Origin of the sequence: Cupriavidus sp. YAF13, assembly GCF_052113425.1 — a bacterium.
GTDB lineage: Bacteria > Pseudomonadota > Gammaproteobacteria > Burkholderiales > Burkholderiaceae > Cupriavidus.
Map to the genome: position 1 here is coordinate 1 of NZ_JBFRDD010000021.1, position 57,671 is coordinate 57,671.

Sequence of the window (57,671 nt, forward strand, 5' to 3'; positions counted from 1 at the left end):
CGCTTCTGGCGCTCGCCGTTGACCATATGCCCGAGGGTCAACTGGCTTTTGCCGGAATGCTCAGTGGAAAGCTGTACGTGTTCCTCGTCCTCCCAGTCTTCCAGTTCGACTTTGTTGCCGCTCTGCGTATGGATGACATTGCGCGACTGCAGGCGGTCCTGRTTGGTGATCAGGTCGACATGCTGACTGTTGTGATGGAAATGCGCGATATACGGCTTGTTCGGGTTGCCGTCGTGGAACGCGATCGCCGCCTCGGTCCCATCCAGCGCCGGGAAGTGAAAGCCCGTCCGGCGCGCCCCGGCATGTGGCTTGGCCGAACGCAGCGGTACGCTCTCGCCGCCTTTTGGCCATTCATCGAAGTCCAGGTCGAAGCGGACCGTGTAGTGGCCCACCTGCGTCAGGTAGGCGTACTTGTACTGCCCCGGCGAGGTCACGCGGGCGCTCAGCGTGCCGTGGATCCTGGGCCATTTGTCTTCATTCAGCGGCAGCCGGAAGCGCCGGTCCGAGGGAATGGCCTTGAAGGTGTTGCGGTACGCCTGGTCGCGCCCGCCACTGTGCCTGACCTCGATGATCACCAGCCCGTTGGGCGCGTCGGGCAGTACCCGGTCCATGCGCACGATGCGCGACGAGTGCAGTTCCAGCACATTGCTTGCGCCCTCGTAGATGAGTTGCCAGGCGATCGCGGCCTCGTGGCGCAGTTGCGCCTCCCACTTGGCGCCGGCCTTGTCCAGGTGATGGCTCCCGTAAACATAGGACTGGCCGTAGGTCGTYTTGTCCTTGCGGGCGATGTTCGCCTCGGCCTGGATACGCTCCCAGGACTGCTCGGGGTTGTAGTCCGCGACGAGGATCGATTCCGGCACCGTCCGCGCATGGGACTTGAGATCGGTCACGGCCTCGACGCCGGATTCCAGCCCCGCCGTTTCGCGGTACGGCACCCGCAGCTCCGGCAGGTAGATGTAGTGGTCGATGTCGTCGCCGAACACCGCCATCTCGCCGAACTTGCCCAGCAGGAAATAGCAGTAGAGGCCTTCCTGCTCCATCAGCAGCCGGATGTAGTCCCAGTCGGACATCTGGTACTGGAGGCGGAAYTTGTGCTGCGGATACTCGCGGCGCGTCTTGAAGCGAAACTGATGGCCCTCCAGGCCATGCCGGCGCAGGATCGCCTCGATGATCTGCGGGCCGGTCAGGTGCTGATAGACGCGGCTCGCGCGCGTGAGCCGCAGCCGCGCGACGAGCGGCTCGACCACGATCTCGTAGGCGCAGGAATCATGGGTCTGCCTGGTCTCGGAGAAGCCCGTGATACAGCCGCCGAACTTGCGCGGCGCCGTGCCGTCGCCAGGATCGATCAGGAACGTGGCGTCCTTGCCGAGATAGCCGGCCTGATCGAGCGGCAACGGGTGCGTCAGCTGGATCGTCACGGTGTACGTGTCGCCCAGGCGCTCCACCGCTTCGAACGACACCACCGACAGCTCGGCGGCGCTGGCCGCGCTGGGCACCTCGAGGAAATACGCCTGGTGCGCGCCACCGTCGGCGTGCCGTTGTTCAACCGGATCCGTCATGGTCTTCGCTCCATTGTCAGCTTGATCGAACCTGACGCAGGACTCTAAACGGATTTTTTTATGTCATAAATAGCATTATTACAATTGTTGAAAAAAATATCACTTTTATAGAAAATTCGTACTTGTCCTATTTATCTCAAGGGACATCCATGCTAACAATCACGGCGGCACGTCCTGCGGGGCGTTGTCGCGAGCATTGGAAATCGCTTGAATCGGCTCTGTGACGTCACGCGGCGCCAAGGGATCGGGCGCGGGACTGCTGTGTCTTTTCGCCTGCCATGGGTTCCGCCTTCCGTTGCAGCTCGCTTCCGATGACCGGGATCTGCCGCTGGTCACTGTGGCTGTACGCGCAGCGATCCGAGGGCAGGGTGCCAACCGATGAATTAGACCATCTGCACCTGATGAGGCCGCGTCGACGGTCTTCTGAACAAGTCAGGCGCTCCCATCAAACTCCCATCAAACTGACTTCATGAAAACGCTGGGCATCATCAAGTACACCTTCCTCGCCATCGGTATCGCGTTGCTGCTTGGCGCGAGCGCCATCGGTCTGCATACGCGTTCGTTCCTGTCGAACGCGGTGGGCACGGACGGCATCGTCGTGGCCCTCGATGCACAGGGCGACCGTGGTTCGACGACCTACAGACCCATCATTCGCTTCCAGACGCCGGGTGGGACCGTCGAATTTCGTGCGTCGAGCGGCAGCAACCCGCCGAGTTACGCAGTCGGCGATACGGTCCCGGTACTGTATTCACCGGAAAAGCCGAATGACGCGACACCCGACGCATTCTTCTCCCTTTGGGGGGCGGCAACGATAGCCGCTGGCATCGGCCTCGTGTTCTTCACCATCGGCGCCGCGATGATCGGACTGGCACAGCGCGCATCGCGCCGGGAAGCCTATTTGCGCACCCAGGGCATACCGGTCCAGGCGCGCGTTCAGGGCATCGAAGAGAACGAAAGCGTACAAGTCAACGGACGCTCACCTTACCGCATCACGGCGCAATGGCTGGACCCGGCGACATCGCAAGTTCATGTCTTCTACAGCGGCAACATCTGGTTCGATCCGACCGAATACGTGACGCGCGAGCACATCACCGTCCTCTTGGATCGGAAGAATCCGAAGCGCTACCACGTTGACGTGTCGTTCCTGCCGCAACTGGCGACCTGACACCCAACTCACAGGCAACGAGATCTGAGTGGCCGGCGTCCTCAGCGGCGCCATTCGCCCCCGGGATCCCCAAGTACAGCACCAGCACTCGTTCGACACGATCCATGTGCGATCTGGCAGGGACGCAGCCAGTCTAACGGCGTGACCCAGCTCCATCCTTGGATGCCGATACTTCATCGCTTCCCGACGCAGGCGAATCGTCCCAGTTTCCCGAAGCGCCGCCTCCGTCGAACGTGCCTCCGCCTCCAGCGGTTTCCGAGGAACGACTTGAAGCGCGTTTTGCGGTGTCGCGGTTCTCTGGTGCTGCCCCGTTCGATGATGCAAGGGCCTCGATGAGGACACCGGCGAGTAAGTAGGCCATGTCCAGCGCACGCTCCTTCAATCCGGCCACCCTCGTAGAAGAGTCGGCCTTCGACGGCAAGCGTCGTCCGGTGCGATGCGGCTTGCGGCGTCGCGGACCCGGGGACACTTTCCGATCCGGCTTCGGCTTCCTGCAAAGAAAGCAGTACAACAGCGCCAGAACCAGGATTTTGAAAGCACGCATTGGGGTAAGCGCGAGGCAGGGTCGTTGGCGGGAATTGAAGCACGCGATAGCCCACGGCGGCGGCTCACCCACCTGATCGATCAGGTGCCTGGGGCACGATCACGGTGGATCAGTCCAACGTCATCAACGAGTTCGGCGGCGCTGGCCGCGCCGAGCACCCGCAGGAAGTACGCCTGGGGTGCGCCACCGTCGGCGTGCCGTTGTTCAACCGGATCCGTCGTGGTCTTCGCTCCGTTGTCAACTGGATCGAACCTGATGCAGGACTCTAAACTGGTTCAATCATGACATAAATGCTGTTTTTACAAAATTTAAACGAAATAGTAATTTTTTAGAAAATTCATACTCGTCCTATTTATCTCGCATAGGCCTCCATGTTACTAATTCCGACTGGTTGCCTTACTGATCGTTACCGCAAGAACTAAAGAGCGTTTAAATCAGAGATAAGAAAGGAACAAACGATGGCTGAGAGTTTCCAGAACGAAGTGCCCAAGGCACGGGTCAATATCAAGCTCGACCTGCACACCGGTGGCGCGCAGAAGAAGGTCGAACTGCCGCTCAAGCTGCTGGTAATGGGCGACTACAGCAACGGTCAGGACACGCGGGCGCTCGCCGATCGTGAGAAGGTGTCCATCAACAAGAACAACTTCAATTCGGTCCTCGCCGACTTCAACCCGAAGGCCAGGATCGCCGTCGAGAACACCTTGGTCGGCGACAGCACCGAGCTGCCGGTTGACCTGGACTTCCGCTCGATGGACGACTTCAAGCCGGAAGTCGTCGCCGGGAAGGTGCCCGAGCTGCGTGCGCTGATGGCGGCCCGCAATCTGCTGCGCGACCTGAAGTCGAACCTGCTCGACAACGCGATGTTCCGCCGCGAACTGGAGAAGATCCTCAAGGACCCGGCCTTGTCCGAGCGGCTGCGCGCCGATCTGCAGAAAATCGGCGAAGCCGCGCCGGCCTCACCGTCCGCCCAATAAACGTCTTCCTTGAGGAGTGAATCCCATGGCAAAACATGAAATCGCCGCGCGCGCCAATAGCGAAGCAGACACCGCTGTCCTGGATGCGCCCGGTAAGAGCGTCTACGAGTCCCTGTGCGAGAAGATCAACCTGACACCGGTCAAGGCCACGCGCCCGGTGGAGTCTTTCCAGAGCGCCGATGCGCTCGCCGAATCGTCGCTGGATGAACGCGTCGCCCAGGCGATGAATGTGTTCCTGAAGATGATCCAGGACTCGTCGCAGCAGGTGGACCGTCTTGACAAGAGCTTGCTTGATTTCCATATCGAGCACCTTGACCAGCAGATCAGCCGCCAGCTGGATGCGATCATGCACAACGAGACGTTCCAGCAGATCGAATCGGCCTGGCGCGGCCTCAAGTTCCTTGTCGATCGCACCGACTTCCGCAAGAACGTCAGGATCGAAGTGCTGGACGCCTCGAAAGACGCGCTGCGCCAGGATTTCGAGGACACCCCCGAGATCATCCAGAGCGGCCTGTACCTGCACACCTACATCCAGGAATACGACACGCCGGGTGGCGAGCCGATCGGCTCGATCATCTCGAACTACGCATTCGGCCGCAGCCCGCAGGATATCGCCCTGCTGCGCAATATCTCCAAGGTTTCCGCCGCGGCGCATATGCCGTTCATCGGCTCCGTCTCGCCGGCCTTCTTCGGCAAGGAATCGATGGAGGAAGTGGCCAGCATCCGCGACATCGGCAACTACTTCGATCGCGCCGAGTACTTGAAGTGGAAGAGCTTCCGCGAGTCGGACGATGCCCGCTATATCGGCCTGACGCTGCCGAATTTCCTGGCGCGGCTGCCCTATGGGCCGGAAACCGTGCCGGTACGCGCCTTCAATTACACCGAGGCGGTCAAGGGCCCGGATCACACCCGCTATTTGTGGGCCAATGCTTCGTTCGCGTTCGCCGCGAACATGGTGCAGAGCTTCATCAAGAACGGCTGGTGCGTACAGATTCGCGGCCCGCAGGCCGGCGGCCTGGTCGAGGACCTGCCGATCCACCTGTATGACCTGGGCACGGGCAACCAGGCCAAGATCCCGACCGAGGTGCTGATCCCGGAGACGCGCGAGTTCGAGTTCGCCAATCTGGGCTTCATCCCGCTGTCCTACTACAAGAACCATGACTTCGCGTGCTTCTTCTCCGCCCATTCGGCCCAGAAGCCGGCGCTCTACGACACCAAGGAAGCCACCGCCAACAGCCGCGTCAACGCGCGCCTGCCGTACATCTTCCTGCTCTCGCGGATTGCCCACTACCTGAAGCTGATTCAGCGCGAGAACATCGGCACGACCAAGGACCGCCGCCTGCTGGAGTTGGAGCTGAACACCTGGGTCAAGACGCTTGTGACCGAGATGACCGATCCGGGCGACGAGTTGCAGGCTTCCCATCCGCTGCGGGAGGCCAAGGTGATCGTCGAGGATATCGAGGACAACCCGGGCTTCTTCCGCATCAAGCTGTTCATCGTGCCGCACTTCCAGATTGAAGGCATGGACATCAATCTGTCGCTCGTATCGCAGATGCCGAAAGCGAAGAACTGATCGGCCACGATCAGTCTCGATTAGCGCTGACATGACGTAGCGCCGCTGCACGCTGGCTCGACAGCCAGCGTGCAGCGCTCCCATGCGGAAAGGGCCTTTCCGCGTAACGGCCGATCACAATGAAGATAACTAGACCGCTGTGGGCGCAGGGCATTTTCATGACCCCGCAGCATTTCCAGCAACAGGCACTGTGGGACCGGTATGCCGACGAGGGCGTCGCGCGCCTTGCCAGCCCCGATCCGTGGGGCACTGTTCGCGTCGCCCTTGACCAGCAGGCTTTGTCCATTCATCGCCTGGTGGTAAGTTCCCTGGCCCTGCGCCTGCCGGACGGCACGGTGATCGACACCGACACCGCGGACCGCACGCCCGCCGCACGCGATCTGGGCGACGTGCCGGCGCACATCGACACCGTGGTCGTGCAGATCGGGCTGCCGCTGATGGATGCGCAAGGCGGCAACTGCATCGAGGCCGGGGAACGGCCCGCCCGGCCGCGCCGCTTCGTGCGCGAGTATCTGGAAGTCGCCGACCTGCATGGCGAAGGCAAGGAAGAGATCAGCGTTGAGCGGCATGCAGTGGCACTGCTGTTCGATTTCGAATCGCACGTGGATTACGTGACCTGCCCGGTCGCTCGGCTGGTGCGCACGCCCCAGGGGCGCTTCGAGCCCGATCCGGCCTTTGTGCCGCCCTGCCTCTTCCTGTCGGCAAGCGACCGGCTCACCCAGCGCATGAAGCGGCTCTCCGAAATACTGAGCGCCAAGAGCGCGAGCCTGTCCGTGCGCCGTCGCGAGCGATCCGACCAGATTGCCGATTTCGCGGTTGCCGATGTGGCGTTGTTCTGGCTGCTGCACAGCGTCAACAGTACCTGGCCGGAGCTGGCTCGCCTGTGCGCCGTGCCACAGCAGCATCCAGAGCGGCTCTATGGCATCCTCGCGCGTCTGGCCGGGTCGCTGCTGACGTTTTCCACCAAGGAGACCTTGCAGGCCATCCCGCCTTACGACCACCTCGCACCGGAGCCCGTGTTCGCGGAACTGGAGTCGCTGATTCGCACCCTCCTCGACACAGTGATCCCGTCACGGGTGGTACCGGTGGCGCTGGAACGCTTGCGGCCCACCGTCTGGGTCGGCAAGATCCTCGACGAGCGCCTGGTCGAAGGCGCCGAGTACTACCTGTCCGTCCAGGCGGGCGTCCCCGCCCACGCGCTGCTCGAACAGTTGCCGCGCCTGTGTAAAGCTGGTGCGCCGGACGAAGTCGAGCAGATCGTCAATTCCGCGCTGCCCGGCATCCCGCTGCGGACGATGTCGCGCCTTCCCGCGGCGATCCCCGTGCGCATCGAGAACCAGTATTTCGCGCTCGACAGCGCGCACCCCGCATTCAAGCGCATGCTGGCTGCGCGGGCCTGCCAGTTCTACGTTCCCGCTTCGCTGCCGGACGTATCACTTGAACTCTTCGCGGTATTGCCGGCATGACAACCCTCTCCACCTCGATGCTGCCGCTCGCCTTGCGCGATACGGCCCTGACCGTCACTGGACTCGCTGACGATACGAAACCCATGGGGTTCAAAGCCTTCCAGGCAATGTGCCTGGAGCAGGTGTCTCGCCTGCGTGAGGAGCTCTCGGCGGCCGGCCAGCCGGCCGACGTCGTGGAGGACGCCGTCTATGCCCAATGCGCGTTGCTCGACGAAGTCGCGTTGGGCAGGCTGCCCGACGACGATCGCGTCGCATGGGAACGCGAGCCCCTGCAGGTGCGGGAGTTCCAGAGCCACGATGCCGGGCAAGCGCTGATCGCTCGCATCGAGCGGCGTCTGGGCGAGGCAAAGCCCGTGCTGCCGCTGCTCACCGTTTTCTACGCGACATTGGGGCTGGGGTTCCAGGGCAAGTTCGCGCTGGATGGCGCCAGCGAACGTATCGCGCTGATGCAGGCCATCGATGAACGCCTGGATCGTGCCGGATGGCGCAAGTCGGACGGCCCGGTGCTGGTCACAGACGGCAAGGCGCGTCGATGGTGCGCTCATCTGTCGCCGCTCGCCTGGATCACGATCTCTTGCGCCGGCGCGGGCCTCGTCTACCTCGCGCTGGACCGGTGGCTAGCCGCAGCGATCACGCCGCTCGCGGGCTGAAAGGGCATTTGTGACCGGCTACCCCTACCGCACACTCTTCGGCTGGATCGCAGCGCTCACGCTGGCCTGGCTGGCGCTCAGCTCGCCATGGCCGGCGACGTGGAACCTGCTGCTCGCTGCCTTCACGATCGGGCTGGCGCTTCTGGCGATCCTTGTTGCCACGCGGCGGGTGCGCGCACGGCAGAGCGCTTCGCAGCCGGTGCTGCAAGCCATCGATGCGTCGCTGGATGGGCTGCCCCGTGGTATCCGGCGCAATACACCGCTGGTATTGGCCATCGGGGACGCATCGGGCGCCCCGCCGCTGGCATTCGGCAAGGATCTGGTCCGGATCACGGACGCTGCGATCTGGGTGCGCGTCGACGACCCGGCCCGGCTGGCACACGTGGCTGACGCGCTCAAGCGCTGGCGCGCGGGGCAGGGCCCGGATGCCGTCGCCTACCTGATTGGCGCCGACCAGGCCCGTGATGCGGCCGCGCTGAACGCCGGGCTTCGGCGTTGGCGCTCGGCCATTGGCGAGGCCAGCCGTGGGGTTGGCTACGGCCTGCCGGTCTGCGTCGCCGTGTACGTGGAAGAAGCCACCCGAAGCCACGGCGCCCCGGAGGATAGTCCGTGGTTCGGCGTCTGCGGCACCAAGGTGCTGCARGGCGCTACGCTGCCTGCCCAGATTGCCGCGCTCGTCCTGCAGTATGGGCAGGCCGCGCTGCCCGCCGATCGCGAGGCCCGCATGCACCGCGCCGCACGGCTCGATGCCCTGGCGCGCTGGGCCTGCGGCGCCTTGCTCCCTGCGCTGCTCGATAACCAACGCGGCAGCCGTCAGGTGCACGTCGCAGCGTTCGGCGTGACCGCCACCGAGGGCATCCCCGCCACGGATTCGTTGTATGCCCGCTTCATCGAGCAAGCGACCGCGCTTACCCGCATCGCCAAGGACGGCCGCCGTGCACGCTACCCGCTGCCGGATCCCCTGATCCGGGGCATCGCCCTGCAGCCCGTGCGGCGAGCGCTACCGCGCGCCCTTGCCCACGCCTTTGCCTGGCTCGCGCTGGCTTTCTGCGCCGCCGCGGCGGCTTCCGCCTGGCAGAACCGTGCGCTGGTTGCGCGCGTCGTGGGGGATATGGCGCGCTATCGCGCCATTGGACCAGAGCATGACGCCGCCCGTGTCGATGCGCTGCAGGCCATCAAGCGCGATCGCGACGAACTCGCTCAATACGCACGCTTCGGCGTACCGGTGCGCCTTGGCCTGGGCTTCTATCGTGGCGCCGGCTTGCTGACGCCGCTCGATGCCCTGATCGCCGCGTATCAACCGCCGCCACCGCCGCCGTCAACCATCGAACTGGACAGCCTGTCGCTCTTCAAGAGCGGCAGCGCGGCGCTCAACCCCGGCTCGAATCGCGTGCTGATCGGCGCGCTGGAGATGATCAAGGCCCACCCGTACAAGCGCGTGCTGGTGGCCGGGCACACCGATACCGCCGGCAACCCTCGCAGCAACCTCAAGCTCTCCGAGGCCCGCGCGGCGTCAGTGCGCGACTGGCTGGCCGACGCGGCAGGCTTGCCGCCGACCCGGTTTGCGATTCAAGGCTATGGCGATACCCGTCCCAAAGCCGCCAACGACACCGAAGCGGGGCGCGCCGCCAACCGACGTGTCGAGATCACGCTCGTCCCCGATTGTCGCGACGGTGATCGCGGCAACCGGACAACTTTGGGCCATCCGGCCTGTTCATTCCAGTAGAAGGAGAAAGAAGCAATGGCAATTCCCGCATACATGTGGATCAAGGACGATGGCGGCGCCGATATCAAGGGCTCGGTCACGGTCAATAGCCGCGAGGGCAGCGTCGAGGTGGTCGCCTTCGATCACGGCGTCAGTATTCCGACGGATTCCAATACCGGCAAGCTGACCGGCACGCGCGTGCACAGGCCGGTGGTGTTCACCAAGGAAACCGATGCCTCGACGCCGTACCTGTACAAGGCGGTCACCAGTGGCCAGACCCTGAAGTCGGTCGAGATCAAGTGGTACAAGATCGACGACGCCGGCAAGGAAAAGGAATACTTCAACACCAAGCTCGAGAACGTGAAGGTGGTTGGCGTCACGCCGAAGATGCTGGACATCAAGAACCCGGCCTTCGAGAAGCACAACCACCTCGAAGACATCGAGCTGCGCTACGAAAAGATCACCTGGTCGTACAAGGACGGCAACATCATCCACACCGACAGCTGGAACGAGCGCTCGTAATACGTGCCCGGCCGGCGTCCGCCGCCGGCCTGCCATCTCGCGCGGACCCGGTGTAGGGGCCGCGCACTCCCTCCTTCACCCCGCGTCCCTCTTCTCCTCCATGACCGCCCGCGACCTCTCTGCGTTTCTGCGTCGTCTCAACGACCATTGCGCCCGTGCCCTGGCCGACGCCGCCAGCCTCTGCGAAACACGCGCCCACCGGGACATCGAGGTCGAACACTGGCTGATCAAGCTGCTGGAGCTGGGCGACGGCGATCTGCTGGCGATCCTGCGACGCTATGAACTCGATGTGGACGGCATCTGGAACGGGCTGCTCGCCGCCATCGAGCGCCTGCCGCATGACCTGCGGGGCAAGCCTGGGCTGTCGCAACGCCTCGGCCAGTGGCTGGAGGCCGCATGGATGCGCGCATCACTGGAAGCCGCGACGCCCGGACAATCCACGTCAATCCGCTCCGCACACCTGCTGGCCGCACTGGCCGAAACACCGCACTTGCTGCGGGCGCCCGGCGCCTGGCCGCTGTTGAGCGTATCCGCCGTCCAGATCGAGCGGCTGATGCACGAACTCGACAAGATCTCGACCGAGGCAGCCGCTCGCGGCGCTGGCGAGCCGGCCGGACCGGCTCCCGCCCCGTTGTCGTCAGCGCCCGCCACTCCCGCCACGCCCGCCCCAACCCGGCCAATGCCCGGTCAGGCCGATACATCGGCGCTGGCCCGCTTCACGACTGACGTCACCCAGAAGGCCCGCGACGGCAAGATCGATCCCGTTTTTGGCCGCGACGTCGAGATTCGCCAGATGGTCGACATCCTGGCGCGGCGGCGCAAGAACAACCCGATCCTGGTTGGCGAGCCTGGCGTGGGCAAGACGGCGCTGGTCGAAGGCCTTGCGCTCAAGATCGCGCAAGGCAATGTCCCGGCGGTCATACAGAACGTCAGCGTGCTGACGCTGGACCTGGGCCTTCTGCAGGCAGGCGCCGGCGTCAAGGGCGAATTCGAGCAACGCCTCAAGAACGTGATCGAGGCCGTGCAGCAATCGCCAACACCGGTGCTGCTTTTCATTGATGAAGCCCACACGCTGATCGGTGCGGGCAACACCGCAGGCGGCGCCGATGCCGCCAACCTGCTCAAGCCCGCCCTGGCGCGCGGCGAACTGCGCACGATCGCGGCGACGACGTGGTCCGAGTACAAGCAGTACTTCGAGCGCGACGCCGCGCTGGAGCGGCGCTTCCAGATGGTGAAGGTCGACGAGCCCGATGACGACGGCGCCTGCCTGATGCTGCGCGGCCTGAAGGCGCGGTATGCGCAGCACCATGGCGTACACATCACCGACGCCGCCATCGCCGCCGCCGTGCGGCTGTCGCGCCGCTATCTGACCGGACGCCAACTGCCGGACAAGGCCGTCGATCTGCTCGACACCGCCGCTGCCCGCGTGCGCATGAGCCTGGAGGCCACACCGGTCGCCATCTCCTCCTGCGAGGCGGAACGCGCGGCGCTGGAGGTCGAGCGGGCTGCCCTGCTGCAGGACCAAGGGGCCATCGGCGCGGATGTCGGCAAGCGACTGGCGGCCATCGATGCCCGGCTGGCAGCACTCGCCATCGAGCTCGAACAGTTTGAGTGCACCTTTGCCGAACAGAAGGGGGCTGCCGAGACACTGATCGCGTTGCGTGCGCAATGGCAAGCCGCCGCCGACGAGTCGGCACGGCGGGAGCTGACACCGTCGATCCAGGCCGCGCACGAGATGCTGGCCAGGCACGGCCAAGCCGCGCTGATCCACGCGGAAGTGGACGAGACTGCCATTGCACAGGTGATTGCCGACTGGACGGGGGTTCCGGTCGACAGCCTGCTGTCCAGCGAGCTGGCCACGTTGCTGGCGCTGGAGCGGCGTTTGGGGCACGTCGTGGTCGGCCAGGACGAGGCGCTAGCCGCGCTCGGCAAGAGCTTGCGAGCCGCCAAGGCGGGACTCAAATCCGAGGATGCGCCGCTGGGCGTGTTCCTGCTGGTGGGGCCTTCGGGCGTGGGCAAGACCGAAACGGCGCGCGCGTTGGCCGACCTGATGTTTGGCGGCGAGCGTTCATTTGTCACCATCAACCTGTCCGAATACCAGGAAGCCCACACCGTCTCGCAGTTGAAAGGTTCGCCGCCGGGGTATGTCGGCTACGGGGAAGGTGGCGTCCTGACCGAAGCGGTCCGCCAGCGGCCCTACAGCGTCATCCTGCTCGACGAGGTCGAGAAGGCGCACCGCGACGTACTGAACTTGTTCTACCAGGTCTTCGATCGCGGCTTCATGCGCGACGGCGAAGGCCGGGTGATCGACTTCCGCAATACCGTCATCCTGATGACCTCGAATCTCGGCAGCGAGCAGATTCTGGCGGCCGCCGACGCCGCCGTCACGGCCGGCACCGAACTTGCCACCGGCACGCTGATGGAAGCGATCCGCCCGACGCTGGTCGATCACTTCCAGCCGGCGCTGCTGGCACGCTTCCAGACCATTGTCTACCGCCCGCTGTCAGCCGACGCCATGGCACTGATCGTGCGGATGAAGCTCGGCAAGGTGGCTGAGCGCATCGCGCGCCGCTTTGGCGTGCCGCTGCGGTGCGGAGACACGCTGGTGGCCGAGCTGGTGCGGGCCTGCCTGCTGCCCGATTCCGGCGCCCGCAATATCGACACGCTGCTCGATCAGCAGATCCTGCCGGTACTGTCGCGTGAGCTGCTGGTGCGCATGTCTGACCAGCAAGCGCCGGCATCGATTCACCTGTCATTCACCGAGGACGATGGTATCGGCCTGGACTTTGAAGAGACGGCAACGACAAGCGGGGCCGGCGCGTGACACGGAGCGGGCCGGGCCTCTTTGAAGCGGTGACGGGATACTTTGCGAATGGCGTGGCCGTGGATGATTTCGATGCGGCGACGCAGACGTTCCTGTCCGTGCGGGACAACATCCAGCGCATCCTCAATAGCCGTCGCGGCAGCCTGGCGCATCTGCCGGATTATGGGCTTGGCGACCTGTCCAGGATCTACCGGCATCTACCCGCGTCGGCGCACACGCTTAAGCGCGAAATCGAAACGACGCTGCTGCGCTATGAGCCGAGACTGAAATCCATCGACATTGCGATCGAAGAAACCGAACCGGGCATGTTGCTCAGCTTTACCATGAGTTGTCAGCTGCATCAGGCCGGGCTGGTGCGATTCGGCACCCATTTCACGCCCGATGGACAGACGCGCCTCAAGCTGCTGAAAGCCGAACGTGACCGTGAGTGAGTGACCAAGCGAGTGGCCGAGCCATCGCGGCCTGTCATGGAATCGTGGCCACGAACATGACGGCCGTCAAAGGCAATCGCACCAGGACCGATGGCATCGTGCGGTTCCGGCCCAGTCCAGTTTCAATTCCAGTTCCAGTTCCGCCCCCCTCAACCCTGTCAGCAACTCACCTCCCCCTACCCGCGGTTGCCGACGGCAACTCGCCAAAAAACGCCCGATACTGCGCCGCGAACCGCGGCAGATGATTGAACCCCCACCGTGCCGCCACCACGCCCACCGGCTCCTGCGCCTGCCGTCCACCCAACGCTTGCCTCACCCCATTCATCCGCAAAGCCCGAACAAATTCCAACGGCGCCAACCCGGTAACTTCATTGAAACTGTATTGCAGCGTCCGCCTTGAAACCCCAAGCCGTTCACACAGAGCCAGAACACTCCAGGGCGCCTCGGGCGCAGCGCGCACCATCTCATATGCCTGTGCGACCAGCCGCCGCCGCGCAGGCGGTGTAGGCAGCAGGACATCCCCAATGTCATGCGTCAGCGTGGACACCACCGCCATCAGCAACGCATCGCGCATGGCGCGCTCGACAAAGCGCTGGTTGAATACTTCGCCCTGCATGGCTGAGGCAGCCAGCACCGCCAGCATCGCCGCCCGGAAATCATCGGACGCGGCGCGCCGCACCTCCGTGGCCGGCTGCAAGCGCGCGATCAACTCCGGAACCCCCTCGCGCTCCATCACGCGTTGCAGCGCGGGCAGCGGCAACGTCACGCCGAGCAGGTCCAGCGACGGCGGGGTGCGCATGGCCAGCGGCTGGCCGTTGCCGGCGCGCAGCACGGTGTCGCCGCTCATCCGGTAGCCGGAGAACCAGCCATCGGCGCACTCGCGGTGGGGCAATGCGATGGAAAGATAGCCGTGCCGTGCCTCGCCTTCCTCCAGCAACGCCTGGTTGGTGCGTTCGCGGAAGACGTGGACGTCGCCATAGGTAGCCTGCTGCACTTGCGCAAGAAAATGCCCGGGCGTGAGCTGCTGGTAGCGTTGCTGCCAGCCGTCCAGGCCCGCCGCCGCCATGGCGGCCTCGGTGGCGACCAAGTGACGTAACGGGCGCCCGCTGGCGCCTGTGTCGAGGGGCTCGATGTTGCTGTGCATCGGTGGCAGCGTGTTGGGGCGTTTGACACCATCGGCGGCGGGTGGGCGTGACCCGGCGCGCAAGGGCTCTGGTGCAGGCACTGCGCGGTGATTGTATCGCCGGGCCTGGCCAGCGTCGATGCGCGGCGCAGCACGCCCGGCGGCCCCTGGGTGAGCGTCCTTGCATTTGTTGACAGTAGCCGACGCGGTCTCGCCCTAGAATGCTGCGCTATTCATAGCTGGCTTAAATATGGGATCGCGATCCGAACGGTACAGACTGCTGGGCTACATCGCGCTTTGCATGGTGGCGTTCGCGCTCATCACCGTGCTGTGCGTGACGCTGCAGGATGACAACGAGCAGCGCGCGGCGCGCAAGGTCCGCCAGATGGACAGCCGCGCCACGGCCACCGTCACTACCGCGGGCCAGGCTGGACAGCCAGCGGCCACGCGCGCATCGCGCTAAGCGCCAGCGAGCGGATCAGCAGGGCAGGAAGATCGTGAAGGTGGCGCCGGCACCCGCGGCGCTGGTCAGCTTGATTTCTCCGCCATGACGCTCCACCACGGTCTTGACGAACACCAGCCCCAACCCGCTGCCGGCGGGCGCATCCTGCTCAGTGTCGCGCAGGCGCGAGAAGGGCTGGAACAGGCGGCCCTGGTCTTCCTCGGCGATGCCCCGGCCCTGGTCCGCCACATCGATCGCCAGCCCTTGCGGCACGCGATACAGGCGCACGCTCACGGTCGTTTGCGGCGGACTGAACTTGATGGCATTGCTCACCAGGTTGGCAATCGCCCGCACCAGCAGCACCGGCTCGGCCAGGAACTGCGACTGCTCCTCGTCCACGTCGACGTCCACCTTCAGTTCGATCCGTGCGGCGCTGGCCAGCGCCCATAACTCGTCGGTGGCGTCCAGCACCACGCCGGCCAGGTCGACCTCGATGAAGTTAAGGTGCGTCGCTTCCGCACGGGCCAGCCGGATAAAGTCGTCCGCGAGTTCCAGCGTGCGGTTGGCGTGCTCGCCGATGCGGGCCAGCAGGGCTGCCTCCGGCAGCGCCCGGCCGGGCTCGTTCTGCAGGTCGATCAGGGCAAGGATGGAGGACTGCGGGGACCGCATGTCGTGCGAGATAAAGCGCAGGGACTCCTCGCGGCGCCGCTCGGCCATGCGCACCTGGGTGATATCGATGACGCTGACGATGAGGCCGGCGACACCGCCGGTGTCGCTGCGCAGCGGCGCGCCGCGCAGCAGCATCGGGTGTTCGTCGCGCGCTTCGAGCTCCACCCCGGGCGGTGCCTGCACCGGGTGCGCGGCGTCGGCCTCGCCCTTGGCATAGACGCTGCGCAACTGGTCCCAATAGTCCAGCCCGGCCTTGGGCTGGACGAATACTTCGTTGATCAGTTCACGAATGCCGGGGGGCGGTGCGTTCATGTCGCCCAGCGACCCGAGCGTGCGTGGCGCCAGCAGCAGGCCGCGCCGATTGGCAAGCAGCACGCGGCCGCCGGGATCGCAGATCACGGTGGCTTCGGGCAGGCCTTCGAGGCCGTCCGCCAGGAATTGCCGCAAGTCCCGCAGTCGCGTGGTCATGCGGTAGACCGCGCGCATGCGGGTATCGAGGTTGCGGCCCGATTCGCCCTCGCCGGCGGGCATGGCCAGCAGGCCGGGCTCTTGCTCGAGCTGTGCGAGCTCGTCGGTGAGAAACTGCAGCGCGGCTTCCTGGCGCCGCCAGCTCCACAGCGGGTAGAGCAGGCTGCAACCCAGCACCGCGCTGGCCGGCGCGAACCAGAAGTGGCCAGACGCCACCAGCAGCAGGCTGGCCGCCAGCGTGCCCGCCAGCAGCACCATGGTGACCAGCAGCGCATTGCGCGGCGTCAGCATCAGCGAGGCCAGGCTCGCCAGCAACACCGGCAGCAACGTGCACAGCCAGAACCAGGGCGCCGGCAGGGTGACGATGCCCGTGTCGCGCTGCAGCGTCTGCATGGCGTTGGCGATGATTTCCACGCCGCTCATGCCGTGGCCGTTGCGCGATACCGGCGTGGGGAACACGTCGCCCAGCCCGCTCGCCGTGGCGCCTACCAGCACGGACTTGCCGCGGAAGAAGTCGCGCGGCAACGTGCCACCCAGCACATCGAGTACCGAGACCTGCCGGAACGTCCCCGGCGGCCCGGCAAAGGGAATGCGCAACCGGTAGTCCCGGGTCCAGCCGTCGACGCCGCTGTCATCCGCGGGACCGTCGTGACGGTAGGCGGACACCGGCCGCGGCGGCTTGCCGAAGCCGACCATCGCAGCCGAGAAATGGTTGAGCTGGCGGCCCGGCAGCCCTTCCTGCAGGAACACCTGGCGGGCAATGCCGTCGAGGTCCACCGCGATATTGATGTGCCCCACCTCGCTGCCCAGGCCCGTCAGCGGATAGCGCACCAGCAAGCCGCCCCGCCCCGCTTCGGCCAGCGCGGGCAGCACGACGTTGCCGGCGCGCGCCATGCTGGCTGCCAGCGCGCGGTCGTCCTCGGGATGCAAGGCGTCCGGCTCGGAGAGAATCACGTCGACCCCGATCACGCGAGGCGCGTCGGCGGCAATGCGATCGATCAGGTCGGCCAGCACCCGGCGGCGCCAGGGCCAGCGGCCAATGGCGGAGATGCTGGGGTCGTCGATGGCGACGATCACGATCTCGTCGCCGGGCGCGTGATGCTGGGCCGCGACCGCCAGGTCGTAGACCGCCTTGTCGGCGCGCTCGCTCCAACCCAGCACGGCGCACGCTGCCACCAGCGCCAGCACGGCGGCCGTCAACAGGCCCCATTCGACCAGCGTACGGCGCTGGTAGCCGGCCATCATGCGTCCGGGCACCCGGCCCAGCGAGCGAGCGCGCGCGGCGAGCTGCGCCAGGCTAGTTGGCACGATTGAGCCAGCGTGAGCCGGCGCTCACGGGCTGGCCCTGCGAATCGCGGACGTACTGCACCACCTCGATGCGCTGGGGCGCTGAAAAATGCGGCTCGCGGGCTGGGTCCTGACGGGCCACCCGCACAAAATACGTGCCGCTGCCGGGCCGCGGCAGGCGGGCCGCATTGGTCTCGGTGCCGACGTCGGCCACGATCTGCGTAAAGGCGGCGTCGGATGCCATCTGCACGCGGTAGGCTTGCGCCGCGCCATTGGCGCTGGCTCCACCGGCAGCCGGCCATGCGATCCGCAAGGCGTCGCCGCCATCGTCCTCCAGGCGCGGCTGCGGTGGCGACGGCTCCAGCGCGAACGCCGCCGGCTCGCTCCAGGGGCCCGGCTGGCCGCCGGCGTCAACCGAGCGCACACGCCACCACCAGCGGCCGGGCGCAAGCGCCTGGCTGGCCAAGGGCGCCGTGCCGCGCACTTGCATGACGCCTTGCGTGAAGTCCGCGTTGGCCGCCACTTCGCATTCATATTGCGCCGCGGTTGCGACTTCGGCCCAGGTGAACAGCGCCGTCTCGCCGTAGGCGGTGCCATCGCGCTCGGGCGCCAGCGTAAAGGGCGCGGGCGGATTCAGGCACACCACGAACGGCATTACCGCGCCCGCGCCGCCAAGGTGCCGGGCATCGAGCGCGCTCACGCCCACGTAGAGCTGGCCCTCGGGCAGGTCTTGCAGCGCGGCCTGCGTGCCATCCACGGCCTGGGAGGACAGCAACTCCGTCTGGGCGGCATCGCGCGAGACCACCACGCGGTAGCTGGCGGCCCGTGCAACCGCCCCCCAGCTCACGGTGGCATGGCTTGCCAGCAACGGCTGGGGCAGCGGCACCAGCGCCGGCGCCGGCAGCAGCGCGGCGGGCCGCGCCAGGGCGCCCGCAGCCGATACGCTGACGCCGTAGCCGGCATGCACTAGCGCTTGCTGGCCGCGGCGCGAGCGGGCCTGCACCTGGCCTTCGAGCACGGCGCTCTGGCTGGCGCCGTCCTCGGTGCCCACGCGAAAGCGCGTGCCGCGCACACCGGTCACCAGCGATGGGGTACGGATCTCGAACCGCCCCACGCCGGTGCCGCGCGGTGCCACGCGCGACTCCACCTCGCCCTGGCCGATGCCGATCACGGCATCGGTCAGGCCCGTGCGGGCGAACGCGCGCAGCCGCTTGACTTCCATGGCTGTCGCCGGCGGCAACGTCACGCGTGAGCCATCACCCAGTTCCATGGTGACGGTGCCGCCGGCGCCGGTTTCGATGCGGGCGCCTTCGCGCAGCTCCATGCCAGCCTGCAACGCGCGGCCATCGGCGCTCGCCGGCCCCGTCACGAAGACCACGCGAGCGGTGCCTTCGGTCACCGGGATGCGCGCCAGCGGGATGCGCAGGCGCATGCCGGGCGGCAGCCGGTAGGGATCGGCCACCTTGTTCAGTGCCTGCAGTTCGCGCCAGCCGGTGGGATTGGCCATGAAGCGGTCCGCCACGCCAATCAGCGTGTCGCCCGGGCGCACCTGGTAGATAAAGTTGGCGCCCTCGGCGCCTGCAGCCTGCGCCGCGGCACTTGGTGACCATGCGGCACCCAGCACGCCAACCAATCCGGCCATGCCGATCGTGCCGGCCACACCGATCGCACCCCTCGCGCCCCTCGTGCATGCCGCGCGCGAGTGCGCTCCAGCGCCTGCCTTCCTGCCTGCCGCCATGTCGAACCGCTTCATAAACTCAGTCTTCCTTCTTGTCCTGCAAACCCGGCTGATCCTGCAGATCCTGTGAATCTTGCGAATCCTGCTGGCCCTGCATATCCCCGTCACCCGCGGCTTCGAAGCGGTAACCGTGCGCATACACGGAAGTCAGGCGCACACCGTTCTCGGGCCGCAGTGCCAGCTTGATCCGCAGCCGCGAGATATGGGTATCGAGCGTGCGCGAGCCAACGCCGATGGTGCGGCCCCACACGGCTTGCTCGACCACCTCGCGCGACACCAGGCGCCCCAGGTTGCGGAACAGGAACAACGCCAGGTCGAACTCGCGCGGCGACACGTCCACCCGGGTCTCTGCGCAGGTCACGGTGCGGGCCTGCGGATCGACAGCGTAGTTGCCCACACGGATCAGCGCGCTGTCCTGCTGCGCCTGCGGATACGTGCGGCGCAGCAGCGCGGATACGCGCGCCACCAGTTCGGCGCGGCGGATCGGCTTGATCATGTAGTCGTCGGCGCCCGCGCCCAGCCCGGCGACAATGTCTTCTTCCTGCGAGCGGCTGGTCAGGAACAGGATGGGGGGATTGCGACCGGAGTTCTGGCGCACCCAGGTCACCACCTCAAAGCCGCTGGTATCGGGCAGTTGCCAGTCCACCACCAGCAGGTCGAACGCTTGCTCGCGCAGGGCCCGCAGGAACGTGCTGCCACTGGCGAAGCACTCGCACTCATGGCCCGYCGAGACCAGGATCTGCTGGATCAGCTCGGACTGGCTCTTGTCGTCTTCCACCGAAGCGATTCTCATACTTACCTCTTGCTTGCCACGTCTTCTCTTCCAGATGCCACCGCGCGCTTCCTGCGCCGCCGCAAAGGCAACGCGAAATAACCCGGACAGGCCGGGCGCCAGGTGCGCAAAGCGGAATGGTACAGAATCCGGCGTCGCCACGCCAAGGACGGCGCGGGAGGGTATTGCAGCGCGCCGGCGCAAAAGCCGGCGCGCACGCCTTTACTGCAGCATATAGGTTTCGTACTCGAGGCGGTCCAGCTTGCGGTCCAGCAGGTAGATCGCCAGGGCCACCACGATCAGCAACGATACCGCGAAGCCGTAGCCATACCAGGCCGGCCCCAGTTGCAGCGTCACGGCGGTGAACGCCAGGTTGAGGATCACGAACAAGCCGCTGAGCAGCAGCACTTCACGCCGGCGGTCGAGGTAGAAGTAGATATTGAGCACCCCCAGCAGCACCACCTGCAGGCTGGCGCCGATCACGTCCACATACAGCAGCGGCAGGTAGAGCTCCGAAATGCCGAGCGCCGCCAGCACAAACCTGCCCATGACAAACAGCACCAGCGCCGCAATGGCCTGCACCTTGACGATCTCGTACAGTCCCAGGCGGATCGTCTGCACCATGGTGTTGCGCATATCCTCGATATGCTCGAGCGAGCTGCCGCCGCGCACCGCGTTGTAGAAGGCGTCGTAGTACTCGACGAAGTCGGTCTCGATGCGCACCAGGAACACCGCCATGCCCGGGATGATTGCCAGGTAGGCCAGGAACACCGGGATGTCGTAGATGATCGACGCGTGCAGCGGCCCGATGACCTGCTGCCCCGTGGACGGCGAGTACCAGAACATGAACTTGTCGAGCCAGATGCCGAGGTTGTACAGCAGCCCGATCAGCATCAGGCTCGGATAGGCATAGCGCCGCTGGAAGACCTCGAACGACATGAACCGCTGGCTGGTGTAGTTGCGGTAGATCAGCACCACCATGGCGCTCAGCAAGCACAGCTGGCCGGCGACAAACCCCAGCAGCAGGCCCTCCAGGCCATGGTTGCGCAACGCCAGCGCCGCCACCACCGTCAGCGTATAACCCAGCAGGAAAGTCCAGACGATGGCCTTGTACTGCTTCATGCCCGTGAGGAAAATCACCGCGATCCAGATATTGCTCATGACCGCGAAGCCCGCTGTCATCAGCAACCGGTACAGCACCGACTGCTCCGGGAACGCAAAGAGCGCGCAGCCGATGCCGATGGCGCCCGACAGCACCGTGACCAGCAGGGCCACCGCGTGGTAGTTGGACAGCACCAGGCCATCACGCTTCTCGAACAGGCGGTCCGAAGTAAAGCGGGTAAAGGCCAGCTGCATCGGCCCGGTCAGGATCAGGCTGACGGCAATCAGGTAGGTCACCGAAACCTGGAACTGCGTCACCAGACTGCCCGGTACCACGAACGGCAGGCTGAGCACACCGATCAGCAAGATGCCGACGATCGACAGGATCCACGGCCCGGAGCTGATGATGCCGGCATAGGCGTACGCGCCGAGCATGCCCGACAGGTTGTCCCGCCGCAGCATCTTGCGAAGTTCGAATCCAATCCCCGCCATCTCAGCGACCTCCCTTCATAGGGCAGCCCGCGGCCTGCGCCGCCCTGGCGGGAGATCCGCCTGGGGACGATTCCACCCGAGGCTGCGCCATCAGGCGCGTGTAGAGATCACGGTAGCTACCCACCATCATCTCCTGCGTGTAATACCGCTCCACGCGCCGGATGCCCGCCTGCTGCGCGGCATGCCATGCATCGGGCGAACCTAGCAGGCCGATCGCCTTCTCGGCCAGCGCGGCCGGGTCGGCAATGCGCACCACGTCGCCCGCCGCGCCCAGCGCCGCATCCTCGCCGGGCAGGCCGAAGATCAGTTGCCGGCACGAGCCGACATCGGTGGTCACGCACGGCACGCCGGCGGCAAAGCCTTCCAGCACCACCAGCGGCAATGCCTCGCTGATGGAGCTGAGCACCAGCACGCCCACCTTGGGCAGCAGTTCATCGATGCGCTGGAAGCCCAGGAACTTCACCTTGTCGGCGAGGCCCAGGCTTTCGGCCAGGCTGCGGCATTCCCGCGCGTATTCCGGATCTTCGTCCTCCGGGCCGGCGATCCAGCCTTGGGCATCGGGGTATTGCCGCACCACGGTCAGCATGGCGCGGATAAAGGTCTTGATATCCTTGATCGGCACCACGCGGCCGATCAGGCACAGCACCGGCGGCACGCCGGGTGCGCGCAGCGCGCGCAGCGCGGCCAGCCGCGGCAGGTTGATGCCGTTGGGAATATTGCGGGTCCGCTCGGCGCGGGCACCGTCCGTGACCTGGCGCAGGCGGTTGCCTTCGTAGAGCGCGACGATGGTGTCGCCGGCGTCATAGCAGACGCGGCCCAGCGTTTCAAAGAAGCGCACCCACAGCTCGCGGAAATAGCTGATCTGCGAGATGTCGCGCTCGAACACGTTGCGGTTGTCGCGGATCCACTGGCTCTGGAACAGGTCGATCTTGCGTTCCTTGGTATAGATGCCATGCTCGGACACCAGCAAGGGGCGTCCCGTGCGGTAGTGCAGCATGGCGCCGAGGAAGCCGGCATAGCCGGTGGACACCGTGTGGTAGACCTGGGCCGGGATCAGCCCCTCGGCAATGCGCGCGAGCTGCCACAGGGGCTTGTGCATGATGCGCACGGTCCAGAAGTAATCGGTGAAGGACGGGTCCGTGCAGTACTGGCGGTACTGCTCGGTGATGGTCCGCCACGCGTTGCGGCTGTAGAGGAACGCGTCTTCCGACAAGCTGCCGCCATCGGTCAGCTCGGGCATCAGCTCGCGGATCAGCTCGCCGGCTTCCTGCTCGCGGCCAGGCTGGCGCAGCACCTCGTGCAACTGCGCCGAGGCGGCGAAGGTGACGGGGTCGCCGTCGCTGCCATGCACCAACGGCGGCGGCGGGAAATCGTAGAGAAAATGCGTTTCCAGGTGCACGACGTTGTCGGGCAGCGCGTAGACCATGTTGCCGTAATCTTCGCGGCGGCTGCCGATGAAGACGATGGCGAAGCGGACCTCCGGAAATGCCCGGATCATCTGGTTGACCCAGCTCGACACCCCGCCGCTCACATACGGAAAGGTGCCCTCCAGCAGCAGGGCCACATCGGCCGAGTCGGCGCGGGGCAAAGGGGTATCGCTCATGATTGCCAGTAACGCAGCAGGGGCCGTACCAGTGGCAGCGGCGATGGGCTGTCGAATGACAGCAAGATGGTGCGCACGGCGGCGTAGTCGCGCTCCAGATAGGCGGCTTCGGCCAGCAGCGGCAGCGTGCGCTCGCGCGCGAAGCCAAGCGCCTCGGCCTGCTCCAGCCACCCGCGCGCTTGCGCGGGCTCGTCGCGGGTCAGGGCCAGGCGGCCACGCATGTACCACAAGCCGGCCTGGTCGGCGTCGACCTCCAGCGCGGCGCGCGCGTGGCGCTCCACCTGGTCCGCGGTGTAGCGATAGACGTCGCCTTGCACCAGGTTCTGGTAGATCAGTTCCCAGTACAGGTCGGCCAGGCGCTTGTGGATCTCGCCACGCTCGCGATCGTCCTGCGCGGCTTCCAGGCGCGGCAGCTCGACAAGGATTTTCTGCGTCAGTTGCTTCTCCGCGCCGTCCAGCATGCCGTAGGCCAGCAGGCGCACGTCGTCGGCGCTGTCGGCCAGCAGGTCGCGCAGCACCGGGCTGGAGGTGCGCGCCGGCATCGACTGCATGGCCACCAGCGCGGTCATGCGCTCGGGCAACGGCGCGCGCGTGTTGCCCAGCTGGGCGCGCAGGCGCGCGCCGCCGCCGTGGGTCACGCGCGAGATCAGGTGGGTGACGAACACCGGCAGCCCGACCAGGCCAATGCCGGCCGTGGGACGGCGCCCCGGGAAGAGGCGCGCGATCAGCAGGCTGCCGACGCAGACCATGCCGCCGGCCAGCGGCACCAGGAAGCAGAATGCGAACAGGTAGCCATAGCTCCACGCGAACGGCACGCGAAAGCGCCGGGGCAGCAGGCGCCACAGCACCATCGCGATCATCGCCGCGGCGAGCCCCTGCATCATCAGGAAGGTCAGCAGCAACGCGGTGCTGTTACCGGCCCGAGCCAGCAGCGCCAGGGCGGCGATTTGCGCGGCGATGCCGCCGATGCCTAGCTTACCCACGGCCAGCCTCGCCAAGTGCCACCGGCACCGGTACCGGCGCCGGCTGGACATCCACATGGCAGCGATGCAGCAGGCGGATCAACGGCTCCACCGGCGCGTTGGCAGGCACGGCCAGCGTATGCACGCCAATGCGCGCCGCTTCGAAATCGGTGCCGAACTGGGCTCGCAGCATGTCTTCGATACGCACCAGGTAGGCCGAGGCCGCCTCGTTGCCCGACAGCGGCATCAAGGTAAGCAGGGCACGCTGGTGCGCGCTGGTCAGCGGCCAGGCCACGTCGAGCGCGCGGCGGCTACGGATGACCTGGTCGAACAGCGCATCGCGCGATTCGTCGAGATCAAACACCAGCGCCACGATCGTGCTGTCGATGCCGCTGTCGCGGCGCAGGCGGGACAGGCGGGCGTAGTCCAGGGCGAAGTCGTAAGGGCAGCCGGGAATCGCGGCCGCGATGGCACGCGTGGACACGGCGTGCTCGACGCCATCGGCGTAGTAGCCCATCAGCACCATCAGCAACTGGAGGTTCTCGTAGCTGAGCGACAGGAACGGCATGCGCTCGACTACCAGCAGGCCCACCAGCTTGTCGGCCCCGGACAGCACCGGCGCCACCGCCACGTAGCGGGTCTGCGGATGGTCCGGCGACTGGCGCGACAATCCGTCGGCCTGCAGGTGCGCCAGCTGGCCCGTCTCCAGGCAGTGGCGCACCAGCACGTCGTCCGGATCGAACGCGAATGCCGGGCCGATCTGCGCCGACGCCGTGACGGATACCGTCTCGCCATCGACAGCATAGAGCGCTGCCGCTTCGAGCTGGCACGCCTGCGCCACCACTTGCAGCATGGGGCGCGCGCCCACCAGCACGCCGCCCGGCGCGGCGTCTTCCAGCGTCACCGCCCGCATTTGCGACAGCGTGTCGCGCAGCGTGGTGGGCTTGGCCAGCAGGTCGTTCTCCAGCCGCGCATGGGACACGCGCAGCAGGTAGTGGTTCTTGGTCAGGGCCGCAAGGCGCTCTTCCAGGTAGCGGTTGACGGCGCGCGCGCGCGCCAGCCTCGTGCCCCAGACATCGCCGAACTGCCCGGCAACCAGCACCATGAGCAGCCCGCCCAGGAAGAACAGGCGCGGGAATTCACCCGGCTGCGCACCGATCTGGTGGAAGAAGAACCAGCCGCCCAGCATCATCAGCACGCTGCCCACGCCAATCAGCGTGCCGTAGCGCAGCGCCAGGATGACCGGCAGCAGCCATGCCCAGGGAAAGCCCAGGCCCAGCAGCAGGGGGTTGTTGGGCAGGAGCAGGTATCCCAGTCCCATCGCCAGCGCCATCGTCACCACCAGCTCGACCACAGAGACCGGTCCGCTCGTGGCGGGCGCAAGCAACCGCAAATAGCGGCCGCCCGCGCCAATGCCCTGTCCTTCCCGCATCTTGTCGGCTGTCTTGGCCACGATCATGCTCTCCCGCGGTTCAACCCTGGCGCAGCGGCGCCAGCAGGCGGCGCAGCAACTTTTGCGCGGTACCGGACAGCGACTCACGGCTCCAGCCGCTGTCGCTACCGGTGGCGGACCACACCACTTCGCCGGTGCTCACGTCCAGCAGTTGCAGGGAGATGCCCACGGCGGGTTCGCCATCCACGCCGACCTTGTAGCGCCATTCCTGCACCGCGCCGGTGAGGGCGTAGCGCATCTTCTGGGTACGTGCCCACTCAAGCGCCTTGCCCACCGACTCGCGCTCCGCCGGCTCGAACAGCGTTTCCGGGTTCAGGTTGGCCGGATAGCGCTTGACGTTGGCAATGCCGCCGGTCTTCAGCAGGCTTTCCGCGATGGCCTCGGCGCGCAAACCCGCCTGCGGCGTCTCCGTGTAGTTGACGATGGGCAGGACCGCCAGCGATTCGCCGGCGGGCAGCGCGGGTGCGCGGCCCACATCGATCACCGCGCATCCGGCCAGCCAAAGGGCTGCGCCCAGCGCACCGCACCAGCCCAGCAGTCGTGCCGTGCGGTACTGCTTCCTGCTAGTTGTTTCCATGACTCTCTCCCCTTCTCGATTGCGTACAGTGAACCGGCACTGGCGTGCCCGCCCGAATTAAAATAGCCACTTGTAGCGAGCCCCCACCTGGGTCAGCGGCGTGCCGCCATTGCGCGCCGCGGTTTCGTGCTGCACATACATGGACAGGTGATCGTTGCCCAGCACCTTGCCGGCCAGGCCCAGTTGCGCCCGGAAGTTCTGCCCGGCCCGGGTATCGTGCAGCAGGCCGATTTCGGCAAAAGGACGCCACTTGCGCGTGTAGTCGTCGATCAGCTCGGTACCGAATCCGAACGTCACGCCAGCCTGCGTGAAGCCTTGCGGCATGTAGAACCCGGGCGTCGCTTGGGCGTCGGTGGGCACCAGCGTCGCCAGCTTGCTGCCGAGCGTGCCGCCGCGCACGTTGTAGCTCGCGTGGGTACCGACCAGGCGCACAGTGTAGTCCGGGTAGGCAGTACGGATGCGGTAACCCAGCTCCAGGTCGTACACCATCCCGTGGCCCAGTTGCGAGCCGTCCTGGCCGCGGAAGCGGTCGTACTCGATACGCCCGCCCACGAATTCGCGCCGGCCGAAATTGTAGGTCGCGCCCAGCCCCAGCACGTCCTTGACGCCGCCGACCCGCAGCGGCGCCGATTCGTCGGCGCTCTGGTTGAGGCCGGCCAGCGTGGTAACGCTCAGCCGGCTGCTCTCGCGCCACTCGCCGGTAAAGCGCGCGGTGGTCACGCTGTCCAGGCCGTCGCGCCGTCCCACGCCGAGCCGCCAGCGCAGGTGCTGGTCGCGGTAGCCAAGCGACAGCTCGCCACGCCGGTCGGACGAAGGCACCCCGGTCAGCTGGGCCGGGTCCAGGCTGCGCTGGGTGCGCCAGGCGCCGCGCAGGTTGAGGTCATAGCCGTCCCAGAGACGCACGCCGCCGCCCAGGCTGTAGTCGAAAAAGCTCAGCGGATTCTGGCGCTGGTACGTCACGCGCGGCTCGATGGCCTGCGCATCGAACAGCAGCGTGTCTTGCAGGGTCTCCTGCAGCGCGTCGCTGGTACGCGTGAGATCCTGGGTCTCGTAAGCCAGAGTTTGCGCGGCACCGAGCCGGTCGAGCTGCACGTTGGCCTCGATCTGGCTGTCCGCCGGAATGCGGCCGGCATGGCGTTCCAGCATGCGATCGAGTTCGGCCAGGTCCTGGTTGGCCAGCGCCAGCGTGATCTCGGCATAGGCCGGACGCAGCAGCTGGCGCGCATATTGGCGAGCCAGCCAGGCGCGCGCCAGTTCATTGGATTCGGTCGACAGCGCCCAGGCCAGCGCCACTTCCTTGGCGGCTGACGAGACCACGGCCTGCTGGCGCGCTTCGCGCTGCGCCATGCCGGCCGGCACCTCGGCATCGAGCGGCGGCAAGCCGGGTATCTCGCCCAGGCGCGAAGCCGGATCGGCCGGGCCCCTCCGGTTGGCGCCGTCGCTGCCCGCCATCACGCCACGGTCGTCGCGCAGCATTTCGATCACCAGGCGCCGCGATACATCGCCCGACGCAAAGATCTGGCCAAGCGCCACGGTCTGGCGGCGCAGCTCGGCAGGCGCGGGGCCGCCCTGCGCATCTTCTTCGCCGGCTGCCGGATCCATGCTGCGGGGATCCGAGGTGCGGCGCGCGGCCGCGAAGCGATCGCTGTGCAGGTCGACCCAGGCCTGGCGTCGCAGGCGCCAGGCGGTGCTGGCCTGGCCGATGGCGTCGCAGGCATCCGCGGCAAGCCCCAGCCAGAGCGGATCGGCGCTCTTGCCGTCGGCCATCTTGCGCAGGTAATGCAGGGCGGCGCGGCCGTCCTCGAAACGCATGCTGCCGGCGGCAAAGGCACCCCACAGGTCCGGATTGTCTTCGGCCTCGCGCTTCAGGCGCAGCATCAGGGCGCGCACTTCAGTATCCGAGCCGAGATCGACCAGCGCCCACATCAGCGCGGCCAGCGTCTCGCTGTCGGCATCGGGCAGGCTGGCGGCACGGCGCAGGTCGGCCAGGGCCAGTACGCGCTCGCCGCGCACGCGCTGGTATTCGGCGCGCAGGGCCAGGAAGCGGCTGGAGTGCTCCGCCAGCTTCAACTGGTCAGCGCTCAGGCCTTGCAACAGGTTGGCCACGCGGCCGTATGCCCGCGCGCGGGTGTAGTAATTGATGGCGAGTTCCAGAGCCACGGGCTTGCCGCCCTTGCGCCAGCTGGCCTCGGCAATCCGCCCGGCATCGATGGGCGAACTGTCGTAGAAGTCGATCAGGTTCGAGAAATCCGCTTCCTCGGTATCGCGTACTTCCCCCAGGCAGGCATTACGGCCGGAGCCGGCGGGCATGGCCATGCAATGATCGTCGTGCTTCCCGGCCATGGCCAGTATCAGCTGCCGGTAGCCCTGCTCGAGCAGGTCGCCGCGCTGGTTCAGGCGCGCCAGTTCGGTGAGGGTGCGCCAGTACTCGATGTCAGTGGAACGCGCGGTGCGCATGGACGGCACCATGGCCTGCAGCGCATCGGCCAGCTTGCCGCGCACATAGAGCAGGCTGGCCTGCTTGAGCGCGTACTGCGGACGCGGGCCAAAGCGCTGCTGCAGCTCGGTGTAGAGCGCGAGGGCGCGGTCATCCTTGCCGGCGCGCTCGGCCAGCTCCGCCTGGCGCTCCATGATCTGGCGCGCGTTGGGGCCATGGCTCAGGCTTTGCAGGAAGGCCAGGCCTTGCTCAGGCTCGCCCAGCCGTTCGTAGGCAGCAACCACCTGGTCGACGGTGGCAAGGTCGCCGCTGCCGGCACGATGGCGCAACGCGGCCAGGTAGGCGCGATCGTCGTTCAATCCGGGGGCCAGGCGCAGCACGGCCTTCCAGGCGGTTTCGTCGTTGGTGGCCTGGGCATATTCGAGCCAGCTCTTGAGCGCTACCGCGGGCTGGCGGTTCCATTCCGCGACCTGGGCCAGGCGTTCGCGCCAGCGCGCCTCGCCGGGCTGGCGCCGCACCGCGGCCTCGGCGACGCGCTGGGCGTCGTCGAGCTTGCCGGCGGCCAGGAAGACCTGGAAAGCGAGTTCGTAGTCGTCAGCATTGAAGGSCCGCTCGGCCGCGGGCGCCGCGCCGGCGCCGGCGCTATCGGCCACGCGGCGCAGGTGCGGCATCGCGGCTTCGCCCATGGCGCGGTGCAAGGCCAGGCCACGCGGACCGTCGAGGAAGACCACGCCTTGCGCGGCCCATGGCTGGGCGGCGGCCACGCGGCGCACTTCGGCGCGTCGCAGCGACGCGCCGTCCGGCACGGGCTGCATGCTCGGCGGCAGGCGCAGCAGACGCTGCACGTAGCGCGCGGCCAGCTCGGGCCGGTTGGCGGCCAGCGCCAGCCTGGTCAGGTAGCGCAGTACTTCGGCGTTATCCAGCAGCTTGCCGCCGTGTTGCTCGGCCTGGTCCAGCGCCTTGTCCAGCTCGTTGCCCGACTGCAGCGTCTTGAGCGCGGCCATGAAGAGCCGGCGCTGCTCGGCCGGATCGGCGGCGCGTGCCTGCGCGGCGAACAGCGCATCGGCCGCTTGCCGGTAGTCGCCGCCAGCCAGCGCCGCCGAAGCAGCCTGCGCGTTCCACAGCTCGGCGCGCGCGGGATCGCGCTTGGCCAGGGCAAGGTAGAACTGCTGCGCCGGCTTGAGCGCATTGATCGCGCGCGCGGTGGTGGCAAGCTCTTCCAGGTCGGCGCGCTCCCACTCCATCGGCAGTGCCTGGTCGAGCATCCTGCTGAGCAGTTCGATGTATTGCTTGCGCTCCGGCGTGTCCGGCAACGCGGCAAAAGCGCGCTGCTGCGTGATCTCGATGCGGGTGCGCAGGATCTGGTTGGGCAATTCGGCGTCGGCGGCACTGCGATTGCGCACCGGCCCCTGCATGCTGGCGGCGTAGCGTGCCTCAAGCCGGCCCACCATGTGTTCGGCTTCTTCCAGGCGGCCGGTACGCGCATATTGCTCGGCTAGCACGGCCATGAAATCGCTGTCCTCTGGCGTGGCACGCAACCAGGCTTCCAGGTAGGCCACGCTCAGGCCGTCGACTGCGCGGCCTTCGCCCAGCAGGCGCTCGCGCAAGGTCTCGCGCGGAAACATCAGCGCCAGGCCAATCCCGACCATGGCGGCGAAGGTCAGCACGAACGCTGGCGGCAACAGCCGCTCGCGCTCAGGCGGCGCAGGTGATTTCGACGCTTTGCTTGGCATTGTCGGGATTGGAAACGGGTGTGGTATCGAAACGCAGCGTGCCGCGCTCCCGCACGCCCTGCACGGGCTTGCCATCGATGGCGACCCGGCAATGATCCGCGCCTGCGAGGCGGAAGAAAGGCTTGGTGTAGCCACTGAATGCAAAGCGGATGCGCTGCGCGCCGCCCTGGCCCGTGCGCTGCCAGTCCCGCACAAAGCCGTTGGCCTCGGCGATCTCGGGGCCGCCGGGCGCGGCCGCGGCGTTGGCGGCGCGCATCACGATGCGCGAAGCCCCATCGGCCAGGTGCACGTAGATACCGCCGCCGGGCGCCTCAGAGGTGCCGGTCACGCCTTGTGAACCGGCCACGTCGGGCACGCCCGCGCCGGTCCAGCGCACGTTACGCAGGTTGCCATCGCCGCGCACAATCCACGTGGTGGGTTGCGTGCCTTCGCCGCCAAGCTCGCGCGCCACCGCCATGCCTTGCCAGTCGATCACCTTGCGCACGTAGTCGGTGGCATGCACCGGCATCAGCGGCTGGCTCAGCACGTAGTCATAGACCTTGCGCAGTGCCTTGAGCGAGGCCGCCTTGGTGCCGGAGTAGCTGTGGTAGTAGATATTGACCGACTTGAAGCGCAATGGCCGGTCGGTCAGATCAAAGGTCTCGATCACGCGTTCGAAGCCGTAGTAAGGCCCGTGCCAGAGATTGGTGTAGACATTCTCGTTCTGGTTGGGCGCGAACACCTGGAAGGCGTCGTCGGCCTTGTTCACGCCGATGGGGGAGATCGCGGTCCAGCTCGAATTACTCTTCGTGATGATGGTATCGCCGCCATTGAGGTTCAGCACCCCGGCGGCGTCGGCCTGCCTGATCGCCTCGGCTGGCACCTGCGTGTCACCGGGCCACAGCACCATCTTGACTGGCTTGCCGGCTGGCGCCAGCGTGCGGTTGATATAGTCGATGGAACCCGCGATCTCGCGCTGCAGGCTCACCTTGTAGCCGGGAATGGGCATGTAGTATTCGCGGGCATCGGCCTGCGCGGCCGCATCGGCCGAGTCGCTCACCACCGCGCGCGACCAGACGAAGGGGTGCGAGTACGTGTGGGAAGCGATCTCCACGTAGGGCTGGGCGAAGATCTTGCGCGCGATCGGCTCGAGCTGTGGCGTCAGCTTGGGATACAAGCCACTTGCGCCGACCTCCCCTTCGATGACCGACATGGTCATCGGCAGGCGGTAGCGGTCGAAGATCTCGCGGAATAGCACTTCGCCGGAGTAGCCGCCGCCTGGAATCTCGGCGCGCGAAGCAAAACCGTCGCCGTCGATGTGGATGGTGAGCAGGCGCCGGCCGTTCTCGGTGGTCACGTCGGGCACCGGCATGGCCGGCAGGCGCAGCGCTTCGCGCAAGAAGGAGATCGGCTGCACCACCCAGCGGTCGTTGTCCTGGTCGCGAAAATCGGCCATCACCGCGTACGGGCCCAATACGTAGCCGCCCCACGGCGTGATCGCCGCGGCGTCGTAGGTCAGCGCGCCGGCGCGCAAGCGCAGCAGCGTTCTCGATCCCTCACCCGCACGCACCGGCACGGCACGCAGACGGTCCGGCGATACCGGCACCTCGAAGCCCATCATCGGATCCTGCGTCAGCACCTCGACGCGCCCCTTGGCTTCGCCGGTGGCCGGCTGCAGTTGCAGCATGCTGGCAACCCGCCCTTTGACCGGCGCGCCGAAGTCGTTGAGGAAGGCGATCGGCATGCCTCGCCCGATCTGCTTCTCCACCCAGTCGTACAGGCGCGTGCCCTTGCCGCTCTCAGGTCCGCTCAACCACAGCACCACACCGGCGTAGCGGTCGGCGCCGAGTTCCGGCAGCGGCTGGCCGACGTCGGCGAAGTCCACGCGATAGCCCAGGTAATTCAAGGGTGTGGACACATAGCGCACGCCCTTGGAACTGTCCAGCGAAACGCCTGGCGGACGATCCTGCACCACCAGCACCCGGCGCGGCATCACCTCAATGTTGCCGATCCCAACCGTCTGCAGACCGGGGTCAGCCACGTAAGGGATGATGTCCAGCGCGCGGATCTGCGCGGCGGTGTCGCGCGCGCACTTGCGGTCGGCGGGCGGGCAGTAATCGATCGAGATCACCGGCAGGTGGTACTGCTCGCGGATCGTCCGGACCTGCCCGAGCAGCCAGTTGCGATCAGCCTCGCTCACTTCCGTGTAGCGCTTGCCGCCTTGGTCCCAGCCGCGGTACAGCGATTCAAACGCGACCGCGTACGCCAACTGGTTGACCTGCGGCAGGATCTCGAAGCCGCGGTTGAAGATCAGCTTGGCCTCGGGATAGCGTGCCTTGATGGCGCGGATCACCGCCACCATGCCGGCCTCCTGGCGGGCGCGCTCGACGTCCGTCTTGGCTTTGAGCTGGTAGGAGTCGAGCGTGTCGAGGAAAAAGCCGCGATAGCCGCGCTGCCACAGCGGGGCGATGACCTTTTCCACGTAGAAAGCGGGCCAGCCCTCGGCGGCCTGATCGACCACGCGAGCGCCCCAGGCGTCGTTGTTGCCGATCAGCCAGGCCTTGGGAATGTCTTTCAGGTAGGCGCGCGACGGTGCGACCTCGCCAATGCTGACGTAGGAGAACCATTGCGTATTGGGCGTGGCGGCGGTGCGCGGATCGAAGCCGCTGTCGGGCTCGACCACAGCGATATCGAACGCCTGCAGAGCGTCCACCGGCGGCTTGCTGCCATAGTGGAAGACGATGTTCGGGGCGCGAGAGCCGGTGGTGGCCAGTGCCTGCGCCTGCGCCGGGCACAGCCAGGCTGCAAACACGGCCAGCAGTGCGCCAAGCCAGGCCTTTGTCATCGGCGCGCCCCGGCTGGCTTGACGCAGGCCTGCCACGCGGCGCGTGACACCGTCCAATCGCAACAAACTCACTTGTTGACCCCTATTTTCTGCATATTTTTATAGTCCCGGAAGAACTCGCTCGGCTTGCCGCCAACATGCTGGTCGCGCTTGACGCCGCCAGACGATGCATTCCGGGTATGGCTGATCCCATCTACTTCCACCTGCGCTGCCCGATCTCTCAGGCAGTCCCCCGCAGGTCAAACTCAAAGTGCCGATTCAAGCACTACGGGCGAGAATTCTGAGGCATGCGCTTCATCGTGCATATAAGCATTTAGGACTAGGGAATAGGCACTGGTGCAAATGCATGCCGGTATCACAAAGGCTGGCTAGTGCCAATTCCCGGGTTTCGAACGCTGCGAAGGCGCGCTGAGACGGAAGCCGCCGGATCGGGTCGCGCCCAGGGTTTTGGTGCCCGGCAAGTGGATTGTTGCCTCGGTACTTTCCGCATTTTTGTAGTTTTCCGAATCGACAAAGTATCACAGTACGCGGCGTGAACTCGACGCCGTTGTGCTCTGAGGTGACGAAAATAAGGAATCGCGCGATAGCTAGGGCCGGAATACAACGGTTCGTTGCGACCGGCGCAGCAAGCGAAGCGAATGGTAGGTCACGCCCTTTGAGCCCAATGTCAACAATTGTCACGCACAGCGAATACGGGGCACTTCCAGCGCGGCGCTGTGTAGAATTTTCTCAAACAAAAAAACATCTTCACCTCGGCAGGAATGGACCCGGACAAGCACCGGCCGGACGCCGCATTCGGGAATGCCGCAAGTCACGAGCTGGCTCACGCACGGGCTCCACGCAATACGCGATACGCGCGAACCCACCTTCTAAGGCAAACTCCTGCGCAGCGATGCTGCGCCGAACTCGATGGGGATCTCATGCAGTCAGATGAGGGCACTGCCGTGATGGCACTGCTTGTCCTGTTCACCGCCACGCAAATCATCCTCGCTGCCTTGATGCTGGCTTTGCGCCAGAGCGCCGTAGGCCGCGCATGGGTCGCCGGCCAGGTGCTGGCCTGCGCCGCTGGCCTGTTGGTGATCGACGCGAGCGGCGGGCCCGCATGGTTCCTGCTGGTGGCGCCCGCCCTGGGCGTGGCCGCCCAGTTGCTGATCTATCGCGGCGTATCGCTGACCGGCGACCGCCCTTCGGCACCCGTGCCGCTCACTGCGGGCGTGCTTGCCATCTCTGCTGTACTGGCCGCCGCCGCCCTGGACAACGGCAGCCGCCTGGCTGAAGCCACCGGTTACGTGGTAGCCGCCATCACCGCCTGCTTCACCCTGGCCCGCCTGCTGCAGCGCCCGCTTGCGCTGACCCGCCGCAGCCGCCCGCTGGTGCTTGCCGCATGCGGCCTGCAACTGCTGGCGCAATGCTGCGGACTGTATGTGGTGCTGCAAGCCAGTGCCCCCGTACCAGCCCTGAGTGCCGAAGCCTTGCTCCTGCTGCGGCTGCTGCCCGCTTTTGTCGCGATCCTTGCTGGCCTGGCGGGCTTCACGCTGATGACCATGGAAGCCATGCTGACCGAGCAGGAGAAGCAGGCACGCCTCGATGCATTGACGGGGCTGCTGAACCGCGGTGCCGTGGATGGCGCGGCGATGGTGCTGGCCGCCGAATTCAACCGCCACGGCCATGCGCTGAGCTGCCTGGTGATCGACATCGACCGTTTCAAGTACATCAACGACAGCAGCGGCCACCGCGCCGGCGACCGCATCCTGCAGCAGATCGGCCGCGTCCTGAAGGAAACGCACCGCGGCGCGGACCTCGCGGGCCGCTACGGCGGCGAGGAGTTCTGCGTGCTTTGCCCGCATACCACCGAAGCCGAGGCCCTCCTGCTGGCCAACCGCATCCTGCGCGGCATCCGCGCCATCGCATTGCCCAAGGAGCTTGGCGGGTTCGCCAGCGCCAGCGTCGGCGTTGCGCAGATCCGCGAGCGCGAGGACGGTGGGGCGGCCACCTGGGACGCGCTGTTTGGCAGCGCGGACCGCGCCTTGTATGAAGCCAAGCGGCGTGGCCGGAGCCGGGTCGTGCTCGCCTCCGAGCTGGCAGCGCTGCCGGCGCCTGAGCGCTGCCTGCCCACGCGCACCGAGGCCTGCCACTAGGCGCTGGCGCGCCAATATGACGGCAAAATCGCATTGCCGACGCGTCGCCCGCTAAAATCCTCCAGTGCATGCTTGTCCGGACCCGTTTGCTAGTCCGGTTCGAAACCATTCCTGGATATCCTAAATGAAGGCCGACAACATCCTGCAGACCATTGGCAATACGCCCCATATCCGTGTCCAGCGGCTCTTTGGCGACACCCATCAGGTCTGGATCAAGTCCGAGCGCGCCAACCCGGGAGGCTCCATCAAGGACCGCATCGCGCTGTCGATGGTCGAGGCGGCCGAGCAATCCGGCGTGCTCAAGCCGGGCGGCACCATCATCGAGCCCACCTCGGGCAATACCGGGATCGGCCTGGCCATGGTGGCGGCGGTCAAGGGCTACAAGCTGGTGCTGGTGATGCCGGACAGCATGTCCGTGGAACGCCGCCGCCTGATGCTGGCCTATGGCGCCACCTTCGACCTGACCCCGCGCGAAAAGGGCATGAAGGGCGCCATCGCCCGCGCCGAGGAGCTGGTGGCGGCCACGCCGGGCGCCTGGATGCCGCAGCAGTTCGAGAACCCCGCCAATATCGAGGTCCACGTCAATACCACCGCGCTGGAGATCCTGGCGGACTTCCCGCAGGGCATCGATGCCCTGATCACCGGCGTGGGCACGGGCGGCCATATCACCGGCTGCGCCCGCGTGCTCAAGCAAAAGTGGCCCGCGCTGAAGGTCTATGCCGTCGAGCCGGTCGCCTCGCCGGTCATTTCCGGCGGTGCGCCCGCGCCCCACCCGATCCAGGGCATCGGCGCCGGCTTCATTCCCCGCAACCTGGATACTGTCCTGCTCGATGGCGTGATCCAGGTCGACGCCGAGCCGGCGCGCGAAATGGCGCGCCGCGCCGCGCGCGAGGAGGGCATGCTGGTGGGCATTTCGTCTGGCGCCACCCTGGCCGCGATCGCGCAGAAGCTGCCGGACCTGCCGGCCGGCGCCACCGTGCTGGGCTTCAACTACGACACCGGCGAGCGCTATCTCACCGTGGAAGGCTTCCTGCCCGCCTGAGACTATGCTGCATTGCTGGATTCTCTTCAGGCGGCAAAGCTCTCCGTGAACCATACTGGAGAGTGACAGGCGTCGGCGCAAGCATGCGCGAGCGGCCAAATCTGCCGATATGGCGCGCCAGCGCCCCTGCCGCCTGGCGCGGCAGGGCTTGCCATGGCGTTGACACAAGCATTGACACAAGGACAAGGAGCTGAGATGAGCATCCCGAGTTATGAAGTTGCCCGACTGGCGTCCCTGGCGGTGCGGCTTGCGCTATCTTCCGGCCTGTCGCACGAAGAGATGCAGGCTGCGCTCAGCCTCGCGGCCACCATGATCGAGCAGGACGAAGGCGCAACGCCTGAAAGCACGACGGCGGCAGAGGTGCCGCACGCCAAGGTGACACGCACGATCCACTGATCCACTAACGGCCCGCCGCGCGCCCCGTCAACCCAGCAGACCCGCCCAATACAGCTCCGCCGCCGCCAGCACCGCCCGCATCTGGGTGGTGTGCGCCAGGCGAAACGCATCGCCATAAACCGTCTGGTCGGGGAATTCGGTGACCAGCGTGAACGGCACCGTTGACCGGGCATCCTCGAAGATCATGCAGGGAATGCCGTTTAGCACCGGGAACGGCACCTCGCCGGCGTGGCTGCCCCAGGTCGCCAGCTGGCGGGCATTGAACGCGGCCAGATCCGGCGAAGCCGCCAATTGCGCGGTCAGCGCCTGCATGAACGCCATGCCATCGCGCCCGGCGTGGTGACGCAGGATCAGGAAGAAGCCCTTGGGAATGGTCCAGGTCTCGAAGCCCGGCGGCACGTAGCCGGTGAGTGGCCGCGTCCATTCGTGGGCGGGGTAGCCGTGCAGGCTCATGTGCAAGCCGGCGCCGGTGCGCTCGATGGCTTCCAGCCGGGCCGCTTTCTCCACGAAGGGCGGCGCCGTGCGTGCCTCCAGGTCGTCGCCCAACGCGGTGTAACGCGCGGCATGCGACATATGGCGCGGATTGTTCTCGCGCAACCGCACATGCAAGGCTGCGCCGTCCGGGTTCTCCAAGGCGATCAGGGCAAAGTGCGCGTGCGGGCGCTGCTTGAGCGCCTGCGCCGCACGCAGCGCCCCCACCACGCCGGACGTTTCGTTGGCATGCTGGCCACCGGAAATCACCAGCCCGGGCAGCGCGCCTTCGATGTGGGTGCCGTGGACCACGCGCCCTTGCGTGGAAAGCACGCTGAAGCGCTTGCCGCCCAGGGCATGCATCTCGACGGCGGCCTCCTCCGGCGTCAGGGGCTGCGAGAGCCCGGCGAGCGCAATCGGGGACAGAGGGGCCGCAGCCGCATCGGCCGGCGTTGCAGCGGCAACACGTGGATGCGGCAACAATGCCACCCGCACCCGCGTGGCACCCTCCGCGTGGCGGATCTCGGGCACGATCTGGCCGGGCTGCAAGGTGCGATCGCCGCGCGGCAAGCCAGCGCGATCCTGGAAGAACTCCAGAATGGAGAAATACAGGTCCTCGTGCAGGGCCTCGCGCGTACTGATGCATTCGTCCTGGTAGGACAGCCGGCGCTCGATGCCGCCCGTGTCGATGGCGATGCGAAGCACATCGAAATAGGGTCCCTGCCGGCCCCAGGCATGGCCGCGGATCGCATCCATGGCTGCGGCGAATGCCAGTTCGTACTCGGTGGCGAGCGGGCCGTCCTCCAGCACGGCGCCGTCGCGCGACAGACGCAGCCACCCGCACGGCGCGCCAGACGCCGCGAGCGGCACGAACACACGGTGGGCGATGCCGTCCAGTTCGACGACATAGTGGCCTTCGTCGTCGCCGTCGCTCAGGCGCAGGCTGCCTTGCGGCAGCATGCCGGCGAGCGGATAGGTTTCGAGCCGGAAGCGCTGCGACTGTGCCACCGTTGTGGCCGCGGGCAGGCGCACGGAGATCTCGCCCGCGGCGGCGAGATCTCCGCCGTCGTGTTCCAGCGCCAACGCATCGAGGAAGAAATGCAGCAGCGGCTTGTAGGCGCTGTGGATCGACGCCTGCACGCCAGCGGCGGCAAGCCGCTGCTCGGCCGCGCGGCGCGTGGCGAGGTCGTCGAAGACCCAGGCTTGCGCACGTACGCCGGGCATCGCCGCGATGCGCTCAATCAGGGTATCCAGTGTGTGCGAAATGGAGGTATCGAGCAGGATCGTCATGGCTGGCCTTGGCGCCGTGCGCGGCGAGCTGGGTGTCGGATCCGGCATTATAGGCAGGCTCCTGATTGCCCGCGCGAACGCCCCCCGGCCGCCCGGGAAGACGCCTTCCCGGGCGCTTGCCTCGCGCGTTGCCGTAGCGGGCCCGGGCGGCAAAGGCGGTAAAGGCGGTAAAGGCGTTCGCAGGCGATGCCGGGGCGCGGCACATCTGCGCGTGCACATTTCCTTACAACCCGGACATACATTGAAGTCACAGGATCGCTAAGCTGCGCCCCTTGAGCAAGCCTTGTCTTGCCATTCCAAGGAAAGTACGCATGAGCCGCTCCCTTTCTCACGCAAGCCAGCTTCCTGCCGCACAAGCGCGGCGGCCCCGATGAAGTGGTCCACCATCGCGTTGGTACTGCTCGGCTGGCTGGGCGGATGTACCGCCATCGGATGGCTGCTGATGGCCTGCGCGGGCATGTTGTCCCAGTAAGCCACAACAGCGCGCGGGCAGGCATCTCACCGCTCTGCCACCGATTCACCGGGCTATCGGACCCTCGGCCACACGCCATTTCGTAACGGGGTATTTCAGCGGCGCGGCCGGATCCGGCTGCGCACCCCAATCATCACTGGCCCATTTTCCTCATTTCCCCATTTCCCCATTCCGAAGGCAAGGAGAGACCATGTACGATCACGCCGCCATGCCGCGCGAGAGCCACGGCGCCCTCACCGCAGGCGCCATGCAAGACACGCCAGCACCGCGCACGAGCCCCGCGCGCCGTGCTCGCGCCGCACGGGCGAACGTTGCCTGCGCCGACGTCCTGATGTCCGATATCGGCCTGCTCAAGCTGTGCCGCCACTGCGCAGAGCACTGGCCGGCTGACGGCGAATTCTTCGCGCGGGACACACGCCGCCGGGACGGCCTTGAACACATCTGCAAGGCTTGCCGCAAGGAACAACGCTCGGGCCGTTGAAGCGCGGCGCGCATGTACGGAATGTGAAGGCCGTCGCGCGCGGATGGCGCCCTCGGACGCGTCGCCGCACACACTGGCAAATATCACAATTCCAGCCAAATTCAATCAAAAACTAGGGTTTTCCCCAACATCGACAGGATATTCCGGCATATTCCACGCCAGATACGGATGTTCGTTTTGTCCTGTTGATGGTTCGTTCCGTCTATTCCCTCCCGTCCCTGGCGCCGCTATTGTTACGTTCAATAGTTACGTTCAATAACAATCCCCATCCCGCACCAGGAGACACGCGATGCGCACACAAGTCGCCATCATCGGCGCCGGCCCCGCCGGCTTGCTGCTCGGGCAGCTACTCGCAAAAGCGGGCATCGATGCGGTTATCGTCGAGCAACGCAGCCCCGACTACATCCTTGGCCGTATCCGCGCCGGCATCCTTGAAAGCGTGACCGCCGATGCGCTGGAGCGCGCTGGCGTGGCGCAGCGGCTGCAGCACGACGGCCTGGTCCACCATGGCATCGAACTGTCCTATGGCGGCAAGCGCCACCACATCGACTTCCACGCGTTGATTGGCCGCTCGGTCACGGTCTACGGCCAGACTGAAGTCACGCGCGACCTGATGGCTGCCCGGCAAGCCGGCAATGCCGTCACCATCTACGACGCGCAAGATGTCAGCGTGCACGATTTCGATACGGCCACGCCCGTGGTGCGGTATCGCAAGGACGGCCAGCAGCACGAACTGCGCTGCGATTTCATCGCTGGCTGCGACGGCTTTCATGGCGTCACGCGGCGCAGCGTGCCCGAGCCGTCCAAGCGCATCTTCGAGCGGGTCTATCCCTTCGGCTGGCTCGGCGTGCTCGCCGACACGCCGCCGGTGGCGGATGAACTCATCTACGCGAGCCACGAGCGCGGTTTCGCGCTGTGCAGCATGCGCTCGCTCACGCGTAGCCGCTATTACGTGCAGGTGAGCGCCGACGAACGGGTCGAGGACTGGTCCGATCAACGCTTCTGGGACGAGCTGCGCAGCCGGCTCGACGCCGGCGCCGCCGAGGCGCTGGTGACGGGCGCGAGCATCGAAAAAAGCATCGCGCCGCTGCGCAGCTTTGTGTGCGAGCCGATGCGCTTCGGCAACCTGTTCCTGGCAGGCGACGCCGCGCATATCGTGCCACCGACCGGCGCCAAGGGACTGAACCTGGCCGCCAGCGATGTCCTCTACCTGGCCGACGGCCTGATCGCGCGCTACCTGCACGACGATGCCAGCGAGCTGGACGCGTACTCGCAGAAATGCCTGTGCCGGGTCTGGAAGGCGGAGCGCTTCTCGTGGTGGATGACATCGCTCTTGCATCGCTTCCCCGATGCCGATGACTTCGCGCTGCGCATCCAGCAAGCCGAGCTGGACTACCTCACTGGCTCGCACGCCGCCCAGATGTCGCTGGCGGAGAACTACGTCGGCCTGCCGTATTGAAACCGCTCAATACGCGCGCGGCCATGCGGCACGCCTTGAGATACCAAGAAAACCAGAGCATTCGCCGCCAACGAGCGGCATAGCAGGAGACCCGCACCATGACGCCCCCAACCAGCGGCCAGCCGGCCGCCTCCCCTGACCGTGCGCGCCATCCCGGCGCCGGCATCGACGTCCAGCAGTTCATCGACAGCCAGCCGTTCTCGCGCTTCCAGTGGATCATCCTGATCCTGTGCTTCCTGATTGTCGCGGCCGATGGCTTCGACACCGCGGCGATCGGTTTTATCGCGCCGATGCTGGCCAAGGAATGGGGCGTCAGCCGCGCCCATCTCGGGCCGGTGATGAGCGCGGCCTTGTTCGGCCTGGCTGCCGGCGCGCTGGTGGCGGGGCCGCTGGCCGACCGCTTTGGCCGCAAGGGCGTGCTGGTCGGCTCGGTGCTGTGCTTCGGCGGCTGGAGTGTGGCATCGGCCTTCTCGAGCTCGCTCGAAGCGCTCACCGTCCTGCGATTCCTGACCGGCCTTGGCCTGGGCGCGGCCATGCCGAATGCAGTCACGCTGATGTCGGAGTACGCGCCCACGCGGCGCCGCTCGCTGGCGGTCAACGCCATGTTCTGCGGTTTTACGCTGGGCTCCTCGGCCGGGGGTTTTGCCGCGGCCTGGCTGATTCCGCACTATGGCTGGCATTCGGTCCTGCTGGTGGGCGGCGTAGCGCCGCTGCTGCTGGCCGTGCTGCTGATCCTCTTCCTGCCGGAGTCCGTGCGTTTCCTGGTGGCGCGCAAGGCCCCGGACGCGCGCATCGCCGCCGCGTTGTCCAAGGTGCACCCGGGCGTGCTGCGCGCAGACGAGCACTTTCACGTGCAAGAGGCCGCGCCTACCGGCGCTTCCTCGCTGCGCACCATCCTGATGCCGCAGTTCCGCACCGGCACCGTGTTGCTGTGGACAACGTACTTCATGGGGCTGCTGATCTTCTACCTGCTGACGAGCTGGCTGCCGACGCTGTTCGCCGACGCGGGCTACCCCATCGAGAAGGCCGCGCTCATCACCGCGCTCTTCCCGCTGGGCGGCGGCATCGGTACGCTGACCGTGGGCTGGCTGATGGACCGCGGCCATCCGTGGCGCATCGTGGCCGGCACCTACGCACTGACTGGCGCGCTGGTCTATGCAGTGGGCCACGGCGCCGGGGACGTGTTCCTGCTCGGCATACTGGTGTTTGCCGCCGGCACCTGCATGAACGGCGCGCAATCCTCGATGCCCACGCTGGCCGCCGGCTTCTATCCCACGCAATGCCGGGCCACCGGCGTGGCCTGGATGCTGGGCATTGGGCGCTTTGGCGGCATCGTCGGCGCGCTGCTGGGCGCGCAGATCCTGGGATTGGGATGGAGCTTCGGCAAGATCTTCGGCCTGCTCTCGCTGCCTGCATTTGTTGCCACCGCCGCGCTGCTGATCGCCTCGGCGCGGCCACGCACCGCGGCGCGCCCTGCCATTGGCCAGCACGATGCCGCGCACTGATCGCCGCGCCCGCCTTCAAACCTTCGATCCGATATTCGCCATGAACTCGCCACGAATGCCCGGGTAGCCCGGTTGCGTCCATCCATCATTGGGATGGTGTACCCGCACGGTTGGTTCGCTGGCCCACACACCCTGTGTTGCCACAGGCAGGAAACGGCACCGCCCGCTTTGCCTGCCGCCCGGCCGCCGCCTACCATGCTAGCAAAGGTAAGCCCGGTTACAGGGCGGCTGTACCAGAGAGAAATCGTGGTGAGGCGGGGACATTTTGGCGAATTACCTGGAAGAGTACTGCGCACGCATCCGGCGCGCAGCGGCAACGGCCGTGATCGACAAACCAGTGCTGGTGGCTCGCGATGGCATCTACGCGATGTGCTACGTGCCGTTCGAGCACAGCCATGAGCGCGCTCGGCTGATATTGGTGAGCACCACGCCCGGGCACACCCACGTGCAGCTGGCGGCGGAGCTGACCGAGAGCCTGCTGCAGCGGCATGCGCCCGGGCGCACCATCCAGCGCGAGAACAAACGGCGCGTGGAACTTGGCGGCCCGCTCGTGCGGCCCAACCTGATTCGCATGCTGGATCATTTCGGCATCGCGCAACTGGTCGGGCTGCCCGACGCCGTATCGCTTTGGGATGATGGTTTCGAGCGGCTGCAGCCGCTGGCCTTGCTGCCCTATGCCACCACGCGGCGCGGCCTGGCTTTCGATGGCGACCTGGAAGAGCTGATGGCGGTGCCGATGCTGCGCAGGGTGTTCGAGAACCTGTTCCTCGGCGCGCTCAGGCAGATGGATGACCAGGCGCTCTACCTGGCGCTGGGGCGCACTGCGTGGGCCGCGCTGGGCCATGCCGTCGACCGCGGCCTGCTGCAGCGCCGGCAACTGCTGGGCATGCTGCCCGTGCCCGCGCGCGCGGGCAGCATGGTGAAGTACTTCCTGCGCGAGGTCAGCGTCGACGCACTCTCCCCGCGAGACCCTGTGCGCCATCGCACCGCGTGGCTCGACGCCGCGCATGACGAACTGGTGGCGGCAGTGTGCCGGCAAAGGCAGCATGCTGCGGACGCGAGCCAGCCCGGCACGGCGCAGACCTGCCTGGAGGCTTGAAGCCGGCCATCGGCCACTTCCCGATATGCCGAAGCCATCACCCCACGTCGGTGGGGTTCATTTGGCACTTTGGCGCGCCGTTAGCCTTCTGTGAGGGAATTGCCTCCCTCGACATTCCCGATCGGCGGCCCCTTGTGGCCGCCTCTTTTTTTGTGCGGGCGCTTGCGCCCAGCCATTCAAACCCGCAGGTGCCAGGCCCGCAAGTACTGGAACAGGTCCAGCCCGTGCGTGCCGTGGAACCAGACGTGGCGCGACAACGCCAGTGCGCCCATCCACGAGGCCGCAACCACCAGCAGGTCGCATCGTCCGCTCTTCCACCAGTTCAGCGAATGCCGCCCGAGAATCCAGGGCACGCCGAGTGGGTTGGGCCAATCGGCCAGCAAGTGCATCAGCCCGCCACAGGCAAACCCGAATGCCGGCGCGGCCAGCGCATGCGCGCCCAGGGCGCGGTGCGCGAACACCAGCAGCGCCAGCCAGGCGATGCCCCAGTGCGTCCAGGTACGGTGCGTGATCCACAGCCGGCGGGACCTGGACCACCAGGCAACCTCCAGCCAGTCGGGCGCGCCGCCGCCGGCCACGCCCGCGAAAAAGGCAAGCACCGCGGACATGTGATACGGGCCGCCGGCACCGGACTGGGCGACCACCGCGGCGGCGATCAGGCCTGCCGCCCATCCGGTGGCGTGGTGTGCTTTGCTGGAAGCCATTACGTAGATGCGCTCATCGGGAGCCGTGAAATGAAGGGGGCGCAATGGTGGCAGATCGCACCGCAAAAGAACAGGGCGCGGAGCGCGGCTTGCACCTATGCGCCGCGCGCGCTAAGTTGGAAGTTGCTTGCGGCAAACGCGCCGCGCACCTTGGGAGGTGTCATGAGATCGCAAATTGCCCGGCAGGCCCGCGCAATCCTGGCGGCATCCCTGTGGCTAGCCGTGGCGGCGCATGGGCAGCCGGTGGAATCCGGGCCGCTCACCATCGGCGGCTCGCTGGTGGTGGAAGGCCCCCTCACCGTCCATGGCACGCTGACCGTGGATGGCAGCGTCCTTGCGCACGGCCCGCTGACCGCGGCCTGGTTTGCCAATCGCCCACCGGTCTATGGACAGCCGCCTGGCGCAGGGCGGCAAAAGGTGTTTCACGGCCCGCTCACCGTGCACGGGCCCTTGGTGGTGGAAGGCAACATGCTGGTCAACGGGCCGGTCAACGTCGATGGGCCGCTTAGCGCGGGCGGCAGCATCGACGCCGACGGCCCCATGCGCGAGCGGCGGCGCCAATGACGCGCATGGGGACCAGGCCGATTGAAGGCGCGCGGACGTGCGCCGGCCGGTCATCGCGAACGCCGCGCCGCCGATGATGAGCGCGGCCGCGGCCGGCAGCGTGGCAAAGCCGAACCACACCAGCAGCAGCGCGAAGGCGCCGATGGCGGTGGGGCCGATCAGGCGGCCGGCTGGATGGGAGTGGGTCGGCATGGCAGTGGTGTCGAGAGTCGGTGCGAGAGCCAACGCGAGACGCAGGCGATCCCGCATGGACTGCATGCGTGGCCATGCCCCTGCCGCCTGTCTTGGCAAATACGGCTATGCGATGCGCGCGCCGTTTGACGATTTGCGAGGGAGAATAAACAGGGGCTTCCCATCGCGAAAAAAGGGCGCTATAATCGCGCCCCTCGCGACACGAAATGTACATGACGTAGCGAGCAAGTCTCAGTCCCCATCGTCTAGAGGCCTAGGACATCACCCTTTCACGGTGAGTACAGGGGTTCGAATCCCCTTGGGGACGCCAGTTTCGAGAGCAACGCCACCAAGCGCAGCCTCAACACGAGCGTCGGAAACCGCAACAAGCGGGTTCCACAGCCACTGCGGAGTGGTAGTTCAGTTGGTTAGAATACCGGCCTGTCACGCCGGGGGTCGCGGGTTCGAGTCCCGTCCACTCCGCCAGTCAGTATAAGTAAGGGTTTGCTGCAATCGAAATAGCAGCAAGCCCTTTTTTTATTCCAGATCCGGAATGCCTGCCCTTGATGCGGCACCCGGCGCGAGTCGCATTTGAAGGCGCCGCCCGGCGTCTGCGCGGAGCGCTAACGCCGGCACCAGTGCCTGCAGATCAGGCCGAGCGACGCACACCTGCGCACCGCCATGCCGCCCCGCCCACGCCTTCAGCCCAATGCCGCCGCGCGCGGCAGCCTGACCACGAAGCTCGCCCCCTGCCCTTCCTTGCTGGTGACCACGACCTCGCCCTGGTGCAGGTCGACCGCCAGCCTGACCAGGTAGAGGCCAACGCCTGCGCCTGCCGTGCCGGCGACATTGCCGCCGCGCACAAATCGCTCGAAGATATGCTCGCGGTCCTTGTCCGGGATGCCCAGGCCGTGATCGGACACGGACACGCGCATCATGTCGGGGCCGCCGGAAATATGCACGGTGACCGGGGTGCCTGCGGGCGAGTACTTGATCGCGTTGCCGACAAGGTTGCTGAAGGCCTGGAACAGCAGCTTGGCGTCGCCATGGAAGATCTCGTTCAAGCCCGGGTCGATGATCTCCTCGATGACGGCCGCGGGGGAACTCTCGCGGTGCATCTCGCAGACTTCGTGCAGCAGCAGGGTCAGTGAGAAGTCGACGCCTTGCAGCGTGGCAAGGCGCCCGCCGTCCAGCAGTTGCGAGGAATCGAGCAGGTGGTCGATCAGGTTGGTCATGCGCCGCACGGCAACCCGGATCCGCCCGCAGCGCTCGCCGAGGACTTCGGCGCTCGGCGCCTCCTTCATGCGCATGAGCCGCTGCGCGTGGCCGTCGATCACATTGAGCGGCGTGCGAAACTCGTGCGAGGCCATCGAGACGAAATTGCGCTGGAGCACTGCCAGGCGCCGCTCGTTTTCCAGCGTGTCCAGCAGCATCGTGGTTTGGGCGGCCAGCGCCGCCTTGCTGCGCTCCAGTTCGATCGTATTGTCGCGAAAGCGCACCACGGCGCGGGCGATTTCACCGATCTCATCCTTGCGCCCGGCCCCGGGGATCTCCACGTGAGGATCGTTGTCCATGATGCGGTGCATGCGCTCGACCAGCCCCGCAATGGGGTTCGACACCGCCCTGACCAGATAGATCACCGCCGCGATCACGAGCAAGCCCGACACCAGGATGACGCCGGCAATCAGTTGCCGGGCCTCGTGATAGGCGTCCGCCTCGCGCTCGGTTGCCTGCGCGGCGCCGACGACGTTGCGCTCGGTCAGCACGCCCAGCGTGCCATTGGCCTGCTCGAAGGCGCGGCGCGACTCGCCGCGATAGAGCGCCACGGCCTGCGTCGTGTCTTTCTGGTGGGCCAGCGAGACCACGCGGTCGACCAGTTGCCGGTAAGCCGACCATTGCGTCATGAACTGCTCGTAGAGCGCCAGCTCGGCCGGATCGTGCTCGATCTTGCCATAGCGGGCCTCGACCTCCTTGATCACATCGTCCAGCCGGCTGATCTGGCCCTCGGCCGCGCGCAGGTCGGCACGCGTCGTCGCGATCAGCGCGTCGCCCTCGAACGCGCGGTAGTCCGAAATATAATTGTTGAGGTCGCCCAGGATACGGTTGCTCAGCAGCCAGCGGCCGCTGATCTGTGCCGACACGCTGTGAAAGCTGCTGAGCCGGTTGATGCCGAACAGGCCCACACCCACCACCAGCAGCAGAAACAGCACGAACACAAGCGACAGCCGGACGCGAATCGGCCTGAGCATGGGCACTGAATCGGGCAGCCCGACCAGGCGCCGCCCCAGGCCGCGACGCACTCGCCGGCTGGCGGGCGCCGGACGAATCGAGTGATTCATAAGACTTTTATCCAGAATTTCGCTACGCTGTACGTTGGCGGGCCGCAAGACGCGGCTCGCTGCCGCCACCAAGGACCAGCATGACCGATGCCCGCCGGAAGATCCTCTGCATCGAGGACGATGCCGAAACGGCCGCACTGATCGCCGAAGAGCTGATCGAGCGGGGCTTTGCCGTGAACATCGCGCACGACGGCCAGCAAGGTTTTGCCGCCATCCTGCGCGACACGCCGGACCTTGTCCTTTGCGACGTGAGTATGCCAGTGATGACCGGCTTCGAACTGCTGGAGAAGATCACTTCGCTGGCGCCGCGCTTTGCCGACATGCCCTTCGTGTTCCTCACGGCACTGGCGCAGCGCGAGGCCGAGCTCAGGGGGCGCAGGCTCGGGGCCGACGACTACGTGACCAAACCGGTTGATTTCGACATATTGTCCAGCATTGTCGAGGCTCGCCTTGCCCGGGTTGCGCGCACACGGCCGGCCCTGCCTGCCGTGCAACTCAGCGAGCGCGAAGTGGAAGCGCTGGTTTGGTCGGCACGGGGCAAGACCTCGGGCGAGATCGCCACCATCCTGGGCCTGTCCAAGCGCACGGTCGACTTCCACATTGACAACGCACGCCTGAAACTCGGCGTGGCCACCCGCATCGAAGCGGTCGTCAAGGCCGCGTCCGCCGGCATCATCAAGCCCTAGCAGCGCGGCGCCGCCCGGCCTACTGTGATCAATCACAGTACTCGGCGGCGGCCAATCCTCATAGAATCGGCGCAATTTCATCGCTCCCGGAACACGGGTTAGCGGGATTTTGCGACCAGGGCGCCAGCCCCGGGGTCCACGGCGTCATGGCCGGATCTACCCGCGCCGACGATATGAGCAGACTTCAGCAGCAACGACCCACGCGAACCGAGGTTGATCCCACCGCCAGCCGCGCGAGCGCGCCTGTGTATCCCCATGCGGATGATCAGCGCCGCGCCACGACGCTGATCCATGTGCGCGCAGGCGGCGCGGCAGGCACCTCCGATGCCGACCTGACCGCCTTCCTGCTGGCCGCGTGGCGCAAGCTGCAAAGCGCGAGCCACCGCCCGCCGCAGTGCCCGCGTTGCCGCGCCCGCAAGTCGACCTTTGACGGCATCGATGGCAGCGGCCTGCCGCTCTTTCATTGCGCCGGCTGCCGCCAGCGCTTCAGCCGGCTGACCGGCACGCCCATGGCGCGGCTCAGGCTGGAGGACAAGGCGGAGGCCTTCTTCAACCTGGCCTCCCAGCAGGTGTCGGTCGCCGAAGCGGCGCGGCGCCTGGGGATCAAAAGCGAAACCGTCAGGCATTGGTCGATCCAGGCCCGCTTGTGGCTGCTGAAACTGGATCGGCAAGGCGACTGGGAGCGGCGCGTGCAGCTAGGCGTGCGCTACGCTGTCCTGCCGGCAAGCACCCGCGGCGAGCCCGCAAGCGCGGCGCGCGAATGCAAATGCAAATGCACCATCGCCTCCGACGATAGCGACGCGCTCGCCGAGATGGAAAGCGCGCCCCTGTTGATCCGGGTGTGCCCGCTATGCGAACAGATGGCGCATTAGCATGGAATAAAACAGCCCAAGGAAAGGCGGGATCCTCTTTCAATCTATCCTCGACCTGATTTAACTCTCAATACCATCGATCTGAATTTATTTCGATGTGGATATTCTGTCTCCTTTAAATACAGGCATCTATTAATTTCGCACGCCTGATATAAAGCGCACCGCGAAATAGATAGTCCCGGCCGCCTTCTCCTTCGCCCCCCAATTTTGCTGGGAATCGCACACGAACAAGCGCCAACACGCGTCAAAACACACTGACCGGCTTGCGACAGGACATGGCAATCCGATGGATTTCGATTGCGCATTTCGCCATCTCCATCCGGAATTTTCGACGCTTTACCCCAATACTCCATGCGGGTAATCCACTAAATTTCCGAAAGCCATTTTCAATGTTCTGGAAGGGCAATTGAAAGCTTGCCCTGTCATAACTGTTACAAGTAGCGATGGGAGTGTTTATGATTAAAAAACCAACTAATAGAAAAGTTGGAGCAGCCGTCATCCTGGCCTTTTCGGCTCGGGTCGCATGGGGTGTTCAACTGAGCGGAGATACCGATCCGGTCCCGCTTGTTCCGCCTGTGCAAAAAGCGCCTGCTGCCGGCAAAGCGCCAGCCAGCGGGTGGGATCAGGCGGCGCCGCGCGGCGCCGGCGCGAGCGCCACGCCGGCGGCCACGCTCAGTGCCGAAGAAAAAACAAAGGGCCTCGTTGGCCCCGGGTTCTCGCTGTGGGAGCTGTCGGAGGAGTTGCGCGCCAACAACCCGCAACTGATCCAGGCGCGCTCGCTCTATATGGCGGCCAAGGCCACGGTGCCGCAGATCGCCGCGCCAAACAACCCGCAGGTGGGCTTTATCTGGGGCAACCTGCCCAAGAACAGCCCGCTGGCGCTGGCGCGCGCCGAGAGCTTCAGCTATACGCTCACGCAGTCGATCCCGTTCCCCGGCAAGAAGGCGCTGGCCGCCGATATCGCCAACACGCAAGCCGAATCGATCGACGCGCAGCGCGACGCCCTGTACCTGCAGCTCTACGCGCAATTGAGCACGACCTACTTCCAGGCGCTGGCGCAGAAGGCGCAGCTCGATGTGCTGCGCCTGAACCTCAAGCGGCTGGAGCAGGTCAAGCAGGTGGCACGCATCCGCTACGCCAACAACGCGGCGGGCTATGTGGACTACCTCAACGCCCAAGTGGCACAGAGCAGCGCGCAGAACGATATGTTTGGCCTGGAGCGCCAGCATGACAACGCGCTCAAGGCCATCAACACGCTGATCGGCAAGAACCCCGAGTTCCCGCTGGAGCTGCGCCCGGACGCCAGCGCGGCGCGCCTGCCGCCCACGCCGTTGCCCGAGCTGGAAGACATGGCGCTGCGCGATCATCCCAATGTGCGGACATCACGCTTCCTGGTGGAAGCGGCCGAGAAGGGCGTGCGCCTGGCCCGCAAGGCCTACCTGCCGGACTTCCAGATCATCGGCACCTTCAACGGCAGCAACCCGCCGCTGGGCTTCAAGCCGGCCAGCTACGGCATCGAGTTCGACGTGATCATCCCGCTGTTCTTCTTCACCAAGGAGAAGTACGGGGTGGATGAAGCCGTGGCCAACAAGGTGGCGTCCGACGCCAATGACCAGTCGGTGCGCCAGCAGACGCTGCTGGCCGTGGATACCGCGCACAACAACCTGCGCCAGTCGGTGAACCAGGCGGAGTTCCTGCGCCAGCGGCAACTGCCGGAGGCCATGACGGCCTACAAGATGGCCTTCACCAACTACGCCAACAACAACGCCGATTTCACCGATCTGCTGACCGCCAGTTCCGCGCTCAAGAATGCCGAGCTGGCCGTGACCCAGGCCGAATCCGATGCGCGCCAGGCGTACTACACCCTCGCCGCCGCGCTGGGACAAGAGAAATTCTGACGGTCGCGAGGCCTTGAACCTATGAACAAGAATCTGATGATCGGTGCCGGCTTCGTGGTGGTCCTCGCCGGCGGTATCTGGGGCGGGAAATACTGGGCCCTGGCACAACAGCCCGAACAGGCACAACAGGCACAACAGGCCCAACGGGCACAACAGGCGGAGCGAGCCGGCAAGGCCGGCATGGCCGCGCCCTACGCCAAGCCCGAGACGGCGAAACCGCGCCGCGTGCCGTCGCTGCTGACGCTGCCTGAAGGCGGCTTCGACCCGAACGCGGTCAAGTCCGCGGTGTTCAGCGCGCAAGCCGTGACGGTCGACACGCCCACGCCCGGCAAGCTGGCCTACAACGTGCAGCAGGCCAAGCTGGCCTCGGCCCGCGTGGCCGGCCGCGTCGAGCGCATCCTGGTGTTCGAGGGGGCCGTGGTGCGTGCCGGCCAGCCGCTGGCCGAGCTGTACTCGCCCGAGTACATCTCCGCGCAGAACGAATTCCTGCTCTCGCATAACGCCTTCAAGACGCTCAACAACAGCGACCTGAAGGAACTGGTGGACGATGCCCGCCTGACCATGCAGTCGTCCGAGAACAAGCTGCGCGTGCTGGGCGCGACCACCGAGGACATCGCCCGCATCCGCGAGCGCGGCGTGGCTTCCGACACGCTGACCATCCGCGCGCCGATCGGCGGCACCATCGTCAAGCGCGACATGGACCCCGGCTCCTACCTTAACGTCGGCGATTCGCTGATGAGCATCATCGACACCCGCTCGATCTGGTTCACCGGCAACCTGTACGAGAACGACATCAAGAACGTGCGCCTGGGCCAGGTCATCGAGATCGAGACCCCGGCCTACCCGGGCCGGCACTACCGCGGGCGCGTCAGCTTTATCGCGCCCAATGTCGACGCCGATACGCACACCCTGCAAGTGCGCTGCGACGTGCCCAACCCGGATGGCACGCTCAAGCCGGAGATGTACGCCACGGCGCGCATCGTCACCGGCAGCGCGCAGGCGCTGGTGGTGCCGCAATCGGCCATCGTCAAGGACCAGGGCAAGCTCTACCTGATGACGCAGCCGGACGACAAGCACATCGAGCGCGTGGCCGTGCAGGGCACGCCACGTAGCGATGGCACCTTCCAGGTCACCGAAGGCGTGCCGGCCGGCGCGTCGGTGCGGGTGGTGACGCAGGGCGGCATGCTGCTCAACGAAATGCTGCTCAAGCAGGAGGCCTGAGATGGTCTTCTCGCCTATCAGAAGCATCCTCAAGCGGCGCCTGGTGATCGTCTTCCTGGCCGTTGGCCTGCTGGCGGCCGGCGTGCTGAGCTTCCTGCAGCTGCCGCTGCAGGCGTACCCGGGCGTGGCGCCGGTCACGGTGCAGGCCATTACGCAGTGGCCTGGCCGCAGCACGGTGGAGGTCGAGCAGCAGATCACGATCCCGGTGGAGAACGCGCTGGCCAGCGTGCCGGACGTGCAGTCCTTCCGCTCGGTCTCGCTGTTCGGGCTGTCGGTTGTGACCGTCAAGTTCAAGGAGGGCGTGGATAACTTCAAGGCCCGCCAGAACTTCGTCACCTACCTGTCGCAAGCCAACCTGCCGCCGGGCGTGCAGCCCAACCTGTCCCCGGACGGCGACGCCACCGGCGAAATCCTGCGCTACCGGATCGAGGCCGACGGCATCGACGTGACCACGCTGAAGACCTACCAGGACTACAACGTCTACAAGGAAATCAAGCACGTCCCGGGCGTGGCCGACATCACCGCCTTTGGCGGCAAGGTCAAGCAATACCAGATCGTGCCGACGCCCGAGAAGCTGCAGGCCTATGGGCTCTCGCTCAAGCAGGTGGTGGATGCGGTGTCGAACGCCAACGCCAACACCGGCGGCGGCCTGATGAAGGCCGGCGAGCAGCAGTTCGTGGTGCGCGGCGTGGGTCTGCTGCAAACGCTCGACGACATCCGCAACGTCACCGTGTCGGTGTCCAGCGGCGTGCCGGTGCGGGTGCGCGATATTGCCGAGGTGCGGGTGGGCAACACGCCGCGCCTGGGCATGGTGCAGTTCGACCAGTACGACGATATCGTCGAAGGCATCGTGCTGATGAAGCGCGACGAGAACGCCACCGAGGTCCTGGCGCGGGTGCGCGACAAGATCGCCGACATCAACCAGAACGTGCTGCCCAAGGGTATCCAGGTCAAGACGTTCTATGACCGGCAGAACCTGCTCGACATCACCATGGGTACCGTCGAGCATGCGCTGTTTGTCGGCATCTCGCTGGTGCTGATCGTGCTGTTCATCTTCCTCGGCAGCTTCCGCGCCGCAGCGGTGGTGGCGGCGGTGATCCCACTGGCGCTGTGCGTGTCGTTCATCAACATGGCCCACTTCAAGGTGCCGGCCAACCTGATCTCGCTAGGGGCGATCGACTTCGGGCTGATCGTGGACGCGGCGGTGATCGTGATGGAGAACATCATGCGCCACCTGGAGGAGGGCGAGACCAACGTGGAGGATGGCATCGTCAAGGCCACCAGCGAGGTCCAGCGCGCCATGATCTTCTCCACCGGCATCATCATCGTGGCCTACTCGCCGCTGTTCTTCATGGGCGGGGTGGAAGGCATCATCTTCAAGCCGATGGCCTTCACCATGGGCTTCGCGCTGCTGGCCTCGATCGTGCTGGCACTGACCTTCGTGCCGGCGGTGACGTCCTTTGTGTTCCGCGGCTCGCTGCGGCCGCACTCGCCGAAGTTCATCGCGGTGATCCTGCGCGCCTACAAGCCCCTGCTGCGCAAGCTGCTGAAGAAACCCGGCCTGGTGTTCCTGGCTGCGTTCATCGGCTTGGCCGGCACGCTGTACAGCTCGCGCTACCTTGGCACCGAGTTCCTGCCCACGCTGGAGGAGAACAACCTGTGGCTGCGCATCACGCTGCCCAACACCGTGGATCTCGACTATTCGGCGTCCATCTCGCGCGACCTGCGCGGCTTCTTCCGCCAGCAGCCCGAGGTGAAAACCGTGTCGGTGCAGATTGGCCGGCCGGACGACGGCACCGACTCCACTGGCGTGTTCAACCAGGAATACGCGCTGTACTTCAAGCCCCCGGCCGACTGGCCCAAGGGTGCGACCAAGCAGCAGGTGGTGGAACGCCTGTCCAAGCACCTGGATCGCATCCCGGGCATCGAGTACAACTTCTCGCAGTACATCCAGGACAACGTGAACGAGGCGCTGTCCGGGGTCAAGGGCGAGAACTCGGTGAAGATCTACGGCTCCGACCTGGTGACCCTGCAGGACAAGGCCAAGGAGGTCGAGTCCATCCTGAAGAAGGTGCCGGGCCTGGCTGACGTTGGCATCTTCAAGGAACTCGGCCAGCCCACGCTGAACATCACGGTGGACCGCGAGAAGAGCGCGCGCTTCGGCATGAACGTGAGCGACATCCAGTCCGCCGTGCAGTTCGCGATTGGCGGCGACAATGTGACCAACATCCTGGAAGGCGAGAAGACCTTCGGCCTCTCGGTGCGGCTGCACGACCAGTCACGCAACAACCCGGACGTGATCGGCCGCCTGCTGGTGGATACGCCTGACGGTCAGCGCATTCCGCTGTCGATGGTGGCCAAGGTGGAGGCTACCGACGGCCCGTTCTTTGTCTACCGCGAGACCGGCAAACGCTATATCGCCATCAAGTTCGGCGTGCGCGGGCGCGACCTGGGCAGCGCGGTGGCCGAGGCGCAGGACAAGGTCAACGCGGCGGTGACGCTGCCGGCGGGCTACAGCATCTTCTGGGATGGCCAGTTCAACCAGATGAAGATCGCGCAGAAGAAGCTGGCGGTGATCGTGCCGCTGACCATCCTGGTGATCTTCCTGCTGCTGTACAGCACCTTCGGCAACTTCAAGGATGCGCTGATGGTGGTGCTGAACGTGCCGTTCGCCGCCATCGGTGGCTTGCTGGCGCTGCATATCGCGGGAGAGACCTTATCGATCTCGGCGGGCATCGGCTTCTTGTCGCTGTTCGGCATCGCGATCCAGGACGGGGTGATCCTGATCTCCTACGTCAACCGGCTGGCGCAGTCCGAGGATCTGCACGAAGCCGTGGTCGAAGGCGCCGCGCTGCGCTTGCGCCCGGTGGTGATGACGGCCATGCTGGCGGGCCTGGGGCTGTTGCCCGCGGCGCTGTCGCACGGCATCGGCTCGGAAGCGCAACGGCCGCTGGCGCTGGTGATCGTGGGCGGCATGGTGACCACCACGCTGCTGACGCTGCTGGTGCTGCCGGTGGTGTTCGCCTGGGTCAACCGCCATCGCGGGCGCAAGGGCGGCCCGGACGCGGCCTCGCTGACGCCGGCTGAAGGTATTTGAACCTGAACCAACCAGTGGCTGGTCCGCCCCGAGGCGGACCAGCCACGCAATGGGAGTCAATCATGAGCATGCGAAAAAATGCACCGGCGGCAATGCTGGCCATCCTGCTCTGCGCCGGCGTAGGCGTAGCCGGGGCTGCATCGCAAAAGTCGTCATCGGGCGGCAAGGGACCGTCGGCGCAATCGGGCCAATCCGCCAAGCAGGCGAGCCGGAACTCGGTGCTGCCGTCCAACGTGCGGAAGTAACCGGCCGGCGCGCCTCAGGCGCCGAGGGGAATCAAGCCCTGGTTCCCCTCGGCGCCCGCCTCGAACACGTTGCGCAGCCATTGCACGAACACCCTCACCCGCGACGATAGCTGGCGGTTCTGCGAATACAGCACGGACACCGGCATCGGCGGCGGCGGCAGGTCCGCCAGCACGACCTGCAAGCGGCCCTCCCGCAGCTCCCTTGCCACCCGATAGCGCGGCACCTGGACCAGCCCCAGCCCGGCCACCGAGGCGCCGGTGTAGAGATCGGCGCCAGTGACCGAAATGGCGGCCGCTAGTTGCACGGCCGTCACGCGGCCAGCTACCGTAAATTCCAGTGGCACTGCCTTGCCGGTGCCGCTGGAGATGTAGTTGACCGCGCGATGCGCCGGCAATGCATCAAGATCCGCCGGTTCGCCATAGCGAGCCAGGTAGGCCGGGCTGGCCACGGTCACCTGCTCCAGCAGCGCAACCCGGCGCCCCACCATCGACGAGTCCTGCAGGTTGCCCGCGCGCAGCACGCAATCCACCCCCTCGCGCACCAGGTCGACCAGCCGGTCGTCCTCGCCGATATGGATTTCCAGCTCGGGATAGAGCGCCAGGAAATCCGGCAGCACCGGCACCACGAAATGCCGGGCCAGCGTCCCCTGCAGGTTCACGCGCAGCAGGCCCTTGGGCGCGGTATCCCTGAATGACCCCTCCGCTTCTTCCAGGTCGGCTATCAGGCGCACGCAGCGCCGGTAGTGCGCTTCGCCGTCGTGCGTCAGCCGCACCGTGCGGGTGGTGCGCTCCAGCAGCCGGGCGCCGAGCCGGTGTTCCATGCGCTTGATCAGGGTGGTGATGGTGGCGCGCGGGATCCCCAGGTCTTCGGAGGCCTGGGTGAAGCTCTGGCGCTCGGCAATGCGCACAAAAGCCTGCATTTCCTGGAATCGGTCCATGCGTAGCTGAACGGGGCCGGAGTGGGCAATGAAAGACCCAGGGGCGCCGTATTGTTAATGCAGATGGAGCAATGATATCAATTCTCCACCAATTATCTTTGCATGGGAATGGTCCATGATCCATTTCACCAACCCACCACCAGAAAGGAAACGGATCATGCGCAACGCCAACCCCACCCAAGTCGCCATCGTCACGGGCGCATCCCGCGGCATCGGCGCCGCCGTAGCCAGGCGTCTGGCACAAGACGGTTTCGCCGTCGCCATCAACTACGCGGCCGGCGCGGCCCAGGCCGATGCCCTCGTGGCCGAGCTGAAGGCCGCTGGCGCGTCGGCCATCGCAGTGCAGGCCGATGTGTCCAAGGCCGACGATGTGCGCCGCCTGTTCGAGATCACCGAGCAGCAACTGGGCAAGGTGAACGTGCTGGTCAACAACGCCGGCGTGCTCAAGACGGTACCGCTGGCCGACACCAGCGACGCGCTCTATGACCAGACTTTCGACATCAACGTGCGCGGCACCTTCAACACCCTGCGCGAAGCCGCCGCGCGGCTTGCCGACGGCGGGCGCATYGTCAATTTCTCCAGCACCACGCTGGCGCTGAACATGCCCGGCTATGCCGTCTACAACGCCACCAAGGCGGCGGTGGAAGCGTTCACGCACGTGTTCGCCAAGGAACTGCGCGGGCGCGACATCACGGTCAATGCGGTGGCCCCGGGCCCGATCGCTACCTCGCTGTTCCTCGACGGCAAGACCGAAGAGCAGATCCAGGCCTTCGCCAAGATGCCTCCATTGCAACGCCTGGGCCAGCCGCAAGACATCGCCTGCGTCGTCGCCTTCCTCGCCGGCCCGGATGCCGGCTGGGTCAACGGGCAGATCCTGCGCGCCAACGGCGGCGTGGCCTGATCGCTCGCGCAACACGGGGCCACGCATCGCCACGCACGACGTAAAAGGGGGAACATCATGCAAAGCACCAATCAACAAGTCATTGTCGTCACCGGCGCGGGCACGGGCATCGGCAAACCGAGCGCGCAGGCGCTGGCCCCCCGCATCGGGCACGGGCCCGGCGCGGCCCTTGCTCACCGGCAGGAACGACGATGAAACGATGGATCCAACTTGCGTGCGCCGCGTTGCTGCCGGCTGTCCTCGCCGCTGGCGAGGCGCAACCGGCGCGGCAAGACGATGCCGCTATCGCCCAAGGCAAATCCATGAAAGCCTCCAAGACTTACCTCTACCTGCTGAGGAAGACCCCGTTCTTCACCAGCCTGAGCACCGCGCAACTGCGCTGGACCATCGATCATTCCCGCGAGTGGGAGGTGGAACCCGGCACCGTCATCACCCAATGCACAGGCGCGGGCGCCACCGATGCCTGGGTGCTGCTCGACGGCGGCTGGCAACTCGAACACGATGGCCAGGCCTATCGCGCCGGCCATGCCGATTCCGGCAAGTGGTTCAGCGCGCGCCAGGCCAGCGGTGCCTGCCGCCTGGTGGCGA

General features: G+C 66.2%; 44 protein-coding genes and 2 tRNA genes (1 of these 46 running past the window's edge). 30 read left to right on the plus strand and 16 right to left on the minus strand.

Features of this window, described 5'->3' with window-relative positions:
• On the minus strand, positions 1-1,559 hold a 1,559-nt coding region (locus AB4061_RS17950; protein ID WP_441636066.1), incomplete at its 3' end, for a type VI secretion system Vgr family protein.
• 469 nt (positions 1,560-2,028) lie between these two features.
• Here AB4061_RS17950 and AB4061_RS17955 point away from each other — a divergent pair.
• The 10 genes from AB4061_RS17955 (at position 2,029) to tssE (ending at position 13,413) form a co-directional block, all read left to right on the plus strand.
• Positions 2,029-2,724, plus strand: a complete 696-nt coding sequence (locus AB4061_RS17955; protein WP_441636068.1) for a DUF3592 domain-containing protein — start codon at positions 2,029-2,031, stop codon at positions 2,722-2,724.
• 648 nt (positions 2,725-3,372) lie between these two features.
• Positions 3,373-3,537 (plus strand): hypothetical protein, encoded by a 165-nt coding sequence (locus tag AB4061_RS17960; protein ID WP_441636070.1) that lies wholly within the window; start codon positions 3,373-3,375, stop codon positions 3,535-3,537.
• Positions 3,538-3,726: 189 nt separating this feature from the next.
• Positions 3,727-4,242 carry a type VI secretion system contractile sheath small subunit gene (gene tssB, locus AB4061_RS17965; protein WP_441636072.1) on the plus strand — a complete coding sequence of 172 codons (516 nt, stop codon included), beginning with the start codon at positions 3,727-3,729 and terminating at the stop codon, positions 4,240-4,242.
• Between the two features lie 25 nt (positions 4,243-4,267).
• The gene (gene tssC, locus AB4061_RS17970; RefSeq protein ID WP_441636074.1) at positions 4,268-5,815 is read left to right on the plus strand and encodes a type VI secretion system contractile sheath large subunit; all 1,548 of its coding nucleotides are present in this window, start codon (positions 4,268-4,270) and stop codon (positions 5,813-5,815) included.
• Between the two features lie 119 nt (positions 5,816-5,934).
• Entirely contained in the window at positions 5,935-7,281 is a 1,347-nt protein-coding gene (tssK, locus tag AB4061_RS17975) for a type VI secretion system baseplate subunit TssK (protein WP_441636076.1), read from the plus strand.
• Positions 7,278-7,931: a DotU/TssL family secretion system protein gene (locus AB4061_RS17980; protein WP_441636078.1), complete on the plus strand. Its 654-nt coding sequence runs from the start codon at positions 7,278-7,280 to the stop codon at positions 7,929-7,931. The genes tssK and AB4061_RS17980 overlap by 4 nt, the downstream gene beginning before the upstream one ends.
• Positions 7,932-7,941: 10 nt before the next feature.
• Positions 7,942-9,657 carry an OmpA family protein gene (locus AB4061_RS17985; RefSeq protein WP_441636080.1) on the plus strand — a complete coding sequence of 572 codons (1,716 nt, stop codon included), beginning with the start codon at positions 7,942-7,944 and terminating at the stop codon, positions 9,655-9,657.
• A gap of 15 nt (positions 9,658-9,672) precedes the next feature.
• Entirely contained in the window at positions 9,673-10,158 is a 486-nt protein-coding gene (locus tag AB4061_RS17990) for an Hcp family type VI secretion system effector (protein ID WP_441636082.1), read from the plus strand.
• 100 nt (positions 10,159-10,258) lie between these two features.
• Positions 10,259-12,982, plus strand: coding sequence for a type VI secretion system ATPase TssH (tssH, locus tag AB4061_RS17995; protein ID WP_441636084.1), 2,724 nt, complete (start codon positions 10,259-10,261; stop codon positions 12,980-12,982).
• The gene (gene tssE / locus AB4061_RS18000; RefSeq protein WP_441636086.1) at positions 12,979-13,413 is read left to right on the plus strand and encodes a type VI secretion system baseplate subunit TssE; all 435 of its coding nucleotides are present in this window, start codon (positions 12,979-12,981) and stop codon (positions 13,411-13,413) included. Before tssH ends, tssE begins: the two co-directional genes overlap by 4 nt.
• 166 nt (positions 13,414-13,579) lie before the next feature.
• Here the strand turns inward: tssE and AB4061_RS18005 are convergent, their stop codons facing one another.
• Positions 13,580-14,557, minus strand: a complete 978-nt coding sequence (locus AB4061_RS18005; protein ID WP_441636088.1) for a helix-turn-helix domain-containing protein — start codon at positions 14,555-14,557, stop codon at positions 13,580-13,582.
• 229 nt (positions 14,558-14,786) lie between these two features.
• On the opposite strand from AB4061_RS18005, the gene AB4061_RS18010 reads away from it, so the two are divergent.
• A complete protein-coding gene (locus AB4061_RS18010; RefSeq protein WP_441636090.1) occupies positions 14,787-14,999 on the plus strand; it encodes a hypothetical protein in 213 nt (70 codons plus the stop codon).
• Between the two features lie 15 nt (positions 15,000-15,014).
• Here the strand turns inward: AB4061_RS18010 and AB4061_RS18015 are convergent, their stop codons facing one another.
• The 10 genes from AB4061_RS18015 to AB4061_RS18060 all read right to left on the minus strand — a co-directional run bounded on the left by AB4061_RS18015 (position 15,015) and on the right by AB4061_RS18060 (position 33,094).
• On the minus strand, positions 15,015-17,360 hold the full coding sequence (locus AB4061_RS18015) for a CHASE2 domain-containing protein (protein ID WP_441636257.1): 2,346 nt from the start codon (positions 17,358-17,360) through the stop codon (positions 15,015-15,017).
• A 52-nt stretch (positions 17,361-17,412) separates the two neighbouring features.
• The gene (locus tag AB4061_RS18020) at positions 17,413-19,062 is read right to left on the minus strand and encodes a FecR domain-containing protein (RefSeq protein ID WP_441636092.1); all 1,650 of its coding nucleotides are present in this window, start codon (positions 19,060-19,062) and stop codon (positions 17,413-17,415) included.
• A 97-nt stretch (positions 19,063-19,159) separates the two neighbouring features.
• The gene (locus AB4061_RS18025; protein WP_441636094.1) at positions 19,160-19,933 is read right to left on the minus strand and encodes a response regulator transcription factor; all 774 of its coding nucleotides are present in this window, start codon (positions 19,931-19,933) and stop codon (positions 19,160-19,162) included.
• A 201-nt stretch (positions 19,934-20,134) separates the two neighbouring features.
• Positions 20,135-21,505: an exopolysaccharide Pel transporter PelG gene (gene pelG, locus AB4061_RS18030; protein WP_441636096.1), complete on the minus strand. Its 1,371-nt coding sequence runs from the start codon at positions 21,503-21,505 to the stop codon at positions 20,135-20,137.
• 1 nt (position 21,506) lies between these two features.
• A complete protein-coding gene (pelF, locus tag AB4061_RS18035) occupies positions 21,507-23,108 on the minus strand; it encodes a GT4 family glycosyltransferase PelF (RefSeq protein ID WP_441636098.1) in 1,602 nt (533 codons plus the stop codon).
• Positions 23,105-24,091, minus strand: coding sequence for a tetratricopeptide repeat protein (locus tag AB4061_RS18040; protein WP_441636100.1), 987 nt, complete (start codon positions 24,089-24,091; stop codon positions 23,105-23,107). The genes pelF and AB4061_RS18040 overlap by 4 nt, the downstream gene beginning before the upstream one ends.
• The gene (locus AB4061_RS18045; RefSeq protein WP_441636102.1) at positions 24,084-25,529 is read right to left on the minus strand and encodes a PelD GGDEF domain-containing protein; all 1,446 of its coding nucleotides are present in this window, start codon (positions 25,527-25,529) and stop codon (positions 24,084-24,086) included. Before AB4061_RS18045 ends, AB4061_RS18040 begins: the two co-directional genes overlap by 8 nt.
• 13 nt (positions 25,530-25,542) lie before the next feature.
• Positions 25,543-26,100, minus strand: a complete 558-nt coding sequence (locus tag AB4061_RS18050) for a penicillin-binding protein activator LpoB (protein WP_441636104.1) — start codon at positions 26,098-26,100, stop codon at positions 25,543-25,545.
• Positions 26,101-26,157: 57 nt separating this feature from the next.
• A complete protein-coding gene (locus tag AB4061_RS18055; protein ID WP_441636106.1) occupies positions 26,158-30,270 on the minus strand; it encodes a tetratricopeptide repeat protein in 4,113 nt (1,370 codons plus the stop codon).
• Positions 30,233-33,094 (minus strand): bifunctional glycoside hydrolase 114/ polysaccharide deacetylase family protein, encoded by a 2,862-nt coding sequence (locus AB4061_RS18060; RefSeq protein ID WP_441636108.1) that lies wholly within the window; start codon positions 33,092-33,094, stop codon positions 30,233-30,235. Before AB4061_RS18060 ends, AB4061_RS18055 begins: the two co-directional genes overlap by 38 nt.
• Before the next feature lie 920 nt (positions 33,095-34,014).
• Here AB4061_RS18060 and AB4061_RS18065 point away from each other — a divergent pair.
• The 3 genes from AB4061_RS18065 to AB4061_RS18075 all read left to right on the plus strand — a co-directional run bounded on the left by AB4061_RS18065 (position 34,015) and on the right by AB4061_RS18075 (position 36,670).
• On the plus strand, positions 34,015-35,232 hold the full coding sequence (locus AB4061_RS18065; protein WP_441636110.1) for a diguanylate cyclase: 1,218 nt from the start codon (positions 34,015-34,017) through the stop codon (positions 35,230-35,232).
• Positions 35,233-35,356: 124 nt separating this feature from the next.
• Positions 35,357-36,274, plus strand: a complete 918-nt coding sequence (gene cysK / locus AB4061_RS18070) for a cysteine synthase A (protein WP_441636112.1) — start codon at positions 35,357-35,359, stop codon at positions 36,272-36,274.
• 195 nt (positions 36,275-36,469) lie between these two features.
• Positions 36,470-36,670: a hypothetical protein gene (locus tag AB4061_RS18075; protein WP_441636114.1), complete on the plus strand. Its 201-nt coding sequence runs from the start codon at positions 36,470-36,472 to the stop codon at positions 36,668-36,670.
• Between the two features lie 27 nt (positions 36,671-36,697).
• Here the strand turns inward: AB4061_RS18075 and AB4061_RS18080 are convergent, their stop codons facing one another.
• Positions 36,698-38,431: a hypothetical protein gene (locus AB4061_RS18080; RefSeq protein ID WP_441636259.1), complete on the minus strand. Its 1,734-nt coding sequence runs from the start codon at positions 38,429-38,431 to the stop codon at positions 36,698-36,700.
• A gap of 662 nt (positions 38,432-39,093) precedes the next feature.
• Between AB4061_RS18080 and AB4061_RS18085 the strand changes: the two genes are divergently transcribed.
• From AB4061_RS18085 to AB4061_RS18100, 4 genes are all read left to right on the plus strand, one after another.
• Entirely contained in the window at positions 39,094-39,384 is a 291-nt protein-coding gene (locus tag AB4061_RS18085; protein ID WP_441636119.1) for a hypothetical protein, read from the plus strand.
• 289 nt (positions 39,385-39,673) lie between these two features.
• Positions 39,674-40,843 carry a 4-hydroxybenzoate 3-monooxygenase gene (pobA, locus tag AB4061_RS18090; RefSeq protein ID WP_441636121.1) on the plus strand — a complete coding sequence of 390 codons (1,170 nt, stop codon included), beginning with the start codon at positions 39,674-39,676 and terminating at the stop codon, positions 40,841-40,843.
• A 98-nt stretch (positions 40,844-40,941) separates the two neighbouring features.
• Positions 40,942-42,348, plus strand: a complete 1,407-nt coding sequence (locus tag AB4061_RS18095; protein WP_441636123.1) for an MFS transporter — start codon at positions 40,942-40,944, stop codon at positions 42,346-42,348.
• A gap of 265 nt (positions 42,349-42,613) precedes the next feature.
• Positions 42,614-43,447 carry a hypothetical protein gene (locus AB4061_RS18100; protein ID WP_441636125.1) on the plus strand — a complete coding sequence of 278 codons (834 nt, stop codon included), beginning with the start codon at positions 42,614-42,616 and terminating at the stop codon, positions 43,445-43,447.
• A gap of 176 nt (positions 43,448-43,623) precedes the next feature.
• On the opposite strand, the gene AB4061_RS18105 is transcribed toward AB4061_RS18100, so the two are convergent.
• A complete protein-coding gene (locus AB4061_RS18105; protein WP_441636127.1) occupies positions 43,624-44,151 on the minus strand; it encodes a metal-dependent hydrolase in 528 nt (175 codons plus the stop codon).
• A gap of 162 nt (positions 44,152-44,313) precedes the next feature.
• Between AB4061_RS18105 and AB4061_RS18110 the strand changes: the two genes are divergently transcribed.
• From AB4061_RS18110 to AB4061_RS18120, 3 genes are all read left to right on the plus strand, one after another.
• Positions 44,314-44,715 carry a hypothetical protein gene (locus tag AB4061_RS18110; protein ID WP_441636129.1) on the plus strand — a complete coding sequence of 134 codons (402 nt, stop codon included), beginning with the start codon at positions 44,314-44,316 and terminating at the stop codon, positions 44,713-44,715.
• 426 nt (positions 44,716-45,141) lie between these two features.
• Positions 45,142-45,217, plus strand: a tRNA-Glu gene (locus AB4061_RS18115).
• A 78-nt stretch (positions 45,218-45,295) separates the two neighbouring features.
• Positions 45,296-45,372, plus strand: a tRNA-Asp gene (locus tag AB4061_RS18120).
• A gap of 215 nt (positions 45,373-45,587) precedes the next feature.
• Here the strand turns inward: AB4061_RS18120 and AB4061_RS18125 are convergent.
• The gene (locus AB4061_RS18125; protein ID WP_441636131.1) at positions 45,588-47,225 is read right to left on the minus strand and encodes a sensor histidine kinase; all 1,638 of its coding nucleotides are present in this window, start codon (positions 47,223-47,225) and stop codon (positions 45,588-45,590) included.
• 80 nt (positions 47,226-47,305) lie between these two features.
• On the opposite strand from AB4061_RS18125, the gene AB4061_RS18130 reads away from it, so the two are divergent.
• The 6 genes from AB4061_RS18130 (at position 47,306) to AB4061_RS18155 (ending at position 55,244) form a co-directional block, all read left to right on the plus strand.
• Entirely contained in the window at positions 47,306-47,911 is a 606-nt protein-coding gene (locus AB4061_RS18130; protein ID WP_441636133.1) for a response regulator transcription factor, read from the plus strand.
• 173 nt (positions 47,912-48,084) lie between these two features.
• Positions 48,085-48,783 (plus strand): transposase, encoded by a 699-nt coding sequence (locus tag AB4061_RS18135; RefSeq protein WP_441636135.1) that lies wholly within the window; start codon positions 48,085-48,087, stop codon positions 48,781-48,783.
• A 575-nt stretch (positions 48,784-49,358) separates the two neighbouring features.
• Positions 49,359-50,681, plus strand: a complete 1,323-nt coding sequence (locus AB4061_RS18140) for a TolC family protein (RefSeq protein ID WP_441636137.1) — start codon at positions 49,359-49,361, stop codon at positions 50,679-50,681.
• 21 nt (positions 50,682-50,702) lie between these two features.
• A complete protein-coding gene (locus AB4061_RS18145; protein ID WP_441636138.1) occupies positions 50,703-51,902 on the plus strand; it encodes an efflux RND transporter periplasmic adaptor subunit in 1,200 nt (399 codons plus the stop codon).
• Position 51,903: 1 nt separating this feature from the next.
• The gene (locus AB4061_RS18150; protein WP_441636140.1) at positions 51,904-54,999 is read left to right on the plus strand and encodes an efflux RND transporter permease subunit; all 3,096 of its coding nucleotides are present in this window, start codon (positions 51,904-51,906) and stop codon (positions 54,997-54,999) included.
• A 62-nt stretch (positions 55,000-55,061) separates the two neighbouring features.
• Complete coding sequence (locus AB4061_RS18155; RefSeq protein ID WP_441636142.1) at positions 55,062-55,244, plus strand: hypothetical protein; 183 nt, start codon at positions 55,062-55,064, stop codon at positions 55,242-55,244.
• Between the two features lie 14 nt (positions 55,245-55,258).
• Here the strand turns inward: AB4061_RS18155 and AB4061_RS18160 are convergent, their stop codons facing one another.
• A complete protein-coding gene (locus AB4061_RS18160; RefSeq protein ID WP_441636144.1) occupies positions 55,259-56,182 on the minus strand; it encodes a LysR family transcriptional regulator in 924 nt (307 codons plus the stop codon).
• 157 nt (positions 56,183-56,339) lie between these two features.
• Between AB4061_RS18160 and AB4061_RS18165 the strand changes: the two genes are divergently transcribed.
• The 3 genes in view from AB4061_RS18165 to AB4061_RS18175 are tightly spaced (at most 57 nt apart) and all read left to right on the plus strand, a layout consistent with a single transcriptional unit that may run on beyond the window.
• Positions 56,340-57,083: an SDR family oxidoreductase gene (locus AB4061_RS18165; protein ID WP_441636146.1), complete on the plus strand. Its 744-nt coding sequence runs from the start codon at positions 56,340-56,342 to the stop codon at positions 57,081-57,083.
• A gap of 57 nt (positions 57,084-57,140) precedes the next feature.
• On the plus strand, positions 57,141-57,278 hold the full coding sequence (locus AB4061_RS18170; RefSeq protein ID WP_441636148.1) for a hypothetical protein: 138 nt from the start codon (positions 57,141-57,143) through the stop codon (positions 57,276-57,278).
• Positions 57,275-57,671, plus strand: the 5' portion of a protein-coding gene (locus AB4061_RS18175; RefSeq protein WP_441636150.1) for a hypothetical protein. It continues 161 nt past the right edge of the window; only the first 397 of its 558 coding nucleotides appear in the window; the start codon lies at positions 57,275-57,277; its stop codon lies off the right edge, out of view. The genes AB4061_RS18170 and AB4061_RS18175 overlap by 4 nt, the downstream gene beginning before the upstream one ends.

Bases quoted from the DNA above. Each gene is read 5' to 3' on its own strand.
- AB4061_RS18155 (WP_441636142.1), top strand. From the start codon at position 55,062: ATGAGCATGCGAAAAAATGCACCGGCGGCAATGCTGGCCATCCTGCTC.
- tssB (WP_441636072.1), top strand. From the start codon at position 3,727: ATGGCTGAGAGTTTCCAGAACGAAGTGCCCAAGGCACGGGTCAATATC.
- AB4061_RS18130 (WP_441636133.1), top strand. From the start codon at position 47,306: ATGACCGATGCCCGCCGGAAGATCCTCTGCATCGAGGACGATGCCGAA.
- AB4061_RS18060 (WP_441636108.1), bottom strand. From the start codon at position 33,094: ATGACAAAGGCCTGGCTTGGCGCACTGCTGGCCGTGTTTGCAGCCTGG.
- AB4061_RS18010 (WP_441636090.1), top strand. From the start codon at position 14,787: ATGGGATCGCGATCCGAACGGTACAGACTGCTGGGCTACATCGCGCTT.
- AB4061_RS18145 (WP_441636138.1), top strand. From the start codon at position 50,703: ATGAACAAGAATCTGATGATCGGTGCCGGCTTCGTGGTGGTCCTCGCC.
- pobA (WP_441636121.1), top strand. From the start codon at position 39,674: ATGCGCACACAAGTCGCCATCATCGGCGCCGGCCCCGCCGGCTTGCTG.
- AB4061_RS18045 (WP_441636102.1), bottom strand. From the start codon at position 25,529: ATGATCGTGGCCAAGACAGCCGACAAGATGCGGGAAGGACAGGGCATT.
- AB4061_RS18110 (WP_441636129.1), top strand. From the start codon at position 44,314: ATGAGATCGCAAATTGCCCGGCAGGCCCGCGCAATCCTGGCGGCATCC.
- AB4061_RS17955 (WP_441636068.1), top strand. From the start codon at position 2,029: ATGAAAACGCTGGGCATCATCAAGTACACCTTCCTCGCCATCGGTATC.
- pelG (WP_441636096.1), bottom strand. From the start codon at position 21,505: ATGGCGGGGATTGGATTCGAACTTCGCAAGATGCTGCGGCGGGACAAC.
- AB4061_RS18135 (WP_441636135.1), top strand. From the start codon at position 48,085: ATGAGCAGACTTCAGCAGCAACGACCCACGCGAACCGAGGTTGATCCC.
- tssC (WP_441636074.1), top strand. From the start codon at position 4,268: ATGGCAAAACATGAAATCGCCGCGCGCGCCAATAGCGAAGCAGACACC.
- AB4061_RS18080 (WP_441636259.1), bottom strand. From the start codon at position 38,431: ATGACGATCCTGCTCGATACCTCCATTTCGCACACACTGGATACCCTG.
- AB4061_RS18170 (WP_441636148.1), top strand. From the start codon at position 57,141: ATGCAAAGCACCAATCAACAAGTCATTGTCGTCACCGGCGCGGGCACG.
- tssH (WP_441636084.1), top strand. From the start codon at position 10,259: ATGACCGCCCGCGACCTCTCTGCGTTTCTGCGTCGTCTCAACGACCAT.
- AB4061_RS18125 (WP_441636131.1), bottom strand. From the start codon at position 47,225: ATGAATCACTCGATTCGTCCGGCGCCCGCCAGCCGGCGAGTGCGTCGC.
- AB4061_RS18005 (WP_441636088.1), bottom strand. From the start codon at position 14,557: ATGCACAGCAACATCGAGCCCCTCGACACAGGCGCCAGCGGGCGCCCG.
- AB4061_RS18050 (WP_441636104.1), bottom strand. From the start codon at position 26,100: ATGGAAACAACTAGCAGGAAGCAGTACCGCACGGCACGACTGCTGGGC.
- tssK (WP_441636076.1), top strand. From the start codon at position 5,935: ATGAAGATAACTAGACCGCTGTGGGCGCAGGGCATTTTCATGACCCCG.
- AB4061_RS18105 (WP_441636127.1), bottom strand. From the start codon at position 44,151: ATGGCTTCCAGCAAAGCACACCACGCCACCGGATGGGCGGCAGGCCTG.
- AB4061_RS17990 (WP_441636082.1), top strand. From the start codon at position 9,673: ATGGCAATTCCCGCATACATGTGGATCAAGGACGATGGCGGCGCCGAT.
- AB4061_RS18085 (WP_441636119.1), top strand. From the start codon at position 39,094: ATGTACGATCACGCCGCCATGCCGCGCGAGAGCCACGGCGCCCTCACC.
- AB4061_RS18065 (WP_441636110.1), top strand. From the start codon at position 34,015: ATGCAGTCAGATGAGGGCACTGCCGTGATGGCACTGCTTGTCCTGTTC.
- AB4061_RS18075 (WP_441636114.1), top strand. From the start codon at position 36,470: ATGAGCATCCCGAGTTATGAAGTTGCCCGACTGGCGTCCCTGGCGGTG.
- AB4061_RS18015 (WP_441636257.1), bottom strand. From the start codon at position 17,360: ATGATGGCCGGCTACCAGCGCCGTACGCTGGTCGAATGGGGCCTGTTG.
- pelF (WP_441636098.1), bottom strand. From the start codon at position 23,108: ATGAGCGATACCCCTTTGCCCCGCGCCGACTCGGCCGATGTGGCCCTG.
- AB4061_RS18160 (WP_441636144.1), bottom strand. From the start codon at position 56,182: ATGGACCGATTCCAGGAAATGCAGGCTTTTGTGCGCATTGCCGAGCGC.
- AB4061_RS18095 (WP_441636123.1), top strand. From the start codon at position 40,942: ATGACGCCCCCAACCAGCGGCCAGCCGGCCGCCTCCCCTGACCGTGCG.
- AB4061_RS18150 (WP_441636140.1), top strand. From the start codon at position 51,904: ATGGTCTTCTCGCCTATCAGAAGCATCCTCAAGCGGCGCCTGGTGATC.
- cysK (WP_441636112.1), top strand. From the start codon at position 35,357: ATGAAGGCCGACAACATCCTGCAGACCATTGGCAATACGCCCCATATC.
- AB4061_RS17980 (WP_441636078.1), top strand. From the start codon at position 7,278: ATGACAACCCTCTCCACCTCGATGCTGCCGCTCGCCTTGCGCGATACG.